The sequence below is a fragment of the Pseudomonas sp. FYR_7 genome (genome assembly GCF_043106155.1).
In the GTDB taxonomy this organism is placed as follows: domain Bacteria; phylum Pseudomonadota; class Gammaproteobacteria; order Pseudomonadales; family Pseudomonadaceae; genus Aquipseudomonas; species Aquipseudomonas parafulva_B.
Genome location: NZ_JBICMI010000035.1, coordinates 1 through 57671, shown reverse-complemented (window position 1 = coordinate 57671; position 57671 = coordinate 1). Strand labels below are relative to the sequence as shown.

Sequence of the window (57671 nt, the reverse complement as noted above, 5' to 3'; positions counted from 1 at the left end):
GCAATGACACCTGGATGTTGCGTACGGATACGCTCAAACACCTGCGCCGCAACCACAGGGTTCTTGAAAAAGCTCCCGGCATTACCCAGCTCGGCCGGATCAGGCAATTTTTCACGACGAATGCTGCAGATGGCATCGCTGATGGCCTGCGCAGTGAGCGCGGTAGTGCCCTGCTCGGCCAGGCGCTGACGCACCGGGCCGTAGTCCAAGCGCGCCTGCAAGGTGCGACTCAAGGCGAAGCGCACACGCAGGATCAGCCAGCGACCAGGGTTACGCTTGAACACGCTGTCACGGTAGCCGAACGCGCAGTCGGCCAAGGCGAAGTCACAGACGTCACCCGTCTTGCGGTCCAACGCGGTCAGGCCGGCGAAGACATCCTTGATCTCTACGCCATAAGCGCCCACGTTCTGCATGGGGGCAGCACCCACTGTGCCGGGAATCAGGCTGAGGTTCTCCAGCCCGCAAAAGCCCTGCGCGAGCGTCCACTGCACGAACGGGTGCCAGGCCTCACCCGCCTCGGCCTCGACCAAAACGCGCTCACCATCGTCACTGACCACGTGGCGGCCCTGGCTTGAGACGTGCAGCACCAGGGCATCGACATCGCGGGTTAGCAGCAGGTTGCTTCCCCCGCCGATCACCAGCACGGGTATACCCTGCTGCTGCGCAGCGTCCAGCGCCTGACGCACCTGCAGGTCGTCTTTGGCTTGGCTGAAGTAGCGCGCTTTCACGTCGATGCCAAACGTGTTGTACGGCTTGAGCGAGACCTGCTCTTGCCATTGCCCCGTCATAACCGCCCCTTGATTTCCACGACCAGCGCTTGGCAGGCGGCTTCGATCAGGTCGAGCACCTGCTCGAAACCATCGGCACCGCCATAGTACGGGTCTGGAACTTCATCGAGCGCAGAACCGTAGCGGCGCAAAAACAGGTCGAGCTCGCCTATCGCCGCATGCGGGCGCAGAGCACGCAAATCGCGCAGGTTGCTCTGATCCATTGCCAGTACCAGGTCGAACTCGGCAAAGTGCCCCACCTTGACCTGCTGGGCGCGCTGTTCCGACAGGTCGTAGCCACGTGCCAGTGCGGCCTTGAGGGTGCGCTCGTCGGGCGCCTTGCCAACGTGCCAGTGGCCCGTACCGGCCGAGGCCACCTGCACCTGATCGGCAAGCCCAGCGGCCTGCAGTTGATGACGCAGCACGCCTTCGGCAGTCGGCGAGCGGCAGATGTTGCCCAGGCACACGAACAGAACGCGCATCAGGCCTCCAGCAAGCGCCGTACGCGCTCCAGGTCTTCAGGGGTGTCCACGCCCACGGCGGGTGCCTCGATGGCATCCTCCACATGGATCCGCACGCCGTGCCACAACGCACGCAGCTGCTCCAGCGCTTCGGTCTGCTCCAGCCAGCATGGGCCCCAACCGACGAAATCATGGAGGAAACCAACCCGGTAGGCGTACATGCCAATATGGCGGCGGTAAGGCACACCGGGCGGCAGCTCCTGACCTTTGGCAAACGCATCGCGCGCCCACGGCAGCGGCGCACGGCTAAAGCTCAGGGCCAGGCCGTTCTTGTCGCTCACTACCTTGACTGCGTTGGGGTTGAACACCGCTTGCGGCTCATGGATGGGCTCGGCCAAAGTCGCGATACCGGCGTGCGGATTAGCCGCCAGGTTGGCGGCCACTTGGTCGATGATCACCGGCGGGATCAGCGGCTCGTCACCTTGCACATTGACCACGATGGCCTCGCTGGGCAGGCCAAGCTGCACGGCCACTTCGGCCAGACGGTCGGTGCCGGACTCATGGTCCACGCGGGTCATCAGCACCTCAGCGCCAAATGCCTGGCAAGCCTCAAAGATACTGGCATCGTCGGTTGCAATGACAACGCGACTGGCGGCACTCCTGCGCGCCTGTTCCCATACGTGTTGCACCATTGGTTTACCGGCGATGGGCAGCAGGGGCTTGCCTGGCAGGCGTGTGGAGCGCAGACGGGCTGGAATGACGACGGTGAAGTCTAGGTTCATTTGTCCAGGCGCTCATCATCGGTCAGGGTACGTGCCTCGCTTTCCAGCATCACCGGGATACCGTCGCGAATGGGATAGGCAAGGCCGGCGCCCTTGCTGATCAGCTCGGTCTTGTCGGCGCTGAGCTTGAGCGGGCCCTTGGTGATCGGGCAGGCCAGGATATCGAGCAGTTTGGTGTCCATTGAAGGCTTCCTCTAGGCCAGAAGGCCGAAATTGAAAACGGGATCAGGGCTTGGGTAGCAAACGTTGCAACTGCAGGTCGAACCAAGTGCCAAATGCCGGCGTGGGTTGTGCTTCTACAGCCAGGTACCACCAGTTCTCGGCGGCAAAAGAGCGGCACTTCACCGCATCCTTCTCGGTCATGATGAGCGGCAGTGACGGTGTGAAGGCAAGGTTTCGGGCATTGAATTGCGCGTGGTCTGCAAAGGGATGCGGCAGCGGCTGCCAGCCTAGGCCCTGCAAGGTATTGAAAAAACGCTGAGGGTTACCAATGCCGGCCACCGCATGCAGGCGCTGGCCTGCGGGAAAATGGTCGAGTGCACGGCGCTCGCCCGTGCGCAGGTTGACCAACGCGCTGGGTTGCAGGCGAAAACCAAAGCCCTCGGCACTGTCTAGTGCTGCACCATTGAACAATACTGCGTCGGCCGCATTCAGACGCTCGACAGGCTCGCGCAAGGGGCCGGCCGGTAGGCATCGGCGATTGCCCAGGCCGCGGGCTGCGTCGATCAATACCAATTCCAGGTCTCGCGCCAGGCGGTAGTGCTGCATGCCGTCGTCACACAGAATCAAGTCCAGGGGTTCGCTGACCAGCAGGGCCTGCACCGCACGTGCGCGGTCCGGATCGATCATCAGCGGCACACCGGTACGTTGCACGATCAACAGCGGCTCGTCGCCTGCCTGTTCGGCCGCCTGATCGGCCGTCACCCGCCAAGGGAACTGCGGCGGCTTGGCGCCATAGCCACGGCTGACCACTCCCACCCTCAACCCCCGCTGGCGGCAGTGCTCGATCAGCCAGAGAATCATAGGAGTCTTGCCGGTACCGCCGACAGTGATGTTTCCCACCACGATGACGGGCACCGGAGCGCGATAGCTAGCGCGCTCGTCGTTGAGAAAACGCCTGCGCTTGCGTTTGACCACCCAGCGGTACAGCGCTTCCAGCGGACGCAGCAATGCCAGTGCCGGATGGCCGGTGTACCAGGCAGCAAGCAGGCGATCGGCTAGTGTCATCAAGGTGTGCTCTGGGCCGCCTCGACGGTGGTCATGCGCAATTGGCTGAAGCCGAGCTTGCCGGCAGCATCCATTGCGGTGACCACAGCCTGGTGCGGGGTCTTGCCGTCGGCACTGATGGCCAGGGGCAGCTTGTTGTCGCCACCTGATTCACGCTCGATGGCCTCGCTGAGGGTGGCCAAGTCGCTCTTGGGCAACAGGTGGTTGTTGACCGAGTACACGCCTTCGGCACTTATGGTGATTTCTACCAGCTTGCCCTCATCGCCCGGCGCACGCTCGGCGCTGGCCGCTTCGGGCAACTCGACGCGTAGCTGGGTTTCGCGGGTGAACGTGGTGGTGACCACGAAGAACAGCAACAGCACGAACACCACGTCGATCAACGACGCCAGGTTGATGTCGATATTCTCGCGCTGGCGATTGCGCCGAAACTTCACGCCTTGCCTCCAGCCACTTCCACCTCACGGTCACCCTGAATCACTTCCACCAGCTTGATTGCCTCCTGCTCCATACCGACCACCAGCTCGTCGATACGGCGCAGCAGAAAGCGGTGGAAGAACACCGCCGGGATACCCACCATCAGCCCGGCCGCCGTGGTTACCAGCGCCTTAGAAATGCCACCCGCCAGCACCGCGGCGTTGGCGGTCATCTGCGACCCCATGAACGCGCTGAAGATGTCGATCATGCCCAGCACGGTGCCCAGCAGGCCCAGCAGCGGCGCCATGGCGGCGATGGTGCCCAGCGTGCCGATGTAGCGCTCGAGCTCGTGGATAACGCGTGAGGCGGCTTCCTCGATGCACTCTTTCATGATTTCGCGACCATGACGCGAGTTGGCCAGCCCCGCCGCGAGGATTTCGCCCAAGGGCGAGTCGGCACGCAGGGCCTTGAGCTTGTCACTGGTCAGTTGCTTGTCCTTGATCCACATCCACACCTGGCCCAGCAGGTGGGGCGGGCTGACGCGACTGGCGCGCAGGGTCCACAGGCGTTCGACGACGATAGCCATGGCGGCGATGGAACTCAGAATGATCGGCAGCATCATCCAACCGCCGGACTTGACCAATTCCCACACAGTAGAAGCCCTCTGGAAAAGGTCGCCACTTTACCATAGGCGCGGCAGGCGCTCATCAGCATTAACCACCCCTGACGTCACGCCAGAAGCGGCGCTGGCTGCGCATACCCTCGACCCCGGCTTGCGCACCGAGCACCAGACGCAACGCCCCCTCCACTGCCGTGTCGTGCAGGGTCATGCCATGCCTGCGATAGCGTTCGACCACCTGTGCATGGGGATGCCCGAAGCTGTTGTTGCGCCCGCGGGAAATCAGTACCCCACGCGGGGCCGCAGCGCGGATGAAAGCTTCGGTCGACGAACTGCGGCTACCGTGGTGCGGCGACTGCAGCCAGTCGATGCGTGGTGAATCCATGGCAGCCAGCCACGCACGTTCGGCTCCCGCCTCCATGTCACCGGCCAGCAGCAACCGCTCCCCCGACGCCTCGACCAGCAACACGCAGGAGCGGTCATTGCTGGTGCGCGCATCCGCCCAGCGCCACAGGGAAAAGCGAACCCCGTCCCACTCCCAGGACTCGCCACTGACGCAAGGCTGTAACTGAACCTCTTCCAGCGGCTCACCGCCAATCGCCCGTCTGACCGGCAGCCCGCGCTGGATCGCACCTGCACCGCCGGCGTGATCGGCATGGGCGTGACTGACCAGCAGCACATCCAGGCTGTCGACCCCCAACTTGCGCAAGGTGGGCACCACGACCCGCTCACCCAGATCGCTTTCGCCCCTGGCCGGCCCGGCGTCATACAGCAGACTGTGCTGCCGGGTGCGTAGCAACACCGCCAAGCCTTGCCCCACGTCCAGCTGCCAGACCTCGACCTGGCCGTGCGAGACCGGCTCCCGAAGCACCCAGAGCGCCAAGAGCATCACCGCGCCCAACCCACGCAGCGGCACACCCCGTGGCAGCAACAGCAGCAGTGCACCCAGGCATACCAGCAGCCAGGCCCACAACGGCGGTGCCGGAGGCACCCATGCCGGGCGCTGCTGGGCGACCAGTGCTAGCGCGCGAAACAAGACATCCAGCAGGCCGCCTGCCAGCCACAGCAATGCCTCACCTGCGTCGCCCAGCGGCAGCAACAAAGTGCCCAACAGCGCCAGCGGCAATACCGCCAGGCTCACCCACGGCACCGCCACCAGGTTGGCCAACGGGGCACTCAGGCTCACCGGCAAGCCCACGGCCAGCAGCACCGGGAGCAACCCGACGGCGATGACCCACTGCGCTCGCGTCCATGCCTGCCAGGGTCGCCAGGCCCCTAGCCGAGCACTGAAGCTGTAGATGAGCGTGGCCACGGCGCCGAATGACAGCCAGAAGCCTGGAAGCAGCGCCGCCAACGGCTCGAACAGCAAAACGGCAACCAAGGCAAGTAACAAGGGGTGGAACGCGCCAAGGTGACGAAAGCGCAGGCGCCACAGCAGCACCACGGCCAGCATCAGACAGGCGCGCTGTACTGGCACCCCTGCCCCGGCCAGCCAGCCGTAGGCCAGCGCTGCACTCATGGCCAGCACACAGGCCCAAGGCAGCCACGGCAGCCGGGGCGGCCATAGCCCCCAGCGGGCTAACCACGCGACCACGGCATAGAGCAGACCCGCCACCAGGCCAATGTGCTGGCCTGAAATCACCAGCAGGTGCACGGTGCCGGTGGCCTGAAGCGCCTGCCAGTCTTCGCGCGCCAGGCCGGTCCCATCACCAAGCACCAACGCCACCAACGCGGCTTGCCGACCATGGGCTTCGACCGCCAGCAGACGCTCGCGCAGGCCATCGCGCCACCCGACTGCCGCGGGCGTCAGTAACTGCCCGGCTTTCACCGCTCCGCTGGCGCCGATCCGACGTGCCAGCAGCTGCGCCTCCCGGTCGGGCCCGTGGGGGTTTAGAAGGCCGGTCGGCCGCTGCAGGGTGACGGCCAGGCGCCACTGCTCGCCGGCACGCAGCGGTGGTCCGTCAAACCAGCTCAATTGCAGGCGTTGCGGCAAATCGGCACGCCGGGAATGCGCGCCTTCAAGCTCGAAACGCACGCCTTGCGCAGTGCGCGCCGGCAGTCCGGCCACCCGCCCTTCCAGCCACAAGGTGCGACCATCGAGCCCTGGCGCCAGACGATCGTCCACGGCCTGCTTGGCAGACCAACAGGCCCAGCAGAAGCCCAGCAGGAACAAACCCAATAACCAACCCCGGGTGAACAGACTGACGACGGCGCCCGCTGCAAGCATTAGCAGCCATCCGACCGATGGCAATTGAGGTACCACGCAGAGACTGAGCAGACCGAGCGCGAGCGCCAACATCCCTGTGCGCATGAGGTAGAGCTCCAGAAGCTGAATGAACCTCTGAGGCATAGCCCACTTGCCGGCACTGCTTGCTCAACAATTGTCACAAACTCTGAACGAGGCTGAACGGGAATCAGGGCATACTGCCCCGGTCAACGCCCCGGGAGCCCCCATGCCGCGCCGACTATTCAAACGCTTCATGCCGGACCCGAGCAGTATTCGGGAACACAAGTCCTTACGCTTTTTCGGCAAGTTGCTGCATGACCCTAACCTGTGGCACCTGAACCGTCATTCGGTAGCGCGAGCCATGGGCGTCGGCCTGTTCGCCGCATTGATCCCGATGCCCGCACAGATGCTGCTTGCCGCTGCATTGGCCATCCCGCTGCGAGGCAATCTGCCGATCGCCGTCAGCCTGGTGTGGCTGACCAACCCGCTGACCATGCCGCCGGTGTTCTTCGTTACCTACATGGTCGGTGCCTGGCTAATGCAGGTACCACCACGCGCACTGCCTGACACGTTGACCTTCCAGTGGATCACTGACCAACTGTCGACGGTCTGGCAACCCTTCCTGCTCGGTTCAATCGTGTGCGCCGTACTGCTGGGTATGCTCGGCTATTTCAGTACCCTGATGTACTGGCGCTGGTGGGTAGGCCGGCAGTGGCGTCGTCGCCAATGCCGGTGCAAGGTTTCAGGCACGCATCCCCCGGCCGCTGACCAGCAGCCGCACGCACAACAGGTAGAGCACGGCAGTGGCCACCAACATGAACGTGATCGCCGTGCCGATGCTGATGTCCGACACCCCTAAAATGCCGTAGCGGAAGGAATTGACCATGTGCAGCACAGGGTTGGCCAGCGATACGGTCTGCCAGAACGGTGGCAGCAGGGTGATCGAGTAGAACACGCCGCCCAGGTAGGTCAGCGGAGTCAGTACGAACGTCGGGATGATCGAAATGTCGTCGAAATTGCGAGCGAACACCGCGTTGACGAACCCCAGCAAGGAGAAGATGGTCGCCGTCAACAGTACCACTGCCACAGTCACACCCAGGTGATGCACTTGCAGGTCGGTGAAGAACATCGACAGGATGGTGACGATCACCCCTACCGCCAAGCCACGCAGCACGCCGCCTAGGACATAACCTACCAGGATGGTGTGCGGCGATACCGGCGAGACCATCAGCTCTTCGATCGAGCGCTGGAACTTGCTACCGAAGAAGCTCGATACCACGTTGCCATAGGAGTTGGTGATCACCGACATCATGATCAGCCCCGGCACGATGTACTGCATGTAGGTGAACCCGCCCATGTCGCCAATCTGCCGGCCAATCAGGTTGCCGAAAATGACGAAATACAGAACCATGGTGATTGCCGGTGGCAACAGGGTCTGCGGCCAGATGCGCAAGAAGCGCCGCACTTCGCGATAGACGATGGTGTTCAGGGCGACCCAGTTGGTACGCAGCTCCACGCTCATACGGCCACCTTCGAAAGGTTTTTTTCCACCAGGGCCACGAACAGCTCCTCGAGTCGGTTGGTCTTGTTGCGCAGGCTTTGCACGTCGATATTCTGCAGGGCCAACTGGCCGAACAGGGCGGTGATGCCGATGTCTTTCTCAACCTGTACTTCCAGGGTGTGCGGGGTCAGCAGCCGGCACGGGTAACCCTGCAACACCGGCGCCGTGGCCAGGCCCTGCTTGATGTCGAGGACAAAGGTTTCGACATGCAGCTTGCCCAGCAGTTGGCGCATGCTGGTGTTCTCGACGATGGTGCCGTGGTCGATGATGCCGATATTACGGCACAGCTGCTCAGCCTCTTCCAGGTAATGGGTGGTGAGGATGATGGTGATGCCTTTCTGGTTCAGCTCGGTGAGGAAGCTCCACATCGAACGGCGCAGCTCGATGTCCACGCCGGCGGTCGGCTCGTCGAGAATCAGCAAACGCGGCTCGTGGATCAGCGCACGGGCAATCATCAGCCGGCGCTTCATGCCGCCGGACAGCGAACGCGATGGCACGTCGCGCTTGTCCCACAGGCCCAGTTGGGTCAAGTACTGCTCGGCACGCGCCTTGGCGATCTTTGGCGGGATGCCGTAGTAACCAGCCTGGGTCACGACGATGTCGAAGCACTTCTCGAACTGGTTGAAATTGAACTCCTGTGGCACCACGCCCAGGCAACGCTTCAGCGCCGAGGGCTCGCGGTCGAGGTCGTGACCGAACACATTGACCGTGCCGCTGGTTTTATTCACCAAGGTGGAGAGAATGCCGATGGTGGTGGATTTGCCGGCGCCGTTGGGGCCGAGCAAGGCGAAGAAGTCCCCTTCGGCGACATCCAGGTCGATGCCTTTGAGGGCCTGAAAGCCGTTGCCGTAGGTTTTGGTGAGCTGTCGAATGGACAGGGCAGAACTCATAGCGGGTCACTTACCGAAAAATAAGGTGCAGGACACGCCAGACAAGGTCACTGGCGCAGTGAGTGCGGCCAATGGTGCAAGGCGCGGCCGCACAAGTACAGTCATGTGTATTGATAGTGACTATCGAAACAGCCGTAGTGTTCGATCAGGTCAGCGCAGTCATTACTGCAGCCTGGTAGGCCGGGCGGGCCTTGAGGCGTTCGTACCAGGCTTCCAGGTGGTACATAGCCGGGCGCTCGATGGACATTTCGAACCAGGCATAGACGAAGCTACCCAGTGGGATGTCGCCCATGCCGATCTGGTCACCGGAAAGATAGGGCTGTGTGGCCAGGGTTTCGTCGGCAATGGCCAGCAACTGGGCGCACTGCTTGTGCGCAGCGTTGATCGCCACCCAGTCGCGCTGGTCTTCGGGGGTGCGCAGCAGGCCCCAGAACAGCGGGCGGAAGGGTGCGGCGAAGGATGAAGTGGCCCAGTCCATCCATTTGTCGGCCAAAGCGCGTTGGCGCGGGTCTTCCAGGTACCAACCTTGCTCGGTGCCATATTCGGCGCACAGGTAGCGGACGATGGTGTTGGACTCCCACAGGGTCAGGTCACCGTCTTCAAGCATGGGTACCAGGCCATTGGGATTGCGGGCGCGGTAGTGCGGCTCGTTGACCACGCCGAAGGCGCCGCCGGCGTCGATCGATTCGAAGTCCAGGCCCAGTTCCTGGGCGATCCACAGCGCTTTGCGCACATTGCTCGAGTTCTTGCGGCCCCAGATCTTCAGCATGGCAACGTCCTTATGAATGCGGATGTTGCACAGTCTACTCCAGAGGTTTGTTGCCTGTACCAGCCCTTTCGCAGGCAAGCCCACTCCTACAAGAATCGCGCCTTATCTGGGGACGGTGCCCCCTGTAGAAGCGGGTTTGCCCGCGAAAGGGCCAGTACAGGCAATCACCGGACTGAAACTCCCACCGCCACACCCTGTCACTGTTCTGACCCTGCCTTTCCCGGCGTTGCGTCTAAGCTGTCCGGAACGGCTCAAGCCCCCTGGTTCCAAGGAGGACCGATTATGTTGCTGTTGTGGTTGGTAGTGCTGGTGATAGGCGCGGCGTACCTCACGCACAGGCGCCTGGCACCCTTGCAGATTCTCGGCATCATGGCCGCCTATGTGCTGCTGATGGGCATTTTCAGCAGCGCTCCTGGCTGGCTGCTAGCACTGATCTGGCTCGTGCTGGCACTCAAAGGCGCCTTGTTGGCGCTGCCCGACTGGCGCCGCAAGGTGTTCACCGGCCCGGTTTTCGACTGGTTCCAGCGCACCCTGCCGCCCATGTCGCAAACCGAGCGTGAAGCCATCGACGCCGGTACCGTATGGTGGGACGGCGAACTGTTCAGCGGCCGCCCCGACTGGCGCACCTTGCTGGCCTACCCGGCACCCAAGCTGACCGACGAAGAGCAGGCCTTCATTGATGGCCCTACCGAACAACTGTGCGCCATGGTCAGCGACTGGCAGATCGGCCAGGACATGGACCTACCACCCGCGGCCTGGGCGCATATCAAACAGAATGGCTTCTTTGCCCTGATCATCCCCAAGCAGTACGGTGGCAAGGGTTTTTCCGCTTACGCACACTCCCAGGTGGCGATGAAGCTGGCCACCCGCAGCGGCGATCTGGCCTCCACGGTGATGGTGCCCAACTCCCTCGGCCCAGCTGAACTGCTGCTGCATTACGGAACCGACGAACAACGCGACCACTACCTGCCACGCCTCGCCCGTGGCGACGACATCCCTTGCTTCGCACTCACCGGCCCTCTGGCCGGCTCAGACGCCGGCGCCATGCCCGACACCGGCGTGGTGTGCAAGGGCCAGTGGCATGGCGAGGAAGTCATCGGCCTGCGCCTGAACTGGGAAAAGCGCTATATCACCCTAGGCCCGGTTGCCACGCTGCTGGGCCTTGCATTCAAGGCCTACGACCCGGACCACCTGTTGGGCGAGGAGGAAGAACTGGGCATCAGCCTGGCGCTGATCCCTACCGACACCCCCGGCGTGGACATCGGCAAACGCCACCTGCCGCTGGGCGCCGCCTTCATGAATGGCCCCAATAGCGGCAAGGACGTGTTCGTGCCACTGAGCTTCCTTATCGGTGGCCAGGCCATGCTCGGCAAAGGCTGGATGATGTTGATGAACTGCCTGTCGGTAGGCCGTTCCATCTCCCTGCCCGCCGTGGGCACCGGCGCCGCCAAGTACACCAGCCTGGTCACCGGCCAGTACGCCAACATCCGCGAGCAATTCAACGTGCCGCTGGCCGCATTCGAAGGTATCCAGGAATCGCTGGCACGCATCGGCGGCAACGCCTGGCTGATGGACAGCGCGCGCCTGCTGACGGCCAAAGCGGTAGACCTGGGCGAGAAGCCCTCGGTGCTGTCGGCGATCCTCAAGTACCACCTGACCGAGCGCGGCCGCGAATGCATCCAGCACGCCATGGATGTGCACGGCGGTAAGGGCATCATCATGGGCCCGAACAACTACCTGGGGCGTAACTGGCAAGGGGCACCCATCTTCATCACGGTCGAGGGCGCCAACATCCTCTCACGCAACCTGATGATCTTCGGTCAGGGCGCCATTCGCTGCCACCCGTTCGTACTCAAGGAAATGGCTCTGGCCCACCGTGAGGACCGCGACCAGGCGCTAGGAGAGTTCGATGACCTGTTGATGAAGCACATCATGTTCGCCGCCGGCAATGCGGCTAGCACACTGGTGTTCAATCTGGGACTGGGCCGCCTGGAAAGCGTACCAGGCGATACCCTCAGCCAAGGCTACTTCCGCGCCCTGAACCGCCAGGCCTCAGCCTTTGCATTGCTGGCGGACCTGTCGATGATGCTGCTGGGCGGCACCCTCAAGCGCCGCGAGCGCCTGAGTGCCCGGCTAGGCGATGTGCTGAGTTATCTGTACTTGTCCAGTGCGGCGCTCAAGCGTTATCACGACTTGGGCTCGCCCGAGCAGATGCAGCCATTGCTACGCTGGGCCATGGAAGAAAGCATGGGGCAGGCGGAAAAGGCCCTGGATAGGTTACTCGACAACTTCCCCAACCGCTTTGTCGGCTGTGCACTAAGGGTCCTGGTGTTCCCCTTCGGCCGTCGTCATACCGGGCCGAGCGATGAACTGGATGCCGAGGTCGCGGCGCTGATTGGGCGTAGCAAGGGTGACCCAGCGCTGGAAGAGCTGCTCGCGGGCTGCTTCCGGCCACAGGCGGACGGTGACCCAGTGGCAGCACTGCAACGGGCTTGCGACTTGCTTGATGAGGCAGTGCCACTGCACAAGGCGCTGCACCTGGGGATCAAGGACGGCAAGGTACGGCCGGCACCTGGGCAGTCGGTGATTGATGCGGCCATCGAAAGCGGTGTGCTGCAGCCTGACGAAGGGCAACGGCTGCACGCAGCGGAACAGGCACGCCGGGCAGTGATCGATGTGGATGCCTTCGACAAGGAGCAATTGCTGCCAGTACCTGGCAAGGTGCGTTGATTGATGGGGGCGCTCTGCCTCCCCATCCCCAACCGGCGTATACTCCGCCTTCGTTTCAATCACCCCGAGGACCGCCCCATGGCCAATTCCCACCTGGATTACAACCTGCAACTGCTTAACCACCTGCGTACTATCCTGGTGGCCTTGGGCGAAGCCGAGCAGGTACCCGAGGAAAGCCACGCCCTGTTCCTCGAACGCTTCGACGAACTACTGACCCTGCTGCCGCAAAACCCGCTGAAAAGTCAATACCTGGGGCAAGACCTGATCTGCCAGGTGATCCAGCGTTACCCGCAGATCGCTCATCTTGTACCCAGAGATCTACTGTGGTTCTTTGGCGGCGACTGCTTGCATTTCATGCCCGATGACGAACTGGACCTGTATCAACGTCTTGAAGAGCGCCGTTACGAAGCCGAGCAGAACGATGAACCGTTCGACTGGAACCAGGAAAAACAGGTGCTGAGCCTGCAGCCCGGCCCTCCCCACTGACTCCATCCGTTTGGGGCGATGCGCCTCGGGCAGCCCTGGTCACGCTTGCTGTAGCCGCAACGCGTCGTACACAGACAGCAATGGCAACGGAATGATTGTCACCGCGAAGCGCCACTCAACAACATTGCGCGTATCCAGAGCCATCACCACCGTGACACCGCTCGGCGCTGTCGACGCAGGCGTAAACACACCTTGCGCCGATACCACACCGTTGCCTGCAAGGATGTGCCACTCAACATCCTCGGCCGGCACTGCGGTTTCTTCCATGTCGAGGTTGAAATACCAGCAGTTGAGTTGCAACGCATTGCCTGCAAGGGTAAATCGGATGAAATGCGTCGGATACACGAATGTCGTGACGAAAGATACCGACTCTCTCATCCCATCTTCCGCCGCCGTCAGCACATCTGTACGTGCTGGCACCCGGGGAAAACTAGCCCTGGTAGCGGCTGGGATCAAGGTTTCTCCCGGTGCACTGAAGACGACACCGGGTGGCTTGAGGGCAGGTACGTAGAAGTGATCATTACCCTCTTTGACAAGGGTACCGCCTGCATCACCCGTCACACTCCAATTGACACCAGGCATTTGTAGACTGACGAAACCAAGCCGCTCCTTTGCATCCCCTGCATGGAAAACTTGTGAGTACGGTGAAATTTTGTACGTCGCGGCTGGGGTAGCCGACTCAGCGGGCTTCAACGACTTCTTGTAGACCCTCCTGTAGCCGAATAACGACCCCCCGGCATCCATTACACCAACCAATTCAGTCGACCCCGGTGGGGTCACCAAATCGCTAATGAATGCGCTGTCCACAGGTGCTCTACCTGCCCCCACCTCTGGAAAATTTTCTTTTGGAAAATAGCCAAACAAGGCTGCATCTGCTGCGGGCGCGATGGGTTGCTGCACCCCGCTTACCAAACTTTCATAGGCAATGGGCCGCTCCAGAAAACCGAAATGCCGGACGCGCCGGTTTTCGTCTGGAATCATATAGATATAAAGATCTTGCAGCTTCGCACTTTCAGGGCGCGGCATGATCGCAATGTCAATTTTCTTTCTCTGGTCATAATATTCAATATACTCGGGAGGCGCCGCAGTCTCGACAGTTGAGTCATTCGTGTCGTAGGAGCCATAGTCGGCCCCACCCGTCCATTCGAAACTCAGCATACTTTGACCTTGCGCCTGGTACCGCAGGTAGCACTCTCGCATTGGTAACGTGACCGAGAATCTCACCCAGGGGCCGTTGATCTCCGTCAAGCGCAGGATCTGTTCCGCGCCCAAGTTGGAGAGTCTCTTCGTAAATATGAGGAATTCTTGGGATGAATGAAGAATCAACTTGTTACTGACGTCACCGTATGACAGAATTTCGATTTTGGAAAACTTCCTCAGCAACGCCTCTGCCCCCTCGCGCCCCATTAAAGCAGGCGGCCTAGTCTTAACAAACGACTCAATCAGAAAATCATTATTAGCGTCTGTTAGCCACAGCGTATTAATCCACAATACATTCGTGAACATTGTGCACACCGCCTCCGGCGCCATAGACGAAGAGCCGATCCCGGTCGCTTCATTATTTTTGGTTTTTTTCACCTCAGAGTCCCCTGCCTGGTATGAGCGCCAATTACCCCACCCCACAAGAATCGAATCAACTGGCATTTTTACCAGTGCCAGACAAAGTTTAGTCTCACAGTGCGACTGTGCTGCCCGGCGTGCATGGCCTTAACGGTTTGGCAACTGGTATTTCTATCAGTTGACGCAACCGCACGGCCCTTTCACGCTCTATGAAACAGACCATGGAAACAGCACCACCTTCCATCGAACAACTGCCGTAGAACCGGGAGAGAAGATCAGCGCAAGCCAATCGGACTTCAGATTTTTCCTACATACGAACCACAAGCAAACTCGCACGCTGTGCACCGTCGCATTTAGCGATGCTTGTGCAGCCTTACCCAATATCCACCTGACACACTCTAACCTGGAGCTCCTAATGAAAAAAACTCTCCTGGCTTTAACACTTGGCCTGGCCAGCAACGCCGCATTAGCCAACACTGGCTCGATCAACTTCTACGGCCAGGTGCATGCCGGGACGTGCCCGATCGAAATCATCGACCCGTCGACAGGCCTGCCGGTAGCCCGCGTCAACATGGGCAACGTCAGTGTTTCGCAGTTCACCGCCGTTGGCGATGAAGCGGCATCTCGCGCCTTCGGCATGCGTATCACCCCAGGCGCTGGTTGCGTCGTTGCCCCTGGTAGCAATGCCACTGTCACCTTCACTGCCGCCTATGGCGGCGCCGGCACAGGTGGTACGTTGTATGCGTTGGAACCAGGCGGAGCCAACAACCTGGCCTTGATCATCAAGGACAATGCCGGCACCCCCGTGGATAACGGCCTGGCCTCCAAGGATTACCCACTGGATGACACGAACCCTACCACCATGATCTTCTCTGCGGCCTACAAATCCATAGGTACCGCCGTGACGGCCGGTACGGCTAACACCGATGTGCAATTTCTGGTCGATATTCCATGAGAACGCGCCTCAGGCGAGCTGATACCGCCTGAGGCTTCCTCATATTATTCAGAAGGTATCGTCAGATGAAGATTCACCCGCGCCGCCTCGCATTGGGTATTTACTTGGCAGCCGCCCTGCAGACTGCTCAGGCAGCGCTGACCGTCAACACCACGCGAGTCGTGTTCGACAGCGACAAACGCAGCACCTCGGTGGTGATAGCCAACCCCAGCCCTCGCCCCTACGCGGTGCAAAGCTGGGTCAACACCGCCAAGGACGATACCGACACACCCGTCCCGCTGGCGACCTCTCCCGGTTTGTTCCGTCTGGACCCGAGCAAGGAGCAGATGGTGCAGATCAACCACCTGCCCAACGCGCTGCCTAATGACAGGGAAACACTGTTCTACCTCAATATTCAGGAAATCCCCGAGGTCAGCCCTGATGATGTGAACGTCCTCAATATCGCACTGCGTACGCGCCTCAAGCTCTTCTATCGCCCCAGCCAATTGACTGACCGGCCCGCCGACCGCATCGGCGAGCTAAAATGGTCCGTACGTCAAGGCCCTGGACGTGTCCAGTTGGTGGTCGATAACCCGACACCCTTCCATTACACATTCGGCCGCCTGGAAGTCAGCGCTGCAGGTGCGACAGAGGCTATACAGGCCATGGCCATGGCGCCACCGTTTGGCCAGCAGGTCTATGACCTTGCCCGGATCAAATCGCTCAGTGGCTTGCAGTTGACCTTTACCACCATCAATGACTACGGGGTCGCTACTCCGGTGATGCAGAAGGCGCTGTCCAGCAGCCCCTGAGCACTCCCACCCGACACCTGCAAGCGAGCCCTATGGGCTCGTTTGCCATTGTGACTCAAGAAATCAAGGAGCTTTCCATGAAGCCTCTAGTCATTGCCTTTGCGTTCGCAATGGCCAGTCAACAGGCGTTTGCGAACAGCGGCTCGATCAACTTCTTCGGCCAGGTGAGCAGCGGGACCTGTGCGATTGAAATCATCGACCCTTCGACAGGTCTACCTGCTTCCAGAATCTACATGGGCACAGTGCGCACAGCCCAATTCAAGCAAGCAGATGACGAGGCCGCCAACCGCGCCTTCGGCTTGCGCCTTACACCGGGCGGTGGCTGTATATTGCTGCCAGGGGCCAATGCCCGCGTGACCTTTACCGGGAACTACGGCGGCGCTGGCGCCAGCGGTACGCTGTATGCTCTGGAACCAGGTGGTGCTACGGGTTTGGCCTTGATCATCAAGGACAACACAGGCACACCAGTAGACAACGGAATAGCCTCCAAACAGTACCCCCTTTATGACACCAAACCCACCGACATGCTGTTTTCTGCTGCCTACAAAGCGATCGATGGGCAGGTAACCGCCGGCGTTGCCAACAGTGATGTGCAGTTCAGGGTGGACATACCGTAAGCGTTACTGGGGCCATTTTGCACCCCTGCGCGGCGGTTTGACGCGAAGGGGTGCAAAATGGCCCCAATTTGCTTGAGTATTCGCTTAACCGAGGGGCAGTAGTTCCTCGGCCCGAACTTCACTTCATCTGCCCTTATACCTCCTGGCCTGACAACCTGTCCAAAGGATCGTAACTGTAACCACTGCCGTCATAGCTGCTCAGGCGGCCCAGGGCGTCGTACGTCAGCGTCTTGCCCTTGTCATCGAGGCTCATATTGCCGTCCTTGTCGTATTGCAATGTGAAGTCTGCATAGTCGGAATGGGTATTCCGCACGCCACTCAATTGCGCAGGGTCTTCATTGTCGAATAGATAGGTAGCCTCGTTACTGCCCTTGCTGCCGTCCTCTTCCTCGAATTCGGTCAGCACCCAGGTGATGTTGTCGAGCGCATCAAATTCGAAATACTGCTGACGAATAGTCTTCCCAGCCGGGTCGGTCGGGCTATGGGAAACCAGCCCATCGCAACTGTATTCCTCCAGCCGACCACGCAGGTCGTACTTGAATGTTTCCTCACGCAAGACAGTGCCATTATCACTCAAGCGTTTTGACGTGATCTGGTCGAGCACGCTGTATTCCTGCGCCAGCTCCTGTACTGCCTGCACCAAAAGCCCGGCCTCTGCAACCAGCGCCTGCACACGTTCATTGGCGAACGTAAAGTCTTTGATCGGCGCTTCAGGCACGCTACTGAGGAACACAAACCGACGCAGGCATTCGCGCCCTTGGTGATCGTACTCCAGCTCGGTGGCTAGTCCTTGAGTGCCATCCAGGGTGAGTATGCATTGGGAATTGCTCAGCCCGTCATAGAAGAACCAACTGCTTGTGCTCCCCAGTGCAGTACGCTCCAACAGGCCGCTGGGGTAATAATCGTAGGTCTGCGTCTGGCCGAGAACATCCTTATAGAACAACTGGCGCCCCAACAGGCTGGTGCCGTACTCCATGGTCCAGGTTTCGTCGCCGATGACGCGGGTTTCCTGCTTGATTTCGCCGGTACTGAAATAGACGCGGCTCAATTCCTCTTCCTCCTCCTTGCAGTGGGTAAGCCGGGCGTTGAGCGGGTCGAATGTATAGTCGGCCTGCTTACCCGGAATGCGCCGTAGTTGAGGCTCCTCACCCAGTTGAGGAAGGTATTGATACTCGATGACATTGCCAGCGGCTGTCCGCACCTTGCTCGGTTTGATCTGGCCAGGCTCATAGTGCATGTGCCGCGCCCGTCCGCCGGTAACAGAGGTGATCATACGGTTCAGACCGTCGAAAACCTGCTCCCCCAGCACGACACCGTTGACACTGATACTGATCGGCAAGTCTTCACTGCTGTGCACGGCATAGTCGCGATGCACCACCGACCTGTCCGCCAGTGTCTGGTCGACCAGGCGGCCGAAAGCGTCATAGCCGGAGCGGGTAACGGCTTTACGCGCATCGATCTCCCGTACATTGCGCCCCAAGCCGTCATAGAAGTACTCATGCGTGGCGTACATTTTATCCGCCAGGTCAAAGCGCTGCACTTGGGCAGGCTGCTCGAACAGGTTCAACCAGGTGATGGTCTTGCCCACGCTCAGCTTGCCATCTGCAGACTCGCTCCACTCGGTTTGGGTGGCCAGGTTGCCCTTGGGGTCGGTCCCGTCAGGGTTGGACCCGATCGGGTCATGCTCCTGGAACCGCTTGACCCCGTCCGGCCCTGTCTCGCAACGCTGTACGCCCCAATCGTCGTAGGCATACTGGGTCGCCAACGGCATTTGCTGTTCGCCTTTCCAGTCGTATTCAATTGCCTCGGTCAACTGGCCAAGTTCATCGTAGGTAAACGAGCTGCGTGGGCGAAAGACTTGACGCAGGCGGACATCTTCTGCGTCGACGTCAGCATCGTGCCGCTCTTCGCGGACCACTCGCCCCAGGCCATCAATGTATGAGTTGATGGCAACTCCCTTGACGTCTATTCGGGTTTGCACGGCCTGACCACCCGGTGCGCTCACAAGCCCGTACGTGTAGATGCGAGATGCCCTATACGCATCGTCATTGGGTGACACCGTCTCACGAACCACACGGCGTAACGCATCGTAGGCGTACTCGATTTCAACATCGTTGTCATCGCGATTGAGCAACGGCTCGCCAATGAGCATCGAATGCTTCAGCGTGATCACCTTGCGAACATGGCGCGGCTCGCCAGTTTCTTGGTCAATACTCCCATGATCAAAGCCGGTCACCTGCTGCTCGGTCACCAGCACAGGGTGCCCATTGAGATCGTCCAAGCTGTACGTAAAACCGGTCGTGGTACTTTTACCCCCCATGACCAGGGTTTCCAGCGATGAACGCCCATGGCGCAGCAAGTCGGCAGGGTCATCGACCGGGCTCACGGTGGTCACTTTCAACGCTGCCTGCTCTACCTCGCCAACGACCTCACACAGGCTTTCCTGCGTAAGGACCAGCCAATCGGACGCCGATCGTTTGATCGAGGCACCCGGATAAGCTACCCGAGCGAGCGCCTTGTACTGGAAGCTTTTTCGCAGTACCGGCGCAGGTTCGTCGCCATCCGCTGCGGGATGTTCCGTCACGCTTTTTTGGTTGCGTACGAAGCCGTCCGGGTCGTCTTCGGCAGGGTAATACGCGATCACGGTGCGCTGCCCGGAGGGCAGGATCTGCTCGACCAAATTGCCATGCAGGTCATATACGGTCCTGGTGGCAGGCTCTTGGCGAAACCTGGAAGCATCCCCTAGCAGTGACCACGCCCGGGTTTGCTCCAGCGGTAACTGGAAGTTACGCGGCTGATTGTCGAACTCAGTCGTTACATTGCCGTGATACGTCGTGCTGTTGACAAGTTGGTTCTTGCCTTGCACCACGACCTCACCCACCTGCAAGTGAAAACGGTTGTACGTACGATGAGTGGTGCGCAATACCTGGTCCTTGCCATCCGCACCTTTACCCCATTGAGACGCCGTGCTGCCATACAGGTAGGTGGAGCGGGCACGATAGAGGTTGTCCTCACCATCGTCACGCCAGCTGATACCGCTGCCGTTACCGACGAAGTTGTTCGGCGCCTCAACGCTGTCTTGCAGGACGGTGTAGGTGTAGCTGGTTTTCATCGACGGCTGGCCGCCGCCAGGGTTGACCGTATGCGAGGTCACACGCGGTAACGCCGCACGGGTTCCACCGCCTGGCAGCAGATGGCCTGTATCACCGCCCTCACCGTAGCGGATATCTTCCACACTACCGTAGGGTGTCGAAACCTTGGCCAGGCAGGTCAGACCAAAAGACGTGGTGTATTCGAACCGCCAGTTGCCACCCACTTCGGCCGGCAAGTCGACCTGACGCAACTGCTCATTGACCAGGCTGAGCTTGTATTCGGCGACCGGCTTGCCGCCATTGGCCCCAGGATGCAGCTTGAGTGTTACCGTGCTGCCATAGCTGATTTCCAGCAACGCCTGACCCGTGCCGTCGACAATGCGCTCCAGCCTTTGGTTGGCGGTGTAGCTCAACAGAATACGATGGCCCGAAGCGGCGCGAACCTCAGACGGCAGTGCAACAAGATTATCCCCGGTACCGTACTCGCTCAGCACTTCTTCCATATAGGACTTGTGCACCACACGGTATTGTTTCTTGCCCCCTTCACTGTCATCGAAAAAACGAAAGCTTTCGAGTTTTCTTTCCTTGATGCCCGGCTCTGCACCAGACCCGGTCACCTTGAAACTTTCTCCGGTGTGAAGCCGCAACATGCGCGTAGCCGGCACGTATTGAGTAAGGTCGACATACCACCCCCGGCCGAAGCCGACATTGTTGTCGCTGAATGGATTGAACACCAGGCGAATGGGCAGCTCTGGACCGACCTGATAATTACCAACAAGGGCTGGCAAGTTGATACTTACCGCATACTGGCCAGTACGTGGGTCGACATTATTTTGCACAAAGCTGGACGCATTCAGTGCATTGGAGTGAAGTACAGTTTCAATAGCCATCTTGTTTATCATCCGAAAAAGAATGGTGGGCTCACCTCGGCACACCCGTGCACCCAGGTGAGCCGTTGCTCAACGAATTGAAAGTTTCAGAACATCGCGGTGGGTGATGCCCTGCCTCTCTTCGTCAGCCGTGACAGCAAAAGAAAATGTCAGGGGATGTTCGTTACCTTCCACATCCAGCAGCGTGAACTCCAAGTTTTTTTCAAGCGCCTGGCGATAACCCGACTCCTCGCTTTTTCTCGAGAAAACAAACCCCGTATCCCGCTGCAGGACGATCATCAGTTGCCCGGCACCGGGCTTGGTGCCTTGCACCTTCGTCGGCAGTGCATACGTTCGATGCTTGGCCATGCGGTAAAGAAGTCCGTCGAACAGCAAATCGTCCTTCACTCGGCCATCAACCGACTGGAAGGAGAACCCAGTGAAGCTGACGAAATCATCGTCCAGAACTGGCCCCGGCGACGTCCCGGGCTCCCAAGACCACCGTACAGCCGATTTTGGGTCGGTATCCTTGATGAACAGGCGAGCGAACTTGATTACTCGGCCCTCTCTGAGGACGTGCTCCAGCAACCAGTTGTCGGTACTGGTATCGACATAAGCGAATTCATCGCCCTCGGACGGTGACGCATCCCCCGCCACACGCGTGCGCTTGAAGGAATACAGTTCCTGCGTGAAGGATGGGGTGACCAGCCCGCGCAACTCGAGCTTACCTTTCTCGCCGGTGGCTGCAGACGTGACCGTTTTGCCCGTCAAGGTGTTCTGTATCGACGCAATCACCTTGATCACCCCCGCCTTACGGGAGTGCAGGTAGAATCGGCGGGTTCTGGCCGCCAACGGCGCGCTCCCCCCAGCGGGCGCTGTTGCTTGCCGGTCGATGTTGTTCGCCTCCCTGTTTACCGCCCAGTCCTCCTCTTCTTCATCCGCCTTGCCAACGGCCAAGGCTTCTTCATCCGGCGCCAGGAAAGGTAGCTCGTTGTTGCTGTCCACATTCAAGAACTTCAACGTTGCCAAATCGGCGTCGGAGATCTCGACCGGTTGATCGTTGTGATCGTTACTCGCAGCAACGGTCACCTCAACTTCTATCTGCTGCCAGCCATTGGCGAAGCATTGCGGCGCGCTGATGGCTTTAAGTTCAAAGGTGCTAAGGCTTTCCCATGACAACAGGCCAGCGGTTTCCTGCCGACTTTCGCTGAACTCGACGATGGCGTAGCCGGTGCGCTCAACGCCATCGAACGCAGTCACCACCGCAATGGGTGATCGGGGATCTTCCGGAGGCGTGTAAACGTTGCCAACAAACACTCCTTCGCCATTCACAGTCCACGTTATATCGCGGCCAAGGTCTAGCTCAGGCTCGTCAGGCATTACCGTGAAGGGTATGGATTGAACCGAAAGCCCCTGCACCACGTGGAACGGCACCACGTTCAGGCCCGCATGCCACCTGATCACCACCACCGAAGCTTCAGCACTGTCCCCGTTCTGCCGGTTGGTGCAACGGATTCGCTGTACCTTGAACAAATCGCGGTCGCTGCCAGGCGGGTCGGGCGTGAAAATGGCCCGGCCGCCCCCCTTGTCTTCAAGTTTCCCTATCGGGTTGGCAAGCGTCTGAACTCGCTGCTCCCCCTCCGACAGCAGTACTGCCTCCACTAGGCTCCATTGCAGGCTACCGGCATCGACACTAGAGGCGCGCAGCTCGATCGGATCTTCACCTTGCACCCAGGTGGCAACGCGCGGTACGACCTGCACCGCTCGGGCGGTTTCCATGACCAAGGCATGACTGCGCATTGCGTCACCGCCTTCAGCCGAAGTGGCAGTCACCAGGACCATCTGCTGGTCCTCGACGAAACTGCCTGCAGGACGCGGACTATAGATGGCACCATTGAATGTGCCGACCGCCGCTGGGCGTTTCAGGTTGGTGGCCGACCACTGCACTGGGCCAGGCGCGCCATCAACAGTGAAGGCGATGGTGCGCCCGGATACCACGCTCGCCAAAGCAGGCTCTACCGTTGCGGCGTTCTGCGTTTTTGTCCACTGTCCGGGCACCACAAGGTCGATGCCTGGTTGCGGTGTACCAGTAACGAACTCGTAACCGTTGGGCAGGCTGAAGGTACTGAGCACATCCTTGACCCCACCAGCCCCGAGCTCTGCGATATCCGGAACAAGGATCAGGGTACCCGGCAAATTGGTAGCACTCTCTGCGATCGGATATGGGATTTGGGTACCCGGGGTTGGCTGCCCCCCTGCGCGCAGGTCGATCCCCAGTTTCATGAAGACCAGCGCTGCCCCGTCCCCGAACCGGGGGCTACCTTCACTTTTTCCCCAAGGTGCGAGCATGGTGCGCACCATGAACTGATCCGGGCTCAGCGGATGGTAGTCGTCCATGACGAAACGGCCCAGGGAATAGGTGAGCTGGTAAGCCCGCATATAGCTGATCGATTCCTGCAAGCGCCGGCCAATCATGACCCCGGCATACTCGGTTGGCCCCAAATTGGTGGAAAACTCGACCGCACGGGCAAGGTTTAACTCCAGCGAGGCGAACCGGCTCGTCTTTGGCCGGCTACACTCCAGGGCCAGCGGTGCTTCGACACGATAGCCCATGCCTTCGGTGATGGTGAAGCTTTCCACAACGCGCTTAGGCCTGCCAGGAAGATGCAGAATTCGCATGTACTCCCCGGCAATGATGTTCATCCGCAGCGTCAAGTCCGAGCTGAACCCTGTTGCATTCTGGAAGCCGACCTGGGGCGCGCCCAGCACCATCCCTTGCACCGAAACGCTGATGCGCTCGCCCTCGTCAAGGTAGGCCTCCAGATGGATAGGGTCCATCGCACCAAAGTTAGCAAGCGCATCGAGATACTGCTCACGTAGCACAAGGTCAAGGAGGCTGCGGTCCAAGGCAAGCATGCCACCCCAGCCTAGGCGTGCCGATGTTTCCTGTTTTTCATGCGAAGTAGCCTTAGTATTCATCTCAAACCTCCTTGATGGTTGGGCTGAGAATCTCGGCGTAATTGCGCACCGGTACGAATGGCAGTGGCAAAATCACATAGTCGTGGGTATCGGGAGAGTCGTTGACGTAGAAGGCCGATATGATGACGTACTGGTCGTCAGAACCGGGTGCGGGCTTATAGGTTTGGGTGTTGCTGTCAATGGTCCCACTACCGCGCAGCACGTGCCACTCGATTGGCTCAGGTACCTTGACCTTTTCCATGTCCATACTAAGCCTATAGAAAGGCAGCGCCACGGAGCCATCGGCATTGACTGCCGGCTCTATCCAGTAGTTGGGGCTCTTGGCCCCAACGACCAGCATGTCGATGGTCGCGGGCGTGCCACCTGCAGCCGGCTCAACGGTGACCTCGACCAGGCGCAGCACTCTGTAATGGTTCGGCTGGGTTGGTTCACGCTTAGGCAATGTGGTTGGCGCGGTGTACTTATGACCCCCTGGGTTAAGCGGGTCGGTATCCTCATCGACTTTACCCAGTGTTGGCTGATTCCACTTCAGCTCGGCATTATCGGGAGTGCCTGCCGACAATGAATAGTTTTTGCCCAGGCTTACCACCGCCACCCAAGGGTTCACCGAGACATGGCTAGGTACGATGCTGACCAGCGCGCGGCTGACCTGCTCCCCACTGGTGGCCTTCACAATCACTCGGCGCTGGCCTTCTGTAACCAAGGCGTCATCGGATGGCGCCGTATATCGCCCCACCGACGGTGTAGCGAACTTCCCAGTTTCTCCAGTTTCGCCAGGGAGATTTTCCACTGTCCAGGTGATACCGCTTGTAGACGAGGCGCTGAAATCAATAAACCCACCGCTTGCCACGATCGGTTCCAGAGGCGTGATGGACATCGCGGTGCGCTTGGGCGCCAAGTTACCGAGCAGGGTCAAGTCGTTCGGCACCGCCACGTCACGCGGGTCAACGACATTATCGCCTCGGAATAGCAATTGGTTAAGACGCAACGCATCAATTTCGAACGTCATGTTCTTAAGGCTCTCAAGTTTTTCCTTGGCAGCCTTAATCAATGCAGCCTCCAGTGGCGCTTTTAGATTTTCGGATTTTGCTCTGGCATCTTTGCCAACATCCCCAGACCGGAAGCCATCTTCAATAGAAATCTCTACACTCGATTCAAAGTTGCTCACCGAAAACTTAAGCGTGGTTTTATTGTCCTCTCGCGAAACATCAAACTTACAATCTGCACGAATCTCTACCTTCGCAGAGACCTGCAGAGGAATGGTGTCGCCTGAGGAATTGCCGGTCTGAAGCCAATACACCAAAGTACCCACTGGCATAGCGGAGGACCAGTTTATCTTCAGCATCCTTTTATCGAAAACGACTTCGCTGCCCTTGTCAAACAGGTTGAGGGTGGCGCCGTCCATGTTCAACCTCCAGCGCCACGGCTGCGTTGTCCCACCATGGTTGGTATCAGAATAATTGAACTCGGCATAGGCTCCACCGCTCATGGCGTTGGCCACCAATTTGTAGCGGTTTTCATCCACTCGGTAGCGGTCGTCTTTCAACGCCACCAGGTCAAACTTTCCTTCCATCCAGTCAAACTGGTCAAAGCCCAGCTTCACGACGTGCTGCGCAACCAGCTTGTGCGACAACACTAAATTACTGGTATACGGGTCAGTCGAATCAGGCAGCATGTACAACAAATCTTTATCCTCTGGAGGATAAGCACCTGAATCATTTCCGCGCATGGCAACGAACACCACCACTGCACCGTCCCCCTGATTCGCACTACCCAACACTTTCGCACCGGGTTCTGCATGAGTCCCTAACATAAAGACGCCGGGATTGAGCAGCGAAGTATCGTCAACGGCCAGTTCGCTGAGCGGGAACTGCAGCATTTCTTTATTTTCCTTCGCCCAGGTTTCAAACAGCTCTTTGAAATACAAGCCCAAGCGAACGCGCTCAGGCCCAGTGCCGCCACCACTGAACAGATGGTCATAACCTTTATTGATATCAAGTAAAACTTTACCGCTTTCATCAACGGTACCGGCAGCGGCGTCTAACGTAATGTTCATATCCAGCACAGCGTGCGTAGCGGCGTTGTAGAGGATCAGGGCTTGCACGCTCCTGACCGGCTTGCCATCCAGAAATGTTTCGATCACTTCAAGATGCTTCCCCCCGACCAGACGCATTTGCAACTTAGCTTTCGGGTCCTTCAAGTTCGCATTTTCGAACGACAGCCTCGCCTTGTCGAGACGCAGCCCGAGCAAGACATGCTTGATACCATTGCCGGAGTCGACATTGCCATCGGGTAAAGGGGGAAAGAACAATTCCGGAATATGCGCCCGATCAATGTACTCCTGCGAGAGCAGCGCGTTTGTAGCGCTCCTGGAAAACACTAACAGCGCATCCCAACCCCATGTTTTAGGGCCCGCATCCATTGCTTTATAAAATGCTTCAAGTGATTGATTTTCTACCGCTTGAGCCACTCCAGCACTTTCAATTTTCATCGCTTTAGTCTCCATGCCCATGCATTGATTGGTGCGACGCCAACCCGACCGTCAGACGGATTTAGGCCGACGCCGGCTTCGTCTACTTTGACTTTCTAGGAATGATTAACAGCGGCAGAAGTTTATGCCAACTGTCGCCCTTGTCGAAGCTGACATTTCCGCTGATGGTGTATTGTTTGCCTTCGTCCAAGCCGTTATAAACCGCAACACTCAACCATTGCTGTATCCGCTTGTTAGCGAATTCGACAGGTGTCACCGGCACTCGATCCCGTAATATGACGCCGTCTTGAATGGCCAGTGTGAACAGTTGGTCTGGCGCAGCGAACGGCCAAAGTAACGCGCCGGACACTTCGAGCATTGCACCGTTCGCAACAAGCTTGGACCGCCAAAGTTCGCCGTTGGTCTGGGCTTGCAGGCACTTGATATTGTTATCGAAAGTCAGCGGCTGAACACGCAAGTCCACAGCTTGGGACGCCGCCGAGCGCCCCCCCTCGTCATCGACGATGTGGTAGAACACTTTAAAACGCCTGCTGTTATCCGCGCCGGGCTGGTGCATGTTCGCAGCCACCACGCTGGGGTCAATCTTGAAGCGTCGGCCGCCTTCCTCCACCGGCGTGGTGGTAATCTGCTTGCCGTTATGCTCATAACCGTCCCAGTGAACCTCAAGGTGTTCGCCGGGGCGCAAAGGCACATCAGGCACCGTGACGTAAGCCCCTAAAATCGCGCTGTCCGCCAATAGCACTTGCTTGCCACTGCCATCTTCGCTAGCGCGCTCGATGCCTGGCGCAGCAAGGTTGCGTGCCGTTTCGAACGCGACATCCAGGCGTTGCGACGTCAGCGCATGGCCCGCACGCGCAATTTGGTAGAACACTTGGTGATCACCCGGCACAAGCAACGCCGCGTCAACTCGGAACACGGTTTCATCGCTTTCCAGGCTGCTGGCATCCATACGCGCGAACTGCACCTCAGGCTCGGTCTTGAGAGGTGTTTTCCAGTGCAGAAGCAAGTAGTCCCCCGCTTGCACATCGGGGTTTACCGGCACACGCACAGTTACCCCGTCGGGAAACTTGCCAGGGTCAAGCGGCGCCCCCGTAAAACCATCGAGCTTAGCCTCTGGCAACAGGTCAACGGGGCTCGAAGCCCTTGCTACTGCCATTTCCTGCACAGGGGAAACAACTTCTTCGCCGTTACCGACCAGCGTGACGGTGTACTGAAACGCTACCCTGCCCTCCTGCACGCGAATAAAATGCGACTTGGCCACCTGCCATTGCAAAGGTTCGCCCACATTGGCTTCGGTCACCTCAAACAACTCGCTCGCCGGAGGCGTTACCTCGTCGCCTGCCGCATTGAACTTGCGCACCACCAGTTCGATGCGGTCGCCGGCCTGCATGGCCCGGTAACTTGGCGCCAGCAAACGCACACCTTCTGTTTCAAGGTCTGCTGCGACAATCACACGGTCATGCGACTCTCGCGCCTGCGCAACCGCCAGGGCTTCGGCAACACCGCCACGGTCGCGCAAACCCAAGTAACAAAAGATGCGGTGTGAGTCCGGGGTGCTCTCTGCCGCGTTATCAACCTTGTATGATAAAAATGCCCACCCACCATCAAAGGGTTCAACAAAACGATTAGAAATTATGGCCACCATCGTTCTTGTAGTGTCGTAGTCCACAGGCACTTCGCATTGCGCACCCAGTTCATCAAAAGGCGTGCCGTCTGCGGCGAGGCCTCGCCAGACCGGGTAGATATACTGACCGAACTTCAAGTCCGCATCCTTGATCAAAAACTCTAACGGCTGGCCATTTAGTTTATTGACATCAATTTCACCCAACGCATTTTGCGCGGGGATTTCAGGTGCGGGGTTACGCTGGGACTGTTGTCCCCTATTTTTCACTGGGCGTTGAGGCACCATGGATAGGCTCCAGGCGGGTTGAGATGCCCCTAGTTTTCAGACTACTGCCCATGGCTGGCTACTGGCAGAAATAACAGGTAGCACGCCCGCTCAAGGCACGCTTGCACCTGATAAATCTACCAGGTGACAACCCTTCAAAAACTTGCATGCCCCCTCGATGCCCACGCAGGCACCTTTAGCGCACCTATTAATTCTAATAGGTGTCACACCCCAACAAGTTCAATAAGCTCCGAACACACCGCCTTATTCACCCAACGACGTAAATACGTTTCTTCTAACTGTTCAAGTCACCTGAACGAACAGGGAGCCTAAATATGAGACCATTAAACTGCTGGCGCCTCGCCATCCCATCGGCCATGAAACAATTGATGTTGGCCGCACCCGTGCTTGTGTATGGCACAGCCGCCTTGGGTGCTGGCACCGCAGATTCACCCCAGGCCGACCCAACGCCTATGCTCGCCCTGTACCAGACAGTGGATAACAACACCGAGCCTGCTTGCGGGCTGGAACTGACGGCAATACCTGGCGGCTTACCCCAGAAACTGCTGCCCAAAAAAGAGTGCGCGGAAGTAGACGGTAGCGTCATAGCGCCGCATGCCATCCGCATTCGGAACGTACCGATCAAATCGACGCTTCTGCTCACTAATAACGAGCGTTGTGAAAAGGTCAACAGCGCCTGGGTTGAACTCGATACAAGCCGAGCCAACGCTTCGCTGGAAAAAATAGGCATCGACAAATTATGGACCTACGCTGGTAGCCCCGAGAAACCGGGCTACCTGACCAACAACGGCATCGATAGCAATGCGCCAAGCCGTGGCTTCAGGGTGACCGGCAAAGGTGACCCAATCAAGCAAGGAGAGCTCGCCTGTATCGTAGTCACCTTTGCCGAGAGGGGTAACTGAACATGGCCAGTTCTGCGGGTGCTCACAGCAACGCCACCAACTTCCAGAGCTTTGTACAAAACCAGGTCGACCAGCGCACGGGCCAATACAACTTGGCGATCGACTTGCAAATGCCGGCCGGCAATGACCTGACCGGCCCCAACCTGCCCTTGCGCCTGTCGTATAGCCCGTTCAACACACAAGACTCGGGTTTTGGCACCGGCTGGCAGTTAGCATTGACCCAATACGACCCCGCGACCCAGATGCTTACCTTGCACACGGGGGAAAGCTACAAGGTCACCGGCAGTGGTCCGCAACCGGCTATGCGTGAAAAGAAAATTCATAGCTTTCACTTTTACGACGACGGCGAAAATGGCTCGTACCGGGTGGAGCACAAGTCTGGCCTTGTGGAAATACTGACCCTGCACGATGTGCTCAACCCTATTGCGCTGCCCAGCAAAGTCAGGGCGCCCTCCGGCCACGGGATAACCCTCAGCTACGTCCCAGAAAACCGCCGGCTGGAAAAAATCGTTGATGACTATGGCGCACAGCTGCTGGCGTTGAAGTACACCGATGGCAGGGTAACCATTGATGCTCACCCTGGGGCCGGTGCTGAAGGCCTTCCGTTCATGCGCTACATGCTGGAACTTAAAAACCGAGTACTGGTTGAGGTCAAGCTGCCTCCTGAAGTGGGCGGCAACTGGCGCTTCGGCTACACCACCGCCCGTGGTCTAACCTGCCTTGCCAAAGTATCCGCACCCTCGGGCACCGTGGAGGAAATCCGCTACGGGGAGAATGACGACCCTGGCCATCTGCTGCCCGGGACAAACCCTCAAAGGGCTTGGCCACGGGTGACCAGCCATGAAGTCAAGCCCCGCGCCGATCAGCCACCGATGAGGACGACCTACACCTACGAGCACTTCGACGAGGAAAACAGCATCGAAGTGGCACACAGCTTTGTCGGCAGCAACAGCGGTATCAGCTGGCGTGACGACGGCGAAGACAACCTGTACCGCGCACAATCCTCCTACCGCTACAGCGTCACCGCCCATTACTGGAAAGCAGGCAAGGTCGCACGCAAGCAGACACAGACGTTCAACCGCTACCACCTGATGACCAAGCAAACGCTCGAACAGGATGGCCATATCGAAGAAACCGAAACTGTTTTCCATGAACGCCCCGGCATCGGCTTCGACGATCAGCCGCGCTACTTCCAATTGCCCAAGACCATCACCAAACGCTGGAAGCTGCGTGATGACGCCAGCAAGTTGCACCTGGAAACCGCGATCACCCACTTCGACGATTACGGCAACGTCACCGAGGAGCAAGCCCCCACCGGTGTACGCACCACCTACGAGTACTATGACAAGGAAGGCGAAAAAGACGGAGACACCTGGGCCTGTCCGCCTGACCCGCAGGGCTTTGTGCGCAATTTGAAATGCAAAACGGTTTACCCCGTGCCCAATATGCCCAACGACGCCCCCGTGCAACGTACGCGGCTAACCTACAAAGCCTTCCCGGCGCTAGCCAGCCTTGGCCAGGCGAGCCAGTGGCTTGCGCCTTGTGAAGAACAAGTGCTGCAAGTGTTCAATCCCAGCCAGCCCGATGAGCGCGAACAGCTGCTGCTGAAGGTGGAACGGGGCTACCTGAACCTGCCTGACAATGCCTTCCTGCACGGCCGCCCCGACTACCAGGTAACCACCCGCTATGGTGACGACAGTACCGACACGGTGCGCCGGGCCATTGAAAGCCGCAGTTCACGTATCGAATGGGGGTACCGCAAGGTCGTCGACGACGTCTATGGCCTGGAGTACTGGACCGATGAAACCGTGCTCGGCTTCGATCTGGTGCAAAAGACCACCAGCATGGCTGTATCTAGCCTACATGGTCAGAACGTTTACGAAGAAGATGACACCGGCAACAGCATTCGCCGCCGCTACGACGCCCTGGCCCGCGTGGTGGAGGAAACCCTAGCGCCGGGCCAGGGTATGGAGGAGTCCAAGCAGCGCTATGAGTACGGGCTAGTGAACCATCCCGAAGAAGGCGCTGCCGGGCTGGCCACGCAGTCGGTCACCAGCAGTACCGGCGTGATCACCGTGCTCACCTTCGATGGCTGCAGCCGCATGGTGACCGAAGAACGCGAAGCGGAAGTTGCACAAGACCCAGACACCGCAGCGGGCGATGAGAAACCACGCAAGCGTGAGCGGGTAGCACAGCGCAACTACGATGAATTGGGCCAGTTGAAAGACGAAACCTCCTTCGACTACTTCGACGACAAGACCCTGACGCTGCAAACCACCTTCGAATACGATGCATGGGGCAAGCTGTGCAAGACCACCTTGCCCCACGGCGTTACCCAGCACAGCGAATTCTCCCCGTTCGGCGAAGCTGGCGACATCGTCACCCAATGGGTCGAAACACCGGGCAACCCTGGTGTGCGTCAGCAGCAGCAGGTTACCGAAAGCAATGGCTTCGACAAACCGGCAGCTCACTACCGCTTGGACGACGCAGGCAATATCGTTGGCCGCCGGGATTTCAGCTACGACGGCCTTGGCCGCTGCACCCTCGAAGAACACACCTTCAAACGGAACGACAAGCCGGTCAGCCGGATCAGCAAATACACCTACGACAGCGAAGGCCGGGTGACCCGTAGCGAACGGCCCGACCAGTCGGCCGTACTCAGCCGCTTCGCGCTACACAGTGCCGCCCCGTTGGCCGAACAGCTGCTGGTCGAGCGGCGTAAAGACCTTGAACCCACCCTTGCCTGGCAACGGGATTACGATGGCCTGGAGCGCTTGAAGTCCCTGACGGCCGGCAAACAGAAGGAAACCTATAACTACAAGCGCAACACCTCGCTGGTAGAAACCCGCACAACAGCGCAGCGCACCTTTACCTACCACTACCGCCCTGCGCGCTCTGCCCAACCCAGCCAGATCGACGTCAACACTGCTAAGAGGGCTACGTTCGATTACGATGCCAGGACCTCGTCTATCAGCTCGGCCAGCGACGCCCAAGGCACGCATAGCTATACCTACACCGATCAAGGCTACCTGCTGAGAACCCAATGGGTGGGCGAGGGCGCCATCGGCCACCATTGCGACTACCGCAGTTCGTTTCAGGGAATGCAGTTAGGTTATCGGGAAAGTGACGGCGTTCAGGTGGACCACACCTACAACGACCTGGGCCAGCTTGAAAAGACCTGCCAGGGCGACCTGGTTGCCCAGTTCGAGTATGACGCTCTCGGACGGCTGTGGAAAACCACCACCAAAGACCTGAGCAACACCCAGGTATTGGTGTGCCTGCAGACTTACGATGAACTGGGTAGGGAAATAAATCGCGAGCAAACCCTCACACGGCACGATGGCACCACCCTCAGCCAAAGCATCGCCCTGACATGGCAGGAAGATGACCAGCTACGTAGCCGCACCCTTACCCGTGACGGCAAGCAACTCTTACTGGAAACCTTTGACTACGATACGCTCGACCGCTTGGAGCAGCACAACTGCCAAGGCACTGCCTTGCCACAAAACGGGGCTGGGCGGTTTATCAAGAATCAGTTTTTCGTCTACGACGAACTGAACAACCTGACCGAGTGCTATACCGATTTTGCCGATGGCACATCGGACGAGGCTTTCTACACCTACGACGGTTTCATCCTGAAACAGGCAGAGCACTCGCTGCAGCCAGATTACCCAGCCAGCCAGGCCTTCGAGCACGATGCCGAGGGCAACTTGCTGAACGATGAGCAGGGCAACAAGCTGGTATACGACGACCGCGGTCGCTTGCAGGAAGTACAACGTTCCAGCGATGGGCTACCCCTCTACCGCTACCGCTATGACGGCCACAACGACCTGATAGGTGTGCGCCATGAGCAAGCCGCGGAAGTAACGCGCCGTTACCAGGGCTACCGGTTAACCAGTACACGCGACGCCGACTTGCTCACCGAGTACCTGTATGCAGGCGAGCGCCCCCTGGGGCTACAACGCCCTGCCAGCACAGCAGACAACCGCTTGTTCATGACCGACGCGGCGAACAGCGTGATTGGTGAATGCAGCAAAGACGAACTGCACGCTAATACTTACAGCGCCTATGGCGACTCACCGGACAACGCCCCCTTGGTGGGCCTGCTAGGCTTCAACGGCGAAGTCCGCGAGCGCGCCCTGGGCTGGTCGCTGCTGGGGCGCGGCTACCGCGCCTATAACCCAGGGCTGATGCGCTTCCACAGCCCGGACTCGGCGTCACCAGAAAATGCCGGTATCAACCCGTATGTGTACTGCGGCGGCAACCCAGTCAACTGGTACGACCCAAGCGGCCATTACGGCATGCGTAACAGCACAGAGTACCCGTACGTGCCCCCCGTTGCACAACCCAAGCCCAAGGCCGACTGGCGCTCCTGGCTTGGTGTAGCGCTGGGTGCTGTTTTCGCTGTGGTCAGTTTCATGCTGTTGCCGCCGGTGGGCTTAACCATGGCGTTCTCGCTCGGCGCAGCCAGCCTGGCAATTGACGTGGCTGGCACAGTTGTTTCTGTGGTAGGGCTGGTGACAATGAACGAAACGGCTAATGACTGGGCATTCGGGCTGGGGATTGCCAGTGCACTGAGTACGTTGGGGATCATAGGTTACAGCAGGTTGGCGGCGAAGGGAGCGGGCAAGGCCGCCAGCATTGGCACCCAAACTGACAGCGCCGCTTCGCTGAGCGGACCGCGGGTGATCGCCAGAGAAGGTGATGTTTTCTTCGGGCGTAGATTCGGCACTGCTCCTGGACGACTCTGGCGCAAAGTGACAACGCCATTCAACAATAATATTTCAACCCAAACAGTGGCAACAGGTATAGGCGTTGACGCAGGCACTCAGTTCAGCCCTACGATGCTCTCTGACGCGGCCACCTCCATGTCGCCTCCACAATCGATTCGCAGCACGGCGTCGTCTACAGCGTCCACGGCATCCACGGCGTCTACTGCATCTGGTAATTCAATTGGCTCCTACCAGTTAGAAAATCTGTTTACCGAGCCCGCTCAAGTCGTACCTCCGGCGCCCACTCGAGATTGGAGTGGAAGTGCGATCGGCGCAATGAAAGAAGGGACACTCCACTGGCCAAGCCGAACAAAATACAGCTACGTTCCTCCTAAAAATCCGAAGTTCAACTAGAGGGATACGCCACAACAATCAAATCGTAGAACACGCATAAGTGCAGCCCACAAACGGGTTGCCCTCATGCCTATGAAAACAGAGGGCAACGTGTAGGATTTTCTGACTTTATATCAGCTTTTTCCTACACGACCTTATTCTATGTTGCCGTAGCCTTGTCGCCCTTCCACCATCCCCGACGAATCGTCAAAGTCAATGTGCGGCATACATCAGCGGTGCCTAATATGTTCAAACTGACTCAGCATCGGCAAAAACTTACGCTTTCTTACTTGTCCTTGGGTCTACCCATGGCAGGTTACGTCCTGTCTTTTTTACTTGCTGATCTGGCCCAAGCAGAAGAACGCCCCCTGCAGTTCAATCCCAACTTCATGCGCCAAACCCCAGGCCAGTCCAGCGACGCCAGCGTGGCCGCCCTGCGCACGCTGGCCAATCAAGCGTCGCTGGCGCCAGGCCGCTACCAGGTTGAAGTCATGGTCAACCTGGCCCCGGCAGGCAAGCACGAAATCGACTTCCGAGCACGCAGCGACGGCAAGGGCCTGGAGCCGTGCCTGAGCGCCAACCTGCTGCGCGAGCTGGGCCTGCGCGAACAGGGCCTGGCCGAGCCCTTGCCCAGTGACGAGCGCTGCGTGGACCTACCCGCGCTGGTACCCGATACCACCTACGACCTGGACCCCGGCCAACTGCAGTTGGCACTGTCCATTCCACAGATCGCCCTGCGCCGAGATGTGGCCGGCAGCGTCGCACCAGAGCGCTGGGACAGCGGCATCAATGCTGCATTCGTCAGCTATCAGGCCTCCGCACAGCATTTCAGCGGCCGCGCCGGCACGTCCAACAGCAGCCAGGACCTGAACCTCAACGGTGGCATCAACCTGGGCGGCTGGCGCCTGCGCAGCAGTCAAAGCTGGCGCGACGACGGCGAAGGGCAGGACTGGGTGCACTTCAACACCTACGCCCAGCATGACCTACCCGGCCAATGGGGCACACTGACCCTGGGTGAAACCTTCAGCAGTGGCGACGTATTTCGCAGCCTGCCCATCAAAGGGGTACAACTGGCCACCGACATGGGTATGCTGCCCGACGTGATGCAAAGCTACGCACCCGTGATCCGTGGCGTGGCCCAGACCCGCGCCAAACTGGAGGTGCTGCAGAACGGCTACCCGATCTACACCACTTACGTTGCCCCTGGCCCATACGAAATCAATGACCTGGGCATTGGTGGCAGCAGCGGTGACCTTGAAATCGTCCTCACCGAGGCCGACGGCCAGGTGCGCCGCTTCATACAGCCTTACTCCACGCTCAGCAACCTGCTGCGTGAAGGGGTGTGGCGCTACAACCTCGTGGCCGGGCGTTATGATGGCGCCGACGGCATCGACAACCCGGCCTTGTGGCAAGCCACCCTGGCCCGCGGCGGCAAGTGGGGCACTACACTGTATGGCGGGCTGCTGGGCAGCGAGTACTACGATGCTGCCAACCTTGGCATCGCTCGCGACTTCGGCCCTCTTGGCGCAGTATCGCTGGATGTGACCCAGGCCCGTACCGACCTGGGCGAACAAGGCGGCCAGGTGCAGGGGCAGAGTTACTCCGTACGCTACGGTAAAGCCTTTCAGACCGGCACTAGCCTGCGCTTCGCCGGCTACCGCTACTCCACTGAGGGTTATCGCGAATTCGACGAAGCCGTGCAGCAGCGCAACGCCTCCAGCCGCTACCAGGGCAACCGTCGCAGCCGCGTGGAGGGCTCGATCTACCAAACGTTCAACAACCGCAACTCACTGAGCCTGACTCTGTCCCAGGACGATTACTGGCACACCAACCGCCAGCGTCGCCAATACCAGTTCCAGTTCAATACCCAATACCGTCGCGTCAGCATCAATCTGTATGCCTCTCAGTCGCTGAGCGATACCAGCGGCAGTGACCGCATCGTTGGCCTGGGGGTCACCATTCCGCTGGGCTGGGGCACCTCAACCACTGCAAGTTTCGATGTACAGGAAAGCAACGGCCACTTCAGCGAACGCGCCACCTTGAACGGCGGCTCGCAGGACAACCGCCTAAGCTACCTGGCATCGCTGGCCAACGACCAACAACAGAACAAGACGGCCTCGGTCTCGGTGGGCTACCAGACACAGAAAGTGAACCTGGGTGCCGGCTATACCGAAGCGGATGATTTCCGTAGCCTCTCGGTCAACGCCAGTGGTGCGGTGCTGGCACACGCGGGCGGCGTCGTGCTGGGGCAATACCTGGGGGAGACCACTGCCTTGGTGCACGTGCCGGACGTGCCCGGTGTTGGCGTCGATAACGTGCCTGGTGGCAGCACCGACAGCAATGGTTACATTCTGGCCCCGCACATGCGCCCCTATCGGGTCAACCAAGTAACCCTGCAAACCGATCAGCTCGGCCCTGATGTGGAAATCGAAAACGGTGCCACCCAGGTCGTACCCCGCCGAGGCGCTGTCGCCCTGGCAACCTTCAAAGCGCGCCAGGTTACCCGCCTGATCCTCACCCTACAGCATAACGACGGCCGCCCACTGCCCTTCGGCGCCCAGGTTAATGACCAGCAAGGCCAGCACCTGGCAGTAGTGGGCCAGGCCGGTCAGGCGCTGGTTGCAACCGGTGCCGAGGCCCAAACCCTGGAAGTGAGCTGGGGCGACCGTGCCGAGCAGCGCTGCCTGCTGAAGATCGACCCGTCAACCATGCCGCAAGAGCAAGGCTACCACTTGCAAACCTTGCGCTGCCCTATCCCATGATTCAGTCCGTGCGACGAAGCCGCATGCTTGCAACAGGAACCGACCATGCCCTCTTTATCACGTTATTTCATCGGCATCGCTGCGGCGGCGACGATAATGGCAATGTCGAACCAGGCCCATGCGCTGGGCTGCGAATGGCCAACGGTCACAGGCCCCATGCAGTTCACCCATACGCTGACTGGTGTAAAGTGGGTGGCACGCGAGGCACCCGTGGGTAGCAAGATCTACTCAACCACCACTACCGGCGTAGTGGGCCCCGGCTTTGGATTGGCATGCGACAACAACGGCACGCTAACCCTCACGGCCAATATGGGTACGCCACTACCTATCGCTCCCGGCACCTTCCCCCCTGTCGACGGTAAAGATGTGACGGGCAAAGTGCTGCAAACCAACATTCCGGGCGTAGGCTTGTACCTGGAACTGGGCGGTTTCCTCAATGGTTCGGCCACCAACGCGTTCCTTGCCGACGACGGGGGCGTCGGCGCCATTCCTTATGTGGGTGTAAACCAGCAGAACATGCAGCCCTCCTCAATGCTGATGAGGAACCTCACCATCAAATACATGGCCCTGATCAAGACCGGCCCCATTCCAGCTGGCGTCAGCTCGTTCAATCAAGAGGTTGTCAGGGGTGTAGTCAGCGATGTCGGAGATGCCGTAAGGCTTACCCTGGTCGGGCAAGTCCAGCAGGCCCAGTGCACAGTAAAGGCTGACGCAGTCAGTGCAAACCCGGTACAACTTGGCACTCACGACATCGCCGACTTCACAGGCCCGGGCAGCACCACCGCCCCGGTGGACTTCTTTATCGCGCTCAGCGACTGCGAGGATGATCCGGCCGGCAGCGTCGCCCGCGCCTTCATGCGCCTGGACGGCGTAGACGGCTCCGTCTCGATAGACCGCAGCATTGGATTGTTCAGCCTGACCACAGACTCGACCGCCAGCGGCCTCGGCATCCAGGTACTGCGCAGCGACAACACCCCAGTGCAACTGGAAGAGTTCGTGGATATGGTGGCCCTTGCCCCTGGCACGGTGCGCCTTGATCTTCGCGCACGGTATTACCAGACTGAAGCGACGGTTACCCCTGGCGAGGCCAAAGGTGCACTGACCTTCACCATCGAGTACCGCTAAAGGGCAGGCCATGGTGTGAATTGCCATGGCCGGGCCATTTTCCAGAAAAAAACGCACGTTGGGCAGGATGAACTTGACGCTCTCACACAGCAATTCGATAAACGTTTCGTAGATCGAACCCAATGCTGGACTTATCATCGTCGCCTTCTGGCGATCCACGCGCAGTTGCTCTATTGAGTGAACGACATAGTTCAATGACTGCACAAACTGTTCTCCGAGTTTGGTCAGGGTCGCTAGCCGCTGAGCCCGCCGTAACCGAACATTTAACTCGAAATTCTGCATTTCCCCACCGCATCGCTCGGAATTAGCGGCAGCAACCAGCACGACTGAACACCCCACGCGCCAGACTTATTTCGAACAGGAAAATGCTGTGGGCTGCGCGACAGAGCGATAACCAACTTTCTAAAAACATTTGCTTACACTTCGCGCCTCGACTGGAAGTCCTTCTTCATTGCATGGTTTTCTTTTGGAGACAACTGCCGAATAGCGCCTGTTTGATCAACGCCTACTAACCGGTAATTATCCCTACACATCTACCCCTCATATAGAAACCATCCCGTTCTCTGAGGATTTGACATGGGCGATGAATTAGACAAAAAGTCCGTGCTGCTTGTGGACTGCATGTTGCCAAAGGCCCATCAGTACTCGGACTTCCAGCTTCTGGAGTTGATTTACCAGGTACACGGCGATGATCTTGAGCAACGCTCCCCTTCCCCCCCAAACCCGAAGACGCTTGCGACTCGAAGTTTCTCCGAAACTGTCACTCCCCATCGCCGATGTACTCAGTGCTGAGCGCACTGCTTCGATCTTCAGGACATGACGATCCGTGAGTCCGAGAAACGCGCCGTGCAGATACCACAGTCTCAGCGAAATGGCTTGAGTTCGCGCAACTGTACGCTCAACGACAACTTCCTGGTGGGCGGCAGCACCGTGTCACGCAACAGCAAGTTCACCATCTTGATCGCGGGGCTGGACCAACAGCAGTTTCGCGAGTTCGTGCCCAGCGGTGACAACTACCACAGACTGGCCCGACTGGTGGCGTTTCTGCTTCGCGATGTTGGGGCCTATGACCTGGAGTTGCGCATGCGCGCTCCAGCCCTGGCGCCTTGACCAAGACGAAGCAAAGCAGCTGTTTGAACCAAGTCCTGACCTTTTCGGCCACGGTGTAGGCTCGACGCCGCTCGATTCTGGCCAATACATCAAGCGAATCGTGCCGCTTGATGGAATAGATCGAAGACTTACCCAACGCCGGCAGCACGTCGTTGTCGAAAACACGCTCGATCTACTCCAGTGTGCTCTGCCGGCCCTTCTTGAGCACACGACCGCGGAAGTGCCACGACTTGCTCCCCCCCGCTCACGCCAAGTGAGAGGCCATCGCTATCGCCGAGGGTGTAGTCCTTGCCAGTGGCCTTGGCCTGGCGGACGGTTGCATCTGAGAGTGCCGTGCAAGAGCTCCTGAACATGAAATTCAGGGCTAGATGCACGTGACGCTCGACGCTCCGCTCCAGCAACAAACCGCCACGGTGGGAGTCCGGAGTTCATGGACTAATTTCTGGACTAAAAAAGTCCGAATGCCCATGAATCGGAGTGGCTTTGGCTAGAACGAAAAAAGACGCCGAAGCGTCTGATTTCAACGACTTACAGACCTCCATGGAACTCTGTAAATCTATATTTGGAGTGGGAAACGAGACTCGAACTCGCGACCCCGACCTTGGCAAGGTCGTGCTCTACCAACTGAGCTATTCCCGCAATTTGAAGCTTTACCGCTAATCGGCGTGAAGCGCCTTTACAGCCTTCACCACCACTGCACCGTGCGAACGCCACAGTATTCAAACTGGAGCGGGAAACGGGACAACCGCTTTCCACGTATCTCCTTGATTCAACAGAGGTCTTTGGAACACCCCTCTGTTTGAAACACTAAATTATGTACTGCCTCAGAAAACTTGGCAAGCATTTTCTGACGAAGCTGTTCCAAGCGCTTGTTTTTTGGTCGAATGACCCGACAGCTTTAACCAAAGCTGATGACAGACTGCCTCAGCGCCTCCCGCATGGACTGACAAAATCCATCGAAGCAGGAATGCGTTTCGCGTTCTCAATCGAGTCAGGAAACCGTATTCCAGGCAAGCTCTCACTCAAGCGCCATTGATCAAATTTTGACCGGGCCATTTTTGGCCCAATCGGGCCAAAAATGGCCCGGTCAATTTCCTTTATTTTCAATAACTTAGATAACACCGAGCCAAAAATGGCCCGACACCCCTGAATTCCCCGCGTTTTATCTCGCCGAATACGCCTTCCCAAAATCATCCAAGCACCCGCCACCCCCAGTAAATTCGCGGGTTTCAGCGATTTCTCCGAATCAAAGCAAATGTTGGCATGCCCCCTGCGATGTCGTCATCGTCCCCGCATGGGACGGAATCAACGGCCGCTGCGGCCCTCTCGACGACATAAGGAATCCGTCATGTCCACACCCGCCTATATCTCCATCACCGGCAAAACCCAGGGCAATATCACCCAGGGCGCTTTCACCTCCGACTCGGTCGGCAACATCTATCAGGAAGGTCACGAAGACCAGATCCTGGTGCAGGAAATCAAGCACCGCGTCACCACCCCTACCGACCCGCAAAGCGGCCAACCGTCCGGCCAGCGTGTGCATAAGCCCTTCGTCTTCACCTGCGCGCTGAACAAGGCTATCCCGCTGCTGTACCAGGCCCTGGCTACCGGCGAAACCCTGAGCAAGGTGGAAACCCAGTGGTTCCGCACTTCGGTCGAGGGCAAGCAGGAACACTTCTTCACCACCCTGCTCGAAGACGCCACCATCGTCGACATCAACACCGTGCTGCCGCACGCCCAGGACACCAGCAAGTCCGGCTACACCCAGCTGATCGAGGTCAGCATGGCTTACCGCAAGATCACCTGGACTCATGCCGTGGCCGGCACCGAGGCCTCCGACGACTGGCGCAAGCCTGTCGCCTGATAAGCGAACCGCCGTTGCCGGCCACCGCCAGCAGCGGTTTCTCTTTGCCCACGGACAGCCGGATATCTCATTCCGGCCCGCAAGGAGCACGTCATGCCGCGCCAATCCGACCTGCACTTCACCGTCACCGCACCTGCCGGCGATTTCGAGGTGGCCGCCTTCTCCCTCGACGAGGCCCTCTCCACACCCTTTCGCCTGCACCTCGAGCTGGCCAGCTTCGACCCGGCCATCGATTTCGCCCAGCTGCTCGACCAGCCCCTGACCCTCAGCATTGCCCAGGGCAGTGTTGTGCGCCATGTCCATGGCCTGGTCAGCACCTTCGAACAAGCCGACACCGGCCACCGCCGCACCCGTTACCGTGCCACCGTCGAGCCCGCCCTGGCCCGCCTCGGCCTGTGCGCCGACTGGCGCATTTTTCAGGCGTTGAGTGTTCCCCAGATCATCGAACAGGTCATCGCCCAGCACAGCATCACCGATGTCGAACTCGTTTCCACCCGTGAGCACCTGCCGCGCGAATACTGCGTCCAGGCCGGCGAGACCGACCTCGCCTTTGTCGAGCGCCTCGCCGCCGAGGAAGGCTTCTACTACGCCTTCGAGCACCGCGCCGACGGCCACCGCCTGGTCTTCAGCGACCGCCTCTACAGCCACGGTGCCATCGACGGCGAACCCGTCACCTACAACCCCAAGGCCGGTGGCGATGCGCCCAGGCCCGCGCTGCACCGCTTCGTCTATGCCGAGCAGGTGCGCACCGCCCGCCAGACTCAGCGTGACTACACCTTCAAGCACCCACGCTACAACCAGCAGCACAGCGTCGACGGCGTTGAGCTCGACCACCAGCGCAGCGACTACGAGCGTTACGCGTACCCTGGCCGCTACAAACAGGACGAGGCTGGCAAGCCCTTTACCGAGACCCGCCTGCTTGCCCTGCGCGGCGATGCCCGCCTGGCCCGTGTCGAAGGCGACGATGCCCGTCTGCTGCCCGGCCCCGCGTTTACCCTCAGCGGCCACCCGCGCGACGACATGAACCGCGGCTGGCGCACCCTGCGCTTGCATCACGAGGGCGTGCAGGCCACCAGCCAGCAGGAAGACGCCGCCGACGCCGAACAGGGCACCCGCTACCACTTCAGCGCCGAGCTGCTGCATGACCACACCGACTGGCGCGCCCCGCTGCCGCCCAAGCCACGTATCGACGGCCCACATATTGCCACCGTAGTAGGCCCCAAGGACGAAGAGATTTACTGCGACGAGTTCGGTCGGGTGAAAGTCCAATTTCCCTGGGATCGCCTGGCAGTAGGCGACGAACACAGTTCCTGCTGGATTCGCGTTGCCCAGAACTGGGCCGGCGCCGCCTGGGGCCATATCGCCATCCCGCGCATTGGCCAGGAAGTCATCGTCGATTTCCTCGACGGTGATTGCGACCAGCCCATCATCACTGGCCGAACCTATCCGGCCACCCATCCCACGCCCTACGAGCTACCGCGGCACAAGACGCGGATGACCATCAAGAGCCAGACCCACAAGGGCCAGGGCTTCAACGAACTGCGCTTCGAGGACGAGCATGGCCAGGAGGAAATCTTCATCCATGCACAGAAGGATCAGAACATCCGCGTCGGCAACGACGAAACCATCGTCGTCGGCCGCGACCGCAGCGAACAGGTGGAGCACGATGAAACCATCACCATCGGCCATGACCGCCAGGAGACGGTAGGCAACGACGAGCAGGTGACCATCGGCCAGGACCGCCGCCATGCCATTGGCCAGGACGACTACCTGAACATCGCCCGTAACCACAACATCCAGACGGGCAAGGATCGCATCGAAGAGGTCGGCAACGACCGGCGCGACAAAACCACCGCAGACCACTGGATCGAGATCGGCGGACACCTGTACCAGAAGGTCGAAGGCCGCGTCGAGTTGCAGGCCGGCCAGGCCATCGTCCACAAGACCCAGGTATACGAAATCCAGGCATCTGAGGCCGTGGTACTCAAGGCCCCTGGCGGCACCCTGCGCATCGACGACTCCGGCATCACCCTCAATGGCGTATCACTCCAGTTCAATGGGCCACTTGCGTTGCAAACGAATGGTTCGGGCCACTCCATCGCCGCCAGCGGCGTGCCGACCCCGAGCGATCCGGTTTGCGTCAGTTGTTTGCTCAAGGCCATCGCCGAAGGGCGCAGTGTCGTTCGCATGGAGGGCATATGAGCAAGCATTCCGCCGCAGCCCTGATCATTGACGAGCTGCGCGAGTCCCCAGCCTATCGCTTGGCCGGCCTGGTCGAAATGTCCCGACTGGAGCCAGCCGAACGCAGTGCGCTGCGGGAAACGCACAGGGGAAACGCCTGGCCCCTGTTGCAACAACCGGAGCTCGCCAACCTGCGCGAAATCGGCCCCTGGCTGTTCGGCACAAAGCCCGATGCCGACCTGCAAGGTCAGTCCGACTTCTACAGCGCCCTGGGCCGGACAGCGGGTGATGCTCTCTGTGGCTGGATCGTCAGTGCCCTGCCTCCCGCCAGGCTGGCAGAGCACCTGAGCAAGGCCGCCGTGGTCGAAGGGCCGGATGATGCCAGCTACATGCTTCGCTATCACACCGAGCACGCTCTGCCCATCCTGCATGCCCGCCATGACCTGCCCGGTATCGCCGAATGGCTGGCGCCGATCCGCAGCTGGTGGGTCGCCCTGGCGGACCCGCAACACAGAGCCTGGCGACGCCTCTCCGGCTACGACAAGCCGGAACACCTGCATGTGCCGCCCATCCGGATTGACCAGGACTGCTGGGACATGCTGGCGGGAGACCCGCTGCTCTACCGCCTGGCGGATCAGCTCAAGGCGCCACTGCAAGCCGTGGGTGCCAAAGAGAACTGCCAGAGCACACGGCTTGGCCTGGTTCGCCAATACCTGGAGCAGGCCCGCCAACACGGCCTTACCCGCCAGGCCGACCTTGTTGACTACGTCACCCTCATGGCCCTTCAAGGGCCAGCCCTGCACAACACACCAGCCTGGCAGCAAGCCCTGAACGACGCCCTCAACCACGGGCGGCCGCTCGCCGAAGCCCTTCAGGCGCGTACGCGCCAGCGGACATACTGAGGAACCCCCATGTACGACTGGAAAGAAACCTTCGAACTGTGTGCAGAGAACCGCAGCCAGCTGGAGCAGCTCTTCAGCCCGGGGCCGGCCGTCAGTTGCACCCGCACCTTCGCCATCCTGCCGCTGCGCTACGGCGTGGTTTGCGGCAGCGCCGCGCAACGCCGCGCACTCCCCGAGTTGCCAGCGCATCTGCGCCGCCCCCACCAGGTCGGTGAACTGAGCGAAGCCAGCTACGCCATCCGCCCGTTGCGCGAAGGCTTCCTCTACGTCCTGATCAAGCGCGCCAGCACCGGCCAGTACGCCTGGCACAGCCAGTACCGTATCTCGCCTCTCGGCACGCTTGACTTCATCGACCCGGACAAGCCCTGGGATACCCTGGCGTCACTCAACCCCCTGGAAGCCATCAGGAGCATGACCTGGCTGTTCAAGATCCACGACCTCGACGACGTCCAGGATCTGCGCCTGCTCTACAGCCCCGACCCGCTGACCCAGGACACCCTGCGCAAGTACCGGATACTGCAGCTCTACCGGGATACGCTGGCGTCCATCGACATCGCCAGTTGCGCCAGCGAGACCCCATCCGAGGCACTCCCCCATGTCCTCACCTACGAGCGGTTCGACCTGATCGCCGACTTCGCGGCGCAGCACCAGGGCGCACTCAAGACACTGATCCAGGCCCAGCCGTTCAATGGCGCGAACGTCCCAGTGATGGCTGCCCGCGCGGAAATGATGCCCACGGCGAACAAGCCGCAGCATCGCGGGGTGGCCATCGTGGTGGACGACGCCATCGGCATCACCCAGGAACTCAACGCCTGGCGCAATGCCAGCCTGGAACCCCTGGACGCCTTCATGCAGCGCACCGACGCCGAAGGCCTGGACAACCAGCGCAAGTTCACCATCGCCTTCGCCATCGAGAATATCCGCAAGGCGCTGGCCGAGCAGGCCGAACACAGCTACACCCAGCACCAGAACACCCTTGGCGTCACCTATACGTCCTCCGAGTACTCGCAGAACAACGCCCAGGTCGTGATGATGTCGCGCGGCAACATGCGCTCGTTCCGCAACCCCGAGCATCAGCAGCAGGTGCAGCAGGCTGAAATCCGCCAGGCGCGGGAGCGGAGCTGGGAAGACTACGCCCCCTACATCGACGAAGGCATGCGCCAGGACTACCTGCGCGATTACCGGGCCGTGGTCGAGGCCGTCGACCAGGCCAGGGATGCCCGCGCCGCCGACCACCTGCTGTGGCTGCAGAGCGAAGCATTGCTCGATGCCCTGGCCCGCTATGACCGCAACGACCTGGAACAGGGGCTGCTGTTCGAGACCCAGATGGCCAAGGCCATCGTCGGCATGAACGCCACCCGCGTCGGCGATGCGCTGCTGACGCGCTGGAGCGAACAGGGCATCTCCAACGACAACCTGTTCTGGCGCTCGCTGGCACAGAACCAGGAATCGGCTGAAGACGAACTGAACACGCTGTTTGGCGAACGTACCGGCCTGATGCTGGGGCTGCTCGACGAAGCCCAACTGCAGGAACGCCTCAAGGGCCTGACCGACATCTACACCGCCAGCCTGGCCCTGGTCGAAGAACTGGCCGCCGTAACCACCTCCGGCCCGCCGGCCGACCGCCTCGCCGGGGGCGCGCTGCTGGTCAGCACCCTGGGCAGCCGGCTGTTCCAGAACCGCCTGGCAAGCGCCCTGGACAAGCCGGCCAACTGGCTGCTGGCCAATGCGCTGCAGGCGCGCCTGGGGCGCTTCGCGCAGCATTTCCACCTGGAGACGCGGGGTGGCACCGCGTTGAGCCAGGGCGCCACCCGGCGCCTGGATCGCTCGACGGCCAGCAGCTTCGACCAGGCCCTGCGCGCCGGCATCAAGGGGCCGATGACTGAGGTGCGCATCGGCAGCCTGGTGGCGGTGCTGGAAGTCTGGAACCTGATGGTCAAGGCCGATGCGGCCGACAAACAGAGCCGGGAGTACATCGAGATCGCCGCGGCAATGATCGGAGTATCGGCAGCGGCACTGGAATTGGGAGCGACGGCGGCGGGCTTTGCCGAAAGGAGCGGCAGTGCAGCCGTCCAGCAGGCGGGCAAAATGTTCAGGGGTGGCTTACGGCTGGGAGCAGGCACACTGGCAGGCGTGGCGGCGTCGGTGGGGGCTTGGTATGACTACACCGATTTCTGGGAAAATGCTAAGAATGAAAATACATCTATCGACTATCTATACTTTCTTCGTGCAACAGCACAAACCGGTGTTGCCAGCTTGTCACTTGCGATTGGCCTCGCCTCATCCGGTCCCTTCCTTGAGTATATGATCAAGCGGCATGGTGGAAACTTTGGCATTCGCGTGATGTTCGAGAGAACATTGGTAGTTTCTAAATCCTTAGCTGCACGCATGGTATTTATGCTTCGCATCTTCTTTGGCCTGAATATCCTTATTTTTGCCATTACTGCGGGCTTGATGTATTTTCTGCCCAATGATCTCCAACGCTACTTGAGCCTTAGCACTTTCCGCAAGGATCGCAGCAAGGGGATAGTCGACACGGAAGAGAAGGAGATAGAGATTATGCAGCGCGCAGTAGGGAGTACACTCTAAATGTATTTATTTGAATGGGGATTTCATTGGTCGAAGAGCCAGAAATCCTATGAAGAAATTGCAGAAGAAGCCAAAAATCAGCAACACCAGCCGGGGCAACCTGTACTCAATGCGCCGGAAAGCGTTCAGGAGTCGGTATCGAAATCGGTTTATGATAACGAGTCGCTCTATGCCTACAACGATACTTATATCGATGTGCGCACACCTAACGATGAAAAGCGCGGCTTAATCACACTGGCCGCAGGCGGCACCGGCAGCATGTTAATGTGGGGAGCACTTGCTGCATTCTGGCTGGCCATTAGTCGACTATACGACTCTTCCTCCGGCTCTCCAGGACTTGAGTTCTATATATTCGGGTTGATCTTGACACCAGCCACCGGAGTCCTTGCTCTTTACTTTTACTTTAAATACGCCTTTCGCTTCCTATTCCTCGAAGCCTTCACCGCCCGCCGCCTGATCATTCGTTTCAACCGCATTACCCGCAAAGTCTACCTTCTGCGCCCCAACCTTATCGGCGGCACCCGCATCATGGATTGGGACAAGACCCAGATCATCGTCGAAAAGAACATGACCGAACTCGAAGGCACAGGCGGTTTTGTGTGGCTCAGTTGGGACAGAGGCGACGGCACCGATCTCGAAGGCAATCCCACTGATGACATAGAGGTTGCCTTCGTCGGCAAACCCACCCGCAACGCCAGCGAACTGCTGGCCTTCTGGGAATATATCCGCCGCTATATGGAAGACGGCCCCGCCGCCGCCCCGGCGCCCGAAAAACTCATTCCCAAATTCCCCTGGCCCTGGCTGTCCCTCAAGGCCGCCTGGGGCCTGGACACCCGCTTCCTGCGCAACAGCGCCCTGTGGGTGTTCATGCTGCTCAACATCCTGATGCTGCCGCTGATCCTGATCCACGCCTTCGGCCACTGGCTGTCCCTGCTGCTGTGCTACGAGCCGCGCTTCCCCCGCGTGATCGAGGAAGCCGGGCGAGCATCGGCGCGAACGGAAACCTAGAGGCCCATCTACATGCTCAGCTGGAAAGAAACCTTCGAACAGTGTGCAGAGAACCGCAGCCAGCTGGAGCAGCTCTTCAGCCCGGGGCCGGCCGTCAGTTGCACCCGCACCTTCGCCATCCTGCCGCTGCGCTACGGCGTGGGCTGCGGCAGCGCCGCGCAACGCCGCGCACTTCCTGAGTTGCCACCGCACCTGTGCCGCCCCCACCAGGTCGGTGAACTGAGCGAAGCCAGCTACGCCATCCGCCCGTTGCGTGAAGGCTTCCTCTACGTGCTGATCAAGCGCGCCAGCACCGGCCAGTACGCCTGGCACAGCCAGTACCGTATCTCGCCTCTCGGCACGCTTGACTTCATCGACCCGGACAAGCCCTGGGATACTCTGGCGTCACTCAACCCCCTGGAAGCCATCAGGAGCATGACCTGGCTGTTCAAGATCCACGACCTCGACGACGTCCAAGATCTGCGCCTGCTCTACAGCCCCGACCCGCTGACCCAGATGACCGAGGTGCGCATCGGCAGCCTGGTGGCGGTGCTGGAAGTCTGGAACCTGATGGTCAAGGCCGATGCGGCCGACAAGCGCAGCCGGGAATACATCAAGATCCTTGCGGCAATGATCGGGGTATCGGCGGCGGCCTTGGAGCTGGGGGCGACGGCGGCCAAATTTGCCGAAAGCAGCAGCAATGCCGCCGTGCAGCAGGCGGGCACAATATTCAGGGGTGGCTTGCGGTTGAGTGCGGGGACACTGGCGGGCGTGGCGGCGTCGGTGGGGGCTTGGTACGACTTTAAAGATGCCAGCAAAGAGTTTGGCTCAAAAAACCTCTGGCTTGCATCTGCATATGGACTTCGTGCAGCAGTACAAACTGGCGTAGCAGGTCTGTCAATTGCCATTGGTTTAGCTGCATCCGGCCCATTCCTTGACTATATGATCAAGCGGCATGGTAGTAGCGCCTTTATGAGCTCAACGCTTAAGGTGGGTGTTAATACCTCGAAATTCCTGGCGGCCCGCATGGTCTTCATGCTCCGTGTCTTCTTCGGCCTGAATCTTCTCACTTTCGCCATTACGGCTGGTCTGATGTACTTCGTGCCCAACGACCTCCAGCGCTACTTGAGCCACAGCACCTTCCGCAAGGATCGCAGCAAGGGCATCGCTGATACGGAAGAGAAGGAGATCGAGATCATGCAACGCGCCGTGGGGAGTACGCTCTGATGTATCTGTTCGAGTGGGGATTTCATTGGGGAAAGAGCCTTTCTTCTTATGAGGAAAGGCTGGAGGAAGCAAAGAATCAGCAGCGTCAGCCGGGGCAACCCGAACTGAACGCCCCGGAAAGCGTTCAGGAGTCGGTATCGAAGTCGGTTTACGATAACGAATCGCTCTATGCTTACAACGACACGTATATCGATGTACGCACCCCAAATGATGAAAAGCGTGGCTTGATTACACTGTTTGTCGGGGGTATAGGCGTGATGCTTACAAAAGCTCTCTTTGAATTTCTATATATCTTCTACAAATTTGTTGTTACTGGGCACGCAGAAAATGGAGAGATACTAAAAACATCCGATTACTTCGCTTCTATAGGCATCATCCTTATTCCAGCTTGCGCTCTTTGTATCTACCTCAAGTATGCCTTTCGCTATATATTCCTGGAGGCCCTCACCGCCCGCCGCCTGATCATTCGTGTCAACCGTATCACCCGCAAGGTCTACCTGCTACGCCCCAACCTTATCGGTGGCCTGCGCATCATGGACTGGGACAAGACCCAGATCATCGTCGAAAAGAACATGAGCGAGCTGGAGGGTACGGGCGGTTTCGTGCTGCTCGCCTGGGACAGAGGCGATGGCACTGACCTCGACGGCAACCCCACCGATGAAACCGAACTGGTCTTCGTCGGCAAACCCACCCGCAATGCCAGCGAGCTGCTGGCCTTCTGGGAATACATCCGCCGCTATATGGAGGACGGCCCTGCCGCCGCCCCGGCGCCCGAGAAACTCATTCCCAAGTTCCCTTGGCCCTGGCTGTCCCTCAAGGCTGCCTGGGGCCTGGACACCCGTTTCCTGCGCAACAGCGCCCTGTGGGTGTTCATGCTGCTCAACATCCTGATGCTGCCGCTGATCCTGATCCACGCCTTCGGCCACTGGCTATCCCTGCTGCTGTGCTACGAGCCGCGCTTCCCCCGCGTGATCGAGGAAGCCGGGCGAGCATCGGCGCGCCGGCATCAAGGGGCCGATGACTGAGGTGCGCATCGGCAGCCTGGTGGCGGTACTCGAAGTCTGGAACCTGATGGTCAAGGCCGATGCGGCCGACAAACAGAGCCGGGAGTACATCGAGATCGCCGCGGCAATGATCGGAGTATCGGCAGCGGCACTGGAATTGGGAGCGACGGCGGCGGGCTTTGCCGAAAGGAGCGGCAGTGCAGCCGTCCAGCAGGCGGGCAAAATGTTCAGGGGTGGCTTACGGCTGGGAGCAGGCACACTGGCAGGCGTGGCGGCGTCGGTGGGGGCTTGGTATGACTACACCGATTTCTGGGAAAATGCTAAGAATGAAAATACATCTATCGCCTATCTATACTTTCTTCGTGCAACAGCACAAACCGGTGTTGCCAGCTTGTCACTTGCGATTGGCCTCGCCTCACCCGGCCCCTTCCTTGACTATATGATCAAGCGGCATGGTAGTAGCGCCTTTATGAGCTCAACGCTTAAGGTGGGTGTTAATACCTCGAAATTCCTGGCGGCCCGCATGGTCTTCATGCTCCGTGTCTTCTTCGGCCTGAATCTTCTCACTTTCGCCATTACGGCTGGTCTGATGTACTTCGTGCCCAACGACCTCCAGCGCTACTTGAGCCACAGCACCTTCCGCAAGGATCGCAGCAAGGGCATCGCTGATACGGAAGAGAAGGAGATAGAGATTATGCAGCGCGCAGTAGGGAGTACACTCTAAATGTATTTATTTGAATGGGGGTTTCATTGGTCCAAGAGCCAGAAATCCTATGAAGAAATTGCAGAAGAAGCCAAAAATCAGCAACGCCAGCCGGGGCAACCTGTACTCAATGCGCCGGAAAGCGTTCAGGAGTCGGTATCGAAATCGGTTTATGACAACGAGTCGCTCTATGCCTATAACAATACTCATATCGATGTGCGCACTCCCAATGATGAAAAGCGCGGACTTATTACACTATCCATAGGCAGTGCTGCAGCAATACTCCTATGCATGCTGTTCGGCCTGATATGGATCATTATTCAGTTCGCAGTAACAGGCCATGCGAAAAATGGGGAGCCAGTGGGGGCGTTTGACTTTACAGTCCTGAGCTTCGCCCTATTAATCCCGATCTCCGCCTTATATATTTACTATAAATATGCTTTCCGATATATATTTCTGGAGGCTTTCACCGCCCGCCGCCTGATCATTCGTTTCAACCGCATTACCCGCAAGGTCTACCTGCTGCGTCCCAACCTTATCGGCGGCACCCGCATCATGGACTGGGACAAGACCCAGATCATCGTCGAAAAGAACATGACCGAACTCGAAGGCACAGGCGGTTTTGTGTGGCTCAGTTGGGACAAAGGCGACGGCACCGATCTCGAAGGCAATCCCACTGATGACATAGAGGTTGCCTTCGTCGGCAAACCCACCCGCAACGCCAGCGAACTGCTGGCCTTCTGGGAATATATCCGCCGCTATATGGAAGACGGCCCCGCCGCCGCCCCGGCGCCCGAAAAACTCATTCCCAAATTCCCCTGGCCCTGGCTGTCCCTCAAGGCCGCCTGGGGCCTGGACACCCGCTTCCTGCGCAACAGCGCCCTGTGGGTGTTCGTGCTGCTCAACATCCTGATGCTGCCGCTGATCCTGATCCACGCCTTCGGCCACTGGCTGTCCCTGCTGCTGTGCTACGAGCCGCGCTTCCCCCGCGCCATCGAGGAAGCCGGGCGAGCATCGGCGTCGGCGGAAACATAGAGAGCGAACCAATACCATGCAAATTCCAACGTGGGAGCAATTCTCCGCTGTATTCGCCGCCCCCGGCGACGAGCAGGCACATGCCGTGCGCGAAGCCTTTATCCAGCAGTTCAACGAGCGCGCGGGGGATCAGGCGGCATCGTCAGTAGACGATTACGTGAACGCCTTGATCACAAGTTATGGCTACTTCCTGGATTTCAAGGAAAGCACCTTCGGTATCGTCGAGTGGCTGGAAGTAAAGCTGGGTAGTGCCTTCACCGCCGATTTCGATGATGATGGCGATACGGTGAAAGTGCGCTTTGCAGGCGAGGAGATCGTGCAGTCTTACCACCACATGGGAGACGATGAGTTCGAGCAGGATCTGGCGCAGCTTGAACACCTGTTGGGTGACCAGTACTTTTTCGTCTACCGCTATCTGAGCGACGGGTGCTTCAGCGGTACCTTGGAGTTGCTGCTGGTGTCCGCCGGCGATTGGCGTCGGGCTGAAACGGTTTATGGCCAGTCCCGGGTAGCAGCCTACTTCAAGCGCTGTGTCAGCGACGCGCCACCCCCTGTAGCGAACGATGCACCTTCCGTTACTGCAGGCACTCCATCATCTGCCAGTCTGGGGCAGACGTCCGCCAGCAACAGGGCACCCAATGAAGAAGAAAGCGAGTGGGGCACGTTCTATCGGCTCAGAGCCAAGATGTTCCTCTGGGTCATTCTGCCAGTGCTGGTTGCGTTTGCTCTCAGCGTCGGGTGGGGGCTGCTGAAGGGCAATACCTTGCAGCCCCTGCAGCCAAAAGGCTGCAAGAACGTGGACAACGTTTTCCGCAACCTGCCCGCAGAACAAGCGGAACCCCTGGAAGAACAGATGCGCCAGCAGCTCGGTTGCAAGAGCGAATAAAACTGCACGGTGCCGTGCACCGAAGGAGAGAAAAATGTCAGGACGCGGCGCGATTCGCCTGGGAGACAGTCATTCCGGCGGCGGCACGATGATCGAGGCCAGCGGCTTTCCCGTGGACGGCATCCCGCAGTGCCTGCTCGGCGACGAGGCGCAATGCCCGAAATGCAAGGGCACCTACCCGCTGGTCTCGGGCGGTGACGGCACGGCCATCCAGAATGGCCGTCCCATGGTGTTCGAGCCCGCGCAGCTCGCCTGCGGCTGCACTGTCTCATCATCCTGTGCAGAGCACTACAACAAAGCATAACCGGCTGCTAGAGGAGAGCTTCTACTATGCACAACCCACCCCATCCAGGCGAGGCACTGCGCCTTGATGTGCTTCCGGCGCTGGGCACGAATCTCGATGCCCTGGCAGCGCACCTGGGCTATTCAAGCCGTCAGTTGCGGTCGGTACTCAATGGCCGGGCGCCTATCCATGCCGACCTGGCCCACCGACTGGAGCTGGCCGGCCTTGGCACAGCACGCCAATACCTGGCTGAGCAGCAGGCCTGGTCGCTCTGGCAAGCCCGGCAGCGCCCGCATCCGCCCATCGCGCGGCTGTACACCCCGCAATACACGTGACAGGCAGGCCTACGGTCGTCAGTTGCCGGCAATGCGGTGACGCCACAGAACGCATTGTCGCCTGACACCCGTTCAGGTCTCCGGTGAGATAGGAACACGGGCCAACCAGCCCCCGACACCGGAGAAATACTCATGACGATCCCGCAAACGCCTGCACACACGCACAACACCCAGTTCGCCACCCCGACAGCCCTGATGCTCGATGCCCGCCTCACGCCACTGGAGCGCAATGGCTGGCAGGTGCTGCGCATGCTGCGTGCCCCTGACGGCATCAGTTCGCTTGCCAGCCTCGGGCAGTTGCGCCGCTACCTCACCTCTATTCCGCTCGGCCAGAAAGCCGGCCATGAAACGACCTGACGCGTCCTGGTGGTACTGCGCCTGACTGGCTGGATCAGCCTGGCCGGTCAGCAGCGCGACCCGCTGACCGGCCATGTCCTGAGCGAGCAGTATCCGGTGCATGACCATTCGCACCGCTTCGCCCAGGCCTGCGCCCTTGACCCGACACTGCCGCAGTTGCTGCGCGAGGCCACGGGGCACGACAACAACCAGGTGGCGCGTGTGGCCGTGCATATCCAGGCCGCACTGGCAAACGCCTCGTCCGGCGGTGATGACTCCGACGACGCAGGCCCGACGACCCCGAGGGTTTCCGACGAATCCACGACCGCACCGTCGCCGGAACACCCGGTCGACATCCCGCCTGCTCAGTGCACTTCGGTTCCGCCACAGAACACGACGATGGCTGCCGTAACGGAAGGTGCCGACCCTACGTATAGTATGTATAAGTATAAAAAAAGTACGTACCGCGCGCGCGAAGAGGGGGCTGTGGATAACCCGCCTGCGTTGCCTCCCTGCCTGGGCCGGCTTGCCCCACGGCAGCAGCATGATGTGGTCGTGGCCTTGCGGCGCCTGCCCGAGGCCCAGCGCCAGGATGTGCTCGACGAGCTGCAGGCCCGCAGCCAGAGCGGCACGGTGCACAACGTGATCGCCTATTTCTTCGGGTTGATCAAGCGGGTGCTGGCCGGGGAGTTCCGCTTTTGGGCTGGCCGCAAGCTGCGCCAGCCTGCCAGTCCGGCCGTTGCGGCAAAACCCGCCGTCACCCCGCCTCCATCCTCAACGCCAGCCCCCGAGTTCAAGCCCGCCGACCCGGAGTTGGTCAGGGCGCACGTTGCCAACATCCGCAGCATGTTGAACAGGCCTGCGAATGCCGGCGAGCTGACCACCCGCTTTCTGCAGGGCAAGGGATGGCGCCACGGGTCTGCATGACGGTTCGGCGTTCCGGTGGTTGCAGTCAGCGCGGCCGCCCCATCCACTGCAAGCTGCCTGAGCCGTCAGGACGGCCTCTGTCCTGGCGGATCAGGCAGCCGACAAGGCCGCAGGCCGCGTCAGTGGCGAAGCGCACAGGCGGCATGCCGTGGCTGCTGCAGACGGCAGGAAGGCGTTGCCTCTACCGCGTCGGCCAAGGTCATTTCCTGCGCCAGAACGACCTCCGGGGCCTGCTGGTGTCGTCACTGCACACCGCAGTGACGACACCGCGAACCGCCGCAACAATACGGGCTGGGGCAGCATCCTATTGGCGCTGTCGCACATGATGATGCCCCGCGATACTGATCCCGCAGTGATCTGCCGGCAGGTGTAATGCCGGACATGCTGGCGCAGCGTCCATGCGCCGTCATTGCGCAGCCGTACCCATCCGGCCACCCAAAGGCACCGGCTTCTGCAAGTGCCTGTCCGCAAGGATGAAGCCACCCCAGGCGCGCCAGGCCCATTTGCGCACCGCCCCTGCCACAGGGTGAGCCACTTTTATCTCCCAGCCATTCGGCGTCGTCCCATCCGCCGCAGCGTCCTGCTGCCTGTCTGTCCCATGCCCGCTGTCGTCATCAGCCGAGAGCTTTCCCTTATCCCATCCACAGGAGGTTTATCCATGCACTACGCACGATGACATGCCGCCCGGTCTTCCCACAGGAAGCAAGGTGGACGCCTCATGCCGAGGCAAGGGGTGCGCTGAGCACCCAGCCCTTCGCCCTTCGGGGATCTCGCGATAGCGAGTTGGCAACAACACTAACCGATCAAGTTCTCAGCATGACGCGACACCCGGCACACAGGAGGCAGACGATGGACGATTTGACCTGGACGCTGAAACAGCTGTGCCGACGCAACCGTGACGGCAGCTTTGCCACGCAGGCTGACCGGCAGCGCTCGCTGACGCTGATGGCCCGCCAGTTGCGTGATGCCGGGTTCAACCAGATGCAGGCCCGTTCGCTCAAGGGCAAACACGTCAATACGCTGCTCAACCAGTGGCAGGCACAGGGGCTCTCGACCGGCACCCTGAAGAACCGCCTGAGTCACTTGCGCTGGTGGGCCGAGAAAATCGGCAAGGCCGGCCTGCTACCTGCCGACAATCGCCAGCTCGGCATTCCCGAGCGGAAGTACAGTAGCAACCAGAGCAAGGCGCAGACTCTGGACGAACGCCTGGATGCCATCCGCGATCCGCACGTGCAGATGAACCTGCGCCTGCAAGCCGCCTTCGGGCTGCGCCGCCAGGAGTGCATCAAGTTCCAGCCGACCTGGGCCGACCGGGGCGATCACATCGCGCTCAAAGGCTCATGGACGAAAGGCGGCAAACCGCGCAGCGTCCCCATTACGACGCCGCAGCAACGGGCGGTGCTCGATGCGGCGCGGACACTGGCCAGGGCCAGTTCGCTGATCCTGGCAAACAAGTCCTACATCCAGCAGCAACATGTGTATGACGGCCAGTGCAAGGCGGCAGGGCTGAGCAACATGCATGGCCTGCGCCATCAGTACGCCCAGGCAAGATATGAGGCGCTGACCGGCTGGCAGGCGCCGGCTGCGGGCGGGCCAACCGCGCGTGAGCTAACCCCGGCCCAGCGCCAGATCGATACGCAGGCTCGCCAGATCATCAGCCATGAACTGGGCCATGAACGGCCCCAGATCGTCACGCTGTATGAGGAACGCTAGTCGCCGGGCAGTCGCTGGCTAGCCTCGTCGCATCCACAGTTCATACGCCAGGCCTGAGAGCATGAAGTAGGCCCCGCCAAGCAGCATGATCAGCAGCACAACGCCGCCGGCCCGTGCGGAAAACCGGGTATACCGCGCCAAGGCAAACCAGACCGAAGACAGTGCACCGCTGGCCCGCTGATTCATCAAGGCGAGGTAATGCAGTGACCGAAGCGCCGCAGCAAGCGTTGCACCAATCCCCATCACGACTCCGAAGAGCTGGGACAGTATCCAAATTCGATGCTCGTCCTCCAGTACATCAAAATAGTAATCGATAATCCTGTAGCGGAAAGCAGCCTCACGGGCGCCGGCAATAATGCCTGCCTGCGCCAGTTCGGTCAGGTAGATGGAGGCGCCCACTGCAACCAGGGGCGTGAAGATGTACCAGCCCCATTCCGCGCTGTTGTATTGCCCCCGGATGGCAGAGGCCAAACCAGCCGCCAGGATAAACGCCGTGCAGGAAAACACCCCACTCAGCCAATAGTGCAGGATTTCACTGGCGTAACGGCTATACCCCCCAGATGACAACGGCCACGACAATGAACAGAGCGCCAAGGTAAGCCCATACGTCGTCCGAAGAAGAGGATGTTCCCCGGCTTTGATTCACCACGACCGTTTGCCTGAAGGTGATAACGGTCTGCTGCACTGTGACAGGTGCCGCAGGCGAAGGGGTGTTTTTGAATCCGCCAAATAGCAGCCCCAATATGGCGCCGATAAGTGGGGATATAACAGCGCTTTGTACAAGCGGGTTATTTATCCAGGCAATAAACGCGTCCAATCAATGCTCCTTTATATGCTCACATGGTTATACCGACCCGAAAGAAAAACCGCCTGCAGAGCAACGCTGCCATTAAATGGCAACTCACTCCGAAGACGGCTTGCTTATCGGGCCTGCTGCAATTCTCTGTATTTTTATATAGATTAAATCGCAAAGCGAGCATTACACCTTGAACTGCGCTAGGCTCTGTCTGAAAAAAGCCGTCGCATATACCGCAGGACACAAGCCAGCGAAACCATCGCGGCGTAACTTTTTGCGAGCTTGTCGAAGCGCGTGACGATCCGGCGGTTCTCTTTCAACCAGCCAAACATGCGTTCGATGATGTTGCGCTGTCGGTATTTGGGCCGGTCGAACAGTCTGGGTAAGCCAGGCTTGGGCTTGCGCTTCATCGAGCGCAACGGGATGACGGGCTGCATTCGATATTGGTCGCAGTAGCGGCGTAGCGCTTCGGCGTCGTAGCCCTTGTCGGCAAGTAGCCACTTACAGCGCTTGCGCGGACGGCCACGTCGGCTCGATGGAATGCTGACCTCGTCCAGCAGTGGTTGGGCGTAGCTGATGTCACTGGCTTGACCGCCAGAGAGGAGAAAGCGCAACGGTATCCCGCTGGCGTCGCAGAGCATGTGGATTTTGGTTGTCAGGCCGCCACGACTTCGGCCTAGAGCGTGATCGGCAGGCTCGTCAG

Annotated in this window: 45 protein-coding genes, 1 tRNA gene and 1 pseudogene (1 of these 47 running past the window's edge); 26 read left to right on the top strand and 21 right to left on the bottom strand. The window is 59.6% G+C overall.

Annotation, left to right across the window (positions count from 1 at the left end; translation table 11 throughout):
• The 8 genes from murB to ACF8R3_RS09365 all read right to left on the bottom strand — a co-directional run.
• A protein-coding gene (gene murB, locus ACF8R3_RS09400; RefSeq protein ID WP_078478210.1) for a UDP-N-acetylmuramate dehydrogenase crosses the window boundary here: on the bottom strand, nucleotides 1-788 show its 5' portion. It extends 232 nt beyond the left edge of the window; 788 of the gene's 1020 nt are visible here — the first part of the coding sequence; it begins with the start codon at nucleotides 786-788; the stop codon falls past the left edge of the window.
• On the bottom strand, nucleotides 785-1249 hold the full coding sequence (locus ACF8R3_RS09395) for a low molecular weight protein-tyrosine-phosphatase (protein ID WP_058637705.1): 465 nt from the start codon (nucleotides 1247-1249) through the stop codon (nucleotides 785-787). Before ACF8R3_RS09395 ends, murB begins: the two co-directional genes overlap by 4 nt.
• Nucleotides 1249-2010 carry a 3-deoxy-manno-octulosonate cytidylyltransferase gene (gene kdsB / locus ACF8R3_RS09390; protein ID WP_058637706.1) on the bottom strand — a complete coding sequence of 254 codons (762 nt, stop codon included), beginning with the start codon at nucleotides 2008-2010 and terminating at the stop codon, nucleotides 1249-1251. The genes ACF8R3_RS09395 and kdsB overlap by 1 nt, the downstream gene beginning before the upstream one ends.
• Nucleotides 2007-2192: a Trm112 family protein gene (locus tag ACF8R3_RS09385; protein WP_003247142.1), complete on the bottom strand. Its 186-nt coding sequence runs from the start codon at nucleotides 2190-2192 to the stop codon at nucleotides 2007-2009. Before ACF8R3_RS09385 ends, kdsB begins: the two co-directional genes overlap by 4 nt.
• 43 nt (nucleotides 2193-2235) lie before the next feature.
• Nucleotides 2236-3237, bottom strand: a complete 1002-nt coding sequence (lpxK, locus tag ACF8R3_RS09380) for a tetraacyldisaccharide 4'-kinase (RefSeq protein ID WP_078478208.1) — start codon at nucleotides 3235-3237, stop codon at nucleotides 2236-2238.
• Nucleotides 3237-3671: a biopolymer transporter ExbD gene (locus ACF8R3_RS09375; RefSeq protein WP_100851112.1), complete on the bottom strand. Its 435-nt coding sequence runs from the start codon at nucleotides 3669-3671 to the stop codon at nucleotides 3237-3239. Before ACF8R3_RS09375 ends, lpxK begins: the two co-directional genes overlap by 1 nt.
• Complete coding sequence (locus tag ACF8R3_RS09370; protein WP_058637708.1) at nucleotides 3668-4303, bottom strand: MotA/TolQ/ExbB proton channel family protein; 636 nt, start codon at nucleotides 4301-4303, stop codon at nucleotides 3668-3670. Before ACF8R3_RS09370 ends, ACF8R3_RS09375 begins: the two co-directional genes overlap by 4 nt.
• 61 nt (nucleotides 4304-4364) lie before the next feature.
• Nucleotides 4365-6581, bottom strand: a complete 2217-nt coding sequence (locus ACF8R3_RS09365) for a DNA internalization-related competence protein ComEC/Rec2 (protein ID WP_392515527.1) — start codon at nucleotides 6579-6581, stop codon at nucleotides 4365-4367.
• A gap of 142 nt (nucleotides 6582-6723) precedes the next feature.
• Between ACF8R3_RS09365 and ACF8R3_RS09360 the strand changes: the two genes are divergently transcribed.
• Nucleotides 6724-7356, top strand: a complete 633-nt coding sequence (locus ACF8R3_RS09360) for a DUF2062 domain-containing protein (RefSeq protein WP_145255149.1) — start codon at nucleotides 6724-6726, stop codon at nucleotides 7354-7356.
• On the opposite strand, the gene ACF8R3_RS09355 is transcribed toward ACF8R3_RS09360, so the two are convergent.
• The 3 genes from ACF8R3_RS09355 to ACF8R3_RS09345 form a co-directional block, all read right to left on the bottom strand.
• A complete protein-coding gene (locus tag ACF8R3_RS09355) occupies nucleotides 7240-8019 on the bottom strand; it encodes an ABC transporter permease (protein ID WP_058637710.1) in 780 nt (259 codons plus the stop codon). The genes ACF8R3_RS09360 and ACF8R3_RS09355 overlap by 117 nt on opposite strands.
• Nucleotides 8016-8948 (bottom strand): ABC transporter ATP-binding protein, encoded by a 933-nt coding sequence (locus tag ACF8R3_RS09350; protein ID WP_058605758.1) that lies wholly within the window; start codon nucleotides 8946-8948, stop codon nucleotides 8016-8018. Before ACF8R3_RS09350 ends, ACF8R3_RS09355 begins: the two co-directional genes overlap by 4 nt.
• 145 nt (nucleotides 8949-9093) lie before the next feature.
• On the bottom strand, nucleotides 9094-9717 hold the full coding sequence (locus ACF8R3_RS09345; RefSeq protein ID WP_392515526.1) for a glutathione S-transferase: 624 nt from the start codon (nucleotides 9715-9717) through the stop codon (nucleotides 9094-9096).
• A gap of 282 nt (nucleotides 9718-9999) precedes the next feature.
• On the opposite strand from ACF8R3_RS09345, the gene ACF8R3_RS09340 reads away from it, so the two are divergent.
• On the top strand, nucleotides 10000-12447 hold the full coding sequence (locus ACF8R3_RS09340) for an acyl-CoA dehydrogenase (RefSeq protein WP_392515525.1): 2448 nt from the start codon (nucleotides 10000-10002) through the stop codon (nucleotides 12445-12447).
• A 78-nt stretch (nucleotides 12448-12525) separates the two neighbouring features.
• Entirely contained in the window at nucleotides 12526-12933 is a 408-nt protein-coding gene (locus ACF8R3_RS09335) for a PA2817 family protein (protein WP_058637713.1), read from the top strand.
• Nucleotides 12934-12972: 39 nt separating this feature from the next.
• Here the strand turns inward: ACF8R3_RS09335 and ACF8R3_RS09330 are convergent, their stop codons facing one another.
• The gene (locus ACF8R3_RS09330) at nucleotides 12973-14511 is read right to left on the bottom strand and encodes a hypothetical protein (RefSeq protein WP_392515524.1); all 1539 of its coding nucleotides are present in this window, start codon (nucleotides 14509-14511) and stop codon (nucleotides 12973-12975) included.
• Between the two features lie 397 nt (nucleotides 14512-14908).
• On the opposite strand from ACF8R3_RS09330, the gene ACF8R3_RS09325 reads away from it, so the two are divergent.
• From ACF8R3_RS09325 to ACF8R3_RS09315, 3 genes are all read left to right on the top strand, one after another.
• Complete coding sequence (locus ACF8R3_RS09325; RefSeq protein WP_058637715.1) at nucleotides 14909-15448, top strand: fimbrial protein; 540 nt, start codon at nucleotides 14909-14911, stop codon at nucleotides 15446-15448.
• Nucleotides 15449-15513: 65 nt separating this feature from the next.
• Complete coding sequence (locus tag ACF8R3_RS09320; RefSeq protein WP_145255140.1) at nucleotides 15514-16239, top strand: molecular chaperone; 726 nt, start codon at nucleotides 15514-15516, stop codon at nucleotides 16237-16239.
• 32 nt (nucleotides 16240-16271) lie between these two features.
• Nucleotides 16272-16856: a fimbrial protein gene (locus ACF8R3_RS09315; protein ID WP_392515523.1), complete on the top strand. Its 585-nt coding sequence runs from the start codon at nucleotides 16272-16274 to the stop codon at nucleotides 16854-16856.
• A 133-nt stretch (nucleotides 16857-16989) separates the two neighbouring features.
• Here the strand turns inward: ACF8R3_RS09315 and ACF8R3_RS09310 are convergent, their stop codons facing one another.
• From ACF8R3_RS09310 to ACF8R3_RS09295, 4 genes are all read right to left on the bottom strand, one after another.
• Nucleotides 16990-20838 carry a sugar-binding protein gene (locus tag ACF8R3_RS09310; protein WP_392515522.1) on the bottom strand — a complete coding sequence of 1283 codons (3849 nt, stop codon included), beginning with the start codon at nucleotides 20836-20838 and terminating at the stop codon, nucleotides 16990-16992.
• A gap of 69 nt (nucleotides 20839-20907) precedes the next feature.
• On the bottom strand, nucleotides 20908-23796 hold the full coding sequence (locus ACF8R3_RS09305; RefSeq protein ID WP_392515521.1) for a hypothetical protein: 2889 nt from the start codon (nucleotides 23794-23796) through the stop codon (nucleotides 20908-20910).
• 1 nt (nucleotide 23797) lies between these two features.
• Nucleotides 23798-26287 (bottom strand): hypothetical protein, encoded by a 2490-nt coding sequence (locus ACF8R3_RS09300; protein ID WP_196186049.1) that lies wholly within the window; start codon nucleotides 26285-26287, stop codon nucleotides 23798-23800.
• 82 nt (nucleotides 26288-26369) lie between these two features.
• The gene (locus ACF8R3_RS09295; protein ID WP_392515520.1) at nucleotides 26370-28196 is read right to left on the bottom strand and encodes a hypothetical protein; all 1827 of its coding nucleotides are present in this window, start codon (nucleotides 28194-28196) and stop codon (nucleotides 26370-26372) included.
• 368 nt (nucleotides 28197-28564) lie between these two features.
• Between ACF8R3_RS09295 and ACF8R3_RS09290 the strand changes: the two genes are divergently transcribed.
• From ACF8R3_RS09290 to ACF8R3_RS09270, 5 genes are all read left to right on the top strand, one after another.
• Nucleotides 28565-29098, top strand: a complete 534-nt coding sequence (locus ACF8R3_RS09290) for a hypothetical protein (RefSeq protein ID WP_058637721.1) — start codon at nucleotides 28565-28567, stop codon at nucleotides 29096-29098.
• Between the two features lie 2 nt (nucleotides 29099-29100).
• Nucleotides 29101-34224 carry an RHS repeat-associated core domain-containing protein gene (locus ACF8R3_RS09285; protein ID WP_392515519.1) on the top strand — a complete coding sequence of 1708 codons (5124 nt, stop codon included), beginning with the start codon at nucleotides 29101-29103 and terminating at the stop codon, nucleotides 34222-34224.
• Between the two features lie 287 nt (nucleotides 34225-34511).
• On the top strand, nucleotides 34512-36965 hold the full coding sequence (locus ACF8R3_RS09280; protein ID WP_232105846.1) for a fimbria/pilus outer membrane usher protein: 2454 nt from the start codon (nucleotides 34512-34514) through the stop codon (nucleotides 36963-36965).
• Between the two features lie 45 nt (nucleotides 36966-37010).
• A complete protein-coding gene (locus tag ACF8R3_RS09275; protein WP_392515518.1) occupies nucleotides 37011-38090 on the top strand; it encodes a fimbrial protein in 1080 nt (359 codons plus the stop codon).
• Nucleotides 38091-38906: 816 nt separating this feature from the next.
• Entirely contained in the window at nucleotides 38907-39200 is a 294-nt protein-coding gene (locus ACF8R3_RS09270) for a type VI secretion system baseplate subunit TssG (RefSeq protein ID WP_392515517.1), read from the top strand.
• Here ACF8R3_RS09270 and ACF8R3_RS09265 read toward each other — a convergent pair.
• Together ACF8R3_RS09265 and ACF8R3_RS09260 are read right to left on the bottom strand one after the other, a co-directional pair.
• Nucleotides 39127-39553, bottom strand: a pseudogene (locus ACF8R3_RS09265) (hypothetical protein); the annotation flags it as partial. The gene ACF8R3_RS09270 and the pseudogene ACF8R3_RS09265 sit on opposite strands and share 74 nt — an antisense overlap.
• A 210-nt stretch (nucleotides 39554-39763) precedes the next feature.
• Nucleotides 39764-39839 (bottom strand) — tRNA-Gly (locus tag ACF8R3_RS09260).
• A 709-nt stretch (nucleotides 39840-40548) separates the two neighbouring features.
• Between ACF8R3_RS09260 and ACF8R3_RS09255 the strand changes: the two genes are divergently transcribed.
• The 15 genes from ACF8R3_RS09255 (at nucleotide 40549) to ACF8R3_RS09185 (ending at nucleotide 56172) form a co-directional block, all read left to right on the top strand.
• A complete protein-coding gene (locus ACF8R3_RS09255; RefSeq protein WP_058639685.1) occupies nucleotides 40549-41064 on the top strand; it encodes an Hcp family type VI secretion system effector in 516 nt (171 codons plus the stop codon).
• Nucleotides 41065-41157: 93 nt separating this feature from the next.
• A complete protein-coding gene (locus tag ACF8R3_RS09250; RefSeq protein WP_058639686.1) occupies nucleotides 41158-43266 on the top strand; it encodes a type VI secretion system Vgr family protein in 2109 nt (702 codons plus the stop codon).
• The gene (locus ACF8R3_RS09245; RefSeq protein WP_058639687.1) at nucleotides 43263-44147 is read left to right on the top strand and encodes a DUF4123 domain-containing protein; all 885 of its coding nucleotides are present in this window, start codon (nucleotides 43263-43265) and stop codon (nucleotides 44145-44147) included. The genes ACF8R3_RS09250 and ACF8R3_RS09245 overlap by 4 nt, the downstream gene beginning before the upstream one ends.
• A gap of 9 nt (nucleotides 44148-44156) precedes the next feature.
• Entirely contained in the window at nucleotides 44157-46736 is a 2580-nt protein-coding gene (locus tag ACF8R3_RS09240; protein ID WP_392515516.1) for a T6SS effector BTH_I2691 family protein, read from the top strand.
• On the top strand, nucleotides 46737-47744 hold the full coding sequence (locus tag ACF8R3_RS09235; RefSeq protein ID WP_392515515.1) for a DUF6708 domain-containing protein: 1008 nt from the start codon (nucleotides 46737-46739) through the stop codon (nucleotides 47742-47744).
• A gap of 12 nt (nucleotides 47745-47756) precedes the next feature.
• Entirely contained in the window at nucleotides 47757-48950 is a 1194-nt protein-coding gene (locus ACF8R3_RS09230; protein WP_392515514.1) for a toxin VasX, read from the top strand.
• On the top strand, nucleotides 48950-49975 hold the full coding sequence (locus tag ACF8R3_RS09225; RefSeq protein WP_196186762.1) for a DUF6708 domain-containing protein: 1026 nt from the start codon (nucleotides 48950-48952) through the stop codon (nucleotides 49973-49975). The genes ACF8R3_RS09230 and ACF8R3_RS09225 overlap by 1 nt, the downstream gene beginning before the upstream one ends.
• Nucleotides 49968-50678 carry a hypothetical protein gene (locus ACF8R3_RS09220; RefSeq protein WP_392515513.1) on the top strand — a complete coding sequence of 237 codons (711 nt, stop codon included), beginning with the start codon at nucleotides 49968-49970 and terminating at the stop codon, nucleotides 50676-50678. Before ACF8R3_RS09225 ends, ACF8R3_RS09220 begins: the two co-directional genes overlap by 8 nt.
• Nucleotides 50679-51692 carry a DUF6708 domain-containing protein gene (locus tag ACF8R3_RS09215; RefSeq protein WP_392515512.1) on the top strand — a complete coding sequence of 338 codons (1014 nt, stop codon included), beginning with the start codon at nucleotides 50679-50681 and terminating at the stop codon, nucleotides 51690-51692.
• A gap of 16 nt (nucleotides 51693-51708) precedes the next feature.
• Nucleotides 51709-52578: a hypothetical protein gene (locus ACF8R3_RS09210; RefSeq protein ID WP_392515511.1), complete on the top strand. Its 870-nt coding sequence runs from the start codon at nucleotides 51709-51711 to the stop codon at nucleotides 52576-52578.
• Nucleotides 52579-52612: 34 nt separating this feature from the next.
• On the top strand, nucleotides 52613-52882 hold the full coding sequence (locus ACF8R3_RS09205; protein ID WP_058639901.1) for a PAAR domain-containing protein: 270 nt from the start codon (nucleotides 52613-52615) through the stop codon (nucleotides 52880-52882).
• A 26-nt stretch (nucleotides 52883-52908) separates the two neighbouring features.
• Entirely contained in the window at nucleotides 52909-53196 is a 288-nt protein-coding gene (locus ACF8R3_RS09200) for a HigA family addiction module antitoxin (protein WP_392515510.1), read from the top strand.
• A gap of 132 nt (nucleotides 53197-53328) precedes the next feature.
• Nucleotides 53329-53553 (top strand): hypothetical protein, encoded by a 225-nt coding sequence (locus ACF8R3_RS09195; RefSeq protein ID WP_230384524.1) that lies wholly within the window; start codon nucleotides 53329-53331, stop codon nucleotides 53551-53553.
• A 9-nt stretch (nucleotides 53554-53562) separates the two neighbouring features.
• Nucleotides 53563-54459 (top strand): hypothetical protein, encoded by an 897-nt coding sequence (locus ACF8R3_RS09190; protein WP_392515509.1) that lies wholly within the window; start codon nucleotides 53563-53565, stop codon nucleotides 54457-54459.
• 849 nt (nucleotides 54460-55308) lie between these two features.
• Nucleotides 55309-56172: a phage integrase N-terminal domain-containing protein gene (locus ACF8R3_RS09185; protein ID WP_392515508.1), complete on the top strand. Its 864-nt coding sequence runs from the start codon at nucleotides 55309-55311 to the stop codon at nucleotides 56170-56172.
• Nucleotides 56173-56190: 18 nt separating this feature from the next.
• On the opposite strand, the gene ACF8R3_RS09180 is transcribed toward ACF8R3_RS09185, so the two are convergent.
• From ACF8R3_RS09180 to ACF8R3_RS09170, 3 genes are all read right to left on the bottom strand, one after another.
• Nucleotides 56191-56643, bottom strand: a complete 453-nt coding sequence (locus ACF8R3_RS09180; protein ID WP_392515507.1) for a hypothetical protein — start codon at nucleotides 56641-56643, stop codon at nucleotides 56191-56193.
• Between the two features lie 76 nt (nucleotides 56644-56719).
• A complete protein-coding gene (locus ACF8R3_RS09175; protein ID WP_196186808.1) occupies nucleotides 56720-56989 on the bottom strand; it encodes a hypothetical protein in 270 nt (89 codons plus the stop codon).
• Between the two features lie 179 nt (nucleotides 56990-57168).
• The coding region (locus ACF8R3_RS09170; RefSeq protein WP_392515506.1) for an IS5 family transposase at nucleotides 57169-57671 on the bottom strand (503 nt) is incomplete at its 5' end.

Coding starts and splice junctions, on each gene's coding strand:
- ACF8R3_RS09395 (WP_058637705.1), bottom strand. CDS start 1,249: ATGCGCGTTCTGTTCGTGTGCCTGGGCAACATCTGCCGCTCGCCGACT.
- kdsB (WP_058637706.1), bottom strand. CDS start 2,010: ATGAACCTAGACTTCACCGTCGTCATTCCAGCCCGTCTGCGCTCCACA.
- ACF8R3_RS09385 (WP_003247142.1), bottom strand. CDS start 2,192: ATGGACACCAAACTGCTCGATATCCTGGCCTGCCCGATCACCAAGGGC.
- lpxK (WP_078478208.1), bottom strand. CDS start 3,237: ATGACACTAGCCGATCGCCTGCTTGCTGCCTGGTACACCGGCCATCCG.
- ACF8R3_RS09365 (WP_392515527.1), bottom strand. CDS start 6,581: ATGCGCACAGGGATGTTGGCGCTCGCGCTCGGTCTGCTCAGTCTCTGC.
- ACF8R3_RS09360 (WP_145255149.1), top strand. CDS start 6,724: ATGCCGCGCCGACTATTCAAACGCTTCATGCCGGACCCGAGCAGTATT.
- ACF8R3_RS09355 (WP_058637710.1), bottom strand. CDS start 8,019: ATGAGCGTGGAGCTGCGTACCAACTGGGTCGCCCTGAACACCATCGTC.
- ACF8R3_RS09350 (WP_058605758.1), bottom strand. CDS start 8,948: ATGAGTTCTGCCCTGTCCATTCGACAGCTCACCAAAACCTACGGCAAC.
- ACF8R3_RS09345 (WP_392515526.1), bottom strand. CDS start 9,717: ATGCTGAAGATCTGGGGCCGCAAGAACTCGAGCAATGTGCGCAAAGCG.
- ACF8R3_RS09340 (WP_392515525.1), top strand. CDS start 10,000: ATGTTGCTGTTGTGGTTGGTAGTGCTGGTGATAGGCGCGGCGTACCTC.
- ACF8R3_RS09335 (WP_058637713.1), top strand. CDS start 12,526: ATGGCCAATTCCCACCTGGATTACAACCTGCAACTGCTTAACCACCTG.
- ACF8R3_RS09325 (WP_058637715.1), top strand. CDS start 14,909: ATGAAAAAAACTCTCCTGGCTTTAACACTTGGCCTGGCCAGCAACGCC.
- ACF8R3_RS09320 (WP_145255140.1), top strand. CDS start 15,514: ATGAAGATTCACCCGCGCCGCCTCGCATTGGGTATTTACTTGGCAGCC.
- ACF8R3_RS09315 (WP_392515523.1), top strand. CDS start 16,272: ATGGGCTCGTTTGCCATTGTGACTCAAGAAATCAAGGAGCTTTCCATG.
- ACF8R3_RS09310 (WP_392515522.1), bottom strand. CDS start 20,838: ATGGCTATTGAAACTGTACTTCACTCCAATGCACTGAATGCGTCCAGC.
- ACF8R3_RS09305 (WP_392515521.1), bottom strand. CDS start 23,796: ATGAATACTAAGGCTACTTCGCATGAAAAACAGGAAACATCGGCACGC.
- ACF8R3_RS09300 (WP_196186049.1), bottom strand. CDS start 26,287: ATGAAAATTGAAAGTGCTGGAGTGGCTCAAGCGGTAGAAAATCAATCA.
- ACF8R3_RS09295 (WP_392515520.1), bottom strand. CDS start 28,196: ATGGTGCCTCAACGCCCAGTGAAAAATAGGGGACAACAGTCCCAGCGT.
- ACF8R3_RS09290 (WP_058637721.1), top strand. CDS start 28,565: ATGTTGGCCGCACCCGTGCTTGTGTATGGCACAGCCGCCTTGGGTGCT.
- ACF8R3_RS09285 (WP_392515519.1), top strand. CDS start 29,101: ATGGCCAGTTCTGCGGGTGCTCACAGCAACGCCACCAACTTCCAGAGC.
- ACF8R3_RS09280 (WP_232105846.1), top strand. CDS start 34,512: ATGGCAGGTTACGTCCTGTCTTTTTTACTTGCTGATCTGGCCCAAGCA.
- ACF8R3_RS09275 (WP_392515518.1), top strand. CDS start 37,011: ATGCCCTCTTTATCACGTTATTTCATCGGCATCGCTGCGGCGGCGACG.
- ACF8R3_RS09270 (WP_392515517.1), top strand. CDS start 38,907: ATGACGATCCGTGAGTCCGAGAAACGCGCCGTGCAGATACCACAGTCT.
- ACF8R3_RS09255 (WP_058639685.1), top strand. CDS start 40,549: ATGTCCACACCCGCCTATATCTCCATCACCGGCAAAACCCAGGGCAAT.
- ACF8R3_RS09250 (WP_058639686.1), top strand. CDS start 41,158: ATGCCGCGCCAATCCGACCTGCACTTCACCGTCACCGCACCTGCCGGC.
- ACF8R3_RS09245 (WP_058639687.1), top strand. CDS start 43,263: ATGAGCAAGCATTCCGCCGCAGCCCTGATCATTGACGAGCTGCGCGAG.
- ACF8R3_RS09240 (WP_392515516.1), top strand. CDS start 44,157: ATGTACGACTGGAAAGAAACCTTCGAACTGTGTGCAGAGAACCGCAGC.
- ACF8R3_RS09235 (WP_392515515.1), top strand. CDS start 46,737: ATGTATTTATTTGAATGGGGATTTCATTGGTCGAAGAGCCAGAAATCC.
- ACF8R3_RS09230 (WP_392515514.1), top strand. CDS start 47,757: ATGCTCAGCTGGAAAGAAACCTTCGAACAGTGTGCAGAGAACCGCAGC.
- ACF8R3_RS09225 (WP_196186762.1), top strand. CDS start 48,950: ATGTATCTGTTCGAGTGGGGATTTCATTGGGGAAAGAGCCTTTCTTCT.
- ACF8R3_RS09220 (WP_392515513.1), top strand. CDS start 49,968: ATGACTGAGGTGCGCATCGGCAGCCTGGTGGCGGTACTCGAAGTCTGG.
- ACF8R3_RS09215 (WP_392515512.1), top strand. CDS start 50,679: ATGTATTTATTTGAATGGGGGTTTCATTGGTCCAAGAGCCAGAAATCC.
- ACF8R3_RS09210 (WP_392515511.1), top strand. CDS start 51,709: ATGCAAATTCCAACGTGGGAGCAATTCTCCGCTGTATTCGCCGCCCCC.
- ACF8R3_RS09205 (WP_058639901.1), top strand. CDS start 52,613: ATGTCAGGACGCGGCGCGATTCGCCTGGGAGACAGTCATTCCGGCGGC.
- ACF8R3_RS09200 (WP_392515510.1), top strand. CDS start 52,909: ATGCACAACCCACCCCATCCAGGCGAGGCACTGCGCCTTGATGTGCTT.
- ACF8R3_RS09195 (WP_230384524.1), top strand. CDS start 53,329: ATGACGATCCCGCAAACGCCTGCACACACGCACAACACCCAGTTCGCC.
- ACF8R3_RS09185 (WP_392515508.1), top strand. CDS start 55,309: ATGGACGATTTGACCTGGACGCTGAAACAGCTGTGCCGACGCAACCGT.